The organism is Delftia acidovorans NBRC 14950, assembly GCF_001598795.1.
Classification (GTDB): domain Bacteria; phylum Pseudomonadota; class Gammaproteobacteria; order Burkholderiales; family Burkholderiaceae_C; genus Comamonas; species Comamonas acidovorans.
In genome coordinates this window covers 1-57,671 of record NZ_BCZP01000018.1, presented here as the reverse complement: position 1 = coordinate 57,671, position 57,671 = coordinate 1, and the positions used below count along the sequence as shown (strand labels likewise).

46 protein-coding genes are annotated in these 57,671 nt (G+C 68.9%); 27 read left to right on the top strand and 19 right to left on the bottom strand.

Annotation, left to right across the window (positions count from 1 at the left end; genetic code table 11):
• The first annotated feature begins 129 nt into the window (after positions 1 to 129).
• Positions 130 to 2,136, top strand: a complete 2,007-nt coding sequence (locus DA1_RS21010; protein WP_034395939.1) for a peptidase U32 family protein — start codon at positions 130 to 132, stop codon at positions 2,134 to 2,136.
• Here the strand turns inward: DA1_RS21010 and DA1_RS21005 are convergent.
• Positions 2,100 to 2,381 (bottom strand): hypothetical protein, encoded by a 282-nt coding sequence (locus DA1_RS21005; protein WP_012206611.1) that lies wholly within the window; start codon positions 2,379 to 2,381, stop codon positions 2,100 to 2,102. The genes DA1_RS21010 and DA1_RS21005 overlap by 37 nt on opposite strands.
• Positions 2,382 to 2,391: 10 nt before the next feature.
• Positions 2,392 to 4,734: an FdhF/YdeP family oxidoreductase gene (locus DA1_RS21000; RefSeq protein ID WP_034395942.1), complete on the bottom strand. Its 2,343-nt coding sequence runs from the start codon at positions 4,732 to 4,734 to the stop codon at positions 2,392 to 2,394.
• A gap of 128 nt (positions 4,735 to 4,862) precedes the next feature.
• Here DA1_RS21000 and DA1_RS20995 point away from each other — a divergent pair, with 128 nt between their 5' ends.
• Positions 4,863 to 5,321, top strand: a complete 459-nt coding sequence (locus DA1_RS20995; protein WP_034395945.1) for a GNAT family N-acetyltransferase — start codon at positions 4,863 to 4,865, stop codon at positions 5,319 to 5,321.
• A 12-nt stretch (positions 5,322 to 5,333) separates the two neighbouring features.
• Here DA1_RS20995 and DA1_RS20990 read toward each other — a convergent pair whose 3' ends face one another.
• Positions 5,334 to 8,108, bottom strand: coding sequence for a winged helix-turn-helix domain-containing protein (locus DA1_RS20990; RefSeq protein WP_034395948.1), 2,775 nt, complete (start codon positions 8,106 to 8,108; stop codon positions 5,334 to 5,336).
• Positions 8,109 to 8,289: 181 nt separating this feature from the next.
• Here DA1_RS20990 and DA1_RS20985 point away from each other — a divergent pair, with 181 nt between their 5' ends.
• From DA1_RS20985 to DA1_RS20915, 15 genes are all read left to right on the top strand, one after another.
• Positions 8,290 to 9,072 (top strand): SDR family NAD(P)-dependent oxidoreductase, encoded by a 783-nt coding sequence (locus tag DA1_RS20985; RefSeq protein WP_034395951.1) that lies wholly within the window; start codon positions 8,290 to 8,292, stop codon positions 9,070 to 9,072.
• A 133-nt stretch (positions 9,073 to 9,205) separates the two neighbouring features.
• Positions 9,206 to 10,378 carry an acetyl-CoA C-acetyltransferase gene (locus DA1_RS20980; protein WP_034395954.1) on the top strand — a complete coding sequence of 391 codons (1,173 nt, stop codon included), beginning with the start codon at positions 9,206 to 9,208 and terminating at the stop codon, positions 10,376 to 10,378.
• A 69-nt stretch (positions 10,379 to 10,447) separates the two neighbouring features.
• Entirely contained in the window at positions 10,448 to 11,272 is an 825-nt protein-coding gene (locus DA1_RS20975) for an ABC transporter ATP-binding protein (protein WP_034395956.1), read from the top strand.
• Positions 11,256 to 11,981 (top strand): ABC transporter ATP-binding protein, encoded by a 726-nt coding sequence (locus DA1_RS20970; RefSeq protein WP_034395959.1) that lies wholly within the window; start codon positions 11,256 to 11,258, stop codon positions 11,979 to 11,981. The genes DA1_RS20975 and DA1_RS20970 overlap by 17 nt, the downstream gene beginning before the upstream one ends.
• Positions 11,982 to 11,986: 5 nt before the next feature.
• The gene (locus DA1_RS20965) at positions 11,987 to 12,859 is read left to right on the top strand and encodes a branched-chain amino acid ABC transporter permease (protein ID WP_012206619.1); all 873 of its coding nucleotides are present in this window, start codon (positions 11,987 to 11,989) and stop codon (positions 12,857 to 12,859) included.
• A 177-nt stretch (positions 12,860 to 13,036) separates the two neighbouring features.
• The gene (locus tag DA1_RS20960; RefSeq protein ID WP_034398831.1) at positions 13,037 to 14,074 is read left to right on the top strand and encodes a branched-chain amino acid ABC transporter permease; all 1,038 of its coding nucleotides are present in this window, start codon (positions 13,037 to 13,039) and stop codon (positions 14,072 to 14,074) included.
• Positions 14,075 to 14,103: 29 nt separating this feature from the next.
• Complete coding sequence (locus DA1_RS20955; RefSeq protein ID WP_034395962.1) at positions 14,104 to 14,961, top strand: enoyl-CoA hydratase-related protein; 858 nt, start codon at positions 14,104 to 14,106, stop codon at positions 14,959 to 14,961.
• Between the two features lie 130 nt (positions 14,962 to 15,091).
• Positions 15,092 to 16,300, top strand: coding sequence for an ABC transporter substrate-binding protein (locus DA1_RS20950; RefSeq protein ID WP_034395965.1), 1,209 nt, complete (start codon positions 15,092 to 15,094; stop codon positions 16,298 to 16,300).
• 35 nt (positions 16,301 to 16,335) lie between these two features.
• On the top strand, positions 16,336 to 17,991 hold the full coding sequence (locus DA1_RS20945; protein WP_012206623.1) for a long-chain-fatty-acid--CoA ligase: 1,656 nt from the start codon (positions 16,336 to 16,338) through the stop codon (positions 17,989 to 17,991).
• A 12-nt stretch (positions 17,992 to 18,003) separates the two neighbouring features.
• Positions 18,004 to 19,086 (top strand): CaiB/BaiF CoA transferase family protein, encoded by a 1,083-nt coding sequence (locus DA1_RS20940; RefSeq protein ID WP_012206624.1) that lies wholly within the window; start codon positions 18,004 to 18,006, stop codon positions 19,084 to 19,086.
• A gap of 9 nt (positions 19,087 to 19,095) precedes the next feature.
• Positions 19,096 to 20,658 (top strand): long-chain-fatty-acid--CoA ligase, encoded by a 1,563-nt coding sequence (locus DA1_RS20935; RefSeq protein ID WP_034395967.1) that lies wholly within the window; start codon positions 19,096 to 19,098, stop codon positions 20,656 to 20,658.
• 25 nt (positions 20,659 to 20,683) lie between these two features.
• Entirely contained in the window at positions 20,684 to 21,832 is a 1,149-nt protein-coding gene (locus tag DA1_RS20930) for an acyl-CoA dehydrogenase family protein (RefSeq protein ID WP_034395970.1), read from the top strand.
• 77 nt (positions 21,833 to 21,909) lie between these two features.
• On the top strand, positions 21,910 to 22,800 hold the full coding sequence (locus DA1_RS20925; RefSeq protein WP_034395972.1) for an SDR family oxidoreductase: 891 nt from the start codon (positions 21,910 to 21,912) through the stop codon (positions 22,798 to 22,800).
• 17 nt (positions 22,801 to 22,817) lie between these two features.
• The gene (locus tag DA1_RS20920; protein WP_034395976.1) at positions 22,818 to 23,630 is read left to right on the top strand and encodes a crotonase/enoyl-CoA hydratase family protein; all 813 of its coding nucleotides are present in this window, start codon (positions 22,818 to 22,820) and stop codon (positions 23,628 to 23,630) included.
• Positions 23,631 to 23,890: 260 nt separating this feature from the next.
• Complete coding sequence (locus DA1_RS20915; RefSeq protein WP_034395978.1) at positions 23,891 to 24,784, top strand: 3'-5' exonuclease; 894 nt, start codon at positions 23,891 to 23,893, stop codon at positions 24,782 to 24,784.
• Here DA1_RS20915 and DA1_RS20910 read toward each other — a convergent pair.
• Positions 24,781 to 25,959 carry a GGDEF domain-containing protein gene (locus DA1_RS20910; RefSeq protein WP_013801535.1) on the bottom strand — a complete coding sequence of 393 codons (1,179 nt, stop codon included), beginning with the start codon at positions 25,957 to 25,959 and terminating at the stop codon, positions 24,781 to 24,783. The two genes, DA1_RS20915 and DA1_RS20910, sit on opposite strands and share 4 nt — an antisense overlap.
• Before the next feature lie 315 nt (positions 25,960 to 26,274).
• On the opposite strand from DA1_RS20910, the gene DA1_RS20905 reads away from it, so the two are divergent.
• The gene (locus DA1_RS20905; protein WP_034395982.1) at positions 26,275 to 27,564 is read left to right on the top strand and encodes an O-acetylhomoserine aminocarboxypropyltransferase/cysteine synthase family protein; all 1,290 of its coding nucleotides are present in this window, start codon (positions 26,275 to 26,277) and stop codon (positions 27,562 to 27,564) included.
• A gap of 64 nt (positions 27,565 to 27,628) precedes the next feature.
• On the opposite strand, the gene DA1_RS20900 is transcribed toward DA1_RS20905, so the two are convergent.
• The 4 genes from DA1_RS20900 to DA1_RS20885 all read right to left on the bottom strand — a co-directional run bounded on the left by DA1_RS20900 (position 27,629) and on the right by DA1_RS20885 (position 32,114).
• Positions 27,629 to 28,681, bottom strand: coding sequence for a hypothetical protein (locus DA1_RS20900; protein ID WP_034395985.1), 1,053 nt, complete (start codon positions 28,679 to 28,681; stop codon positions 27,629 to 27,631).
• An 86-nt stretch (positions 28,682 to 28,767) separates the two neighbouring features.
• Positions 28,768 to 30,066: an ergothioneine biosynthesis protein EgtB gene (gene egtB, locus DA1_RS20895; protein WP_034395988.1), complete on the bottom strand. Its 1,299-nt coding sequence runs from the start codon at positions 30,064 to 30,066 to the stop codon at positions 28,768 to 28,770.
• Positions 30,053 to 31,111, bottom strand: coding sequence for an L-histidine N(alpha)-methyltransferase (gene egtD / locus DA1_RS20890; protein WP_034395990.1), 1,059 nt, complete (start codon positions 31,109 to 31,111; stop codon positions 30,053 to 30,055). Before egtD ends, egtB begins: the two co-directional genes overlap by 14 nt.
• Before the next feature lie 388 nt (positions 31,112 to 31,499).
• Positions 31,500 to 32,114 carry an OmpW/AlkL family protein gene (locus DA1_RS20885; RefSeq protein ID WP_013801530.1) on the bottom strand — a complete coding sequence of 205 codons (615 nt, stop codon included), beginning with the start codon at positions 32,112 to 32,114 and terminating at the stop codon, positions 31,500 to 31,502.
• A 230-nt stretch (positions 32,115 to 32,344) separates the two neighbouring features.
• Between DA1_RS20885 and DA1_RS20880 the strand changes: the two genes are divergently transcribed.
• The 3 genes from DA1_RS20880 to DA1_RS20870 all read left to right on the top strand — a co-directional run bounded on the left by DA1_RS20880 (position 32,345) and on the right by DA1_RS20870 (position 36,468).
• Entirely contained in the window at positions 32,345 to 32,860 is a 516-nt protein-coding gene (locus DA1_RS20880) for a sigma-70 family RNA polymerase sigma factor (RefSeq protein WP_034395993.1), read from the top strand.
• Positions 32,857 to 33,894 (top strand): FecR family protein, encoded by a 1,038-nt coding sequence (locus DA1_RS20875; protein ID WP_034395995.1) that lies wholly within the window; start codon positions 32,857 to 32,859, stop codon positions 33,892 to 33,894. The genes DA1_RS20880 and DA1_RS20875 overlap by 4 nt, the downstream gene beginning before the upstream one ends.
• A gap of 102 nt (positions 33,895 to 33,996) precedes the next feature.
• Entirely contained in the window at positions 33,997 to 36,468 is a 2,472-nt protein-coding gene (locus DA1_RS20870) for a TonB-dependent siderophore receptor (RefSeq protein ID WP_034395998.1), read from the top strand.
• Between the two features lie 253 nt (positions 36,469 to 36,721).
• Here DA1_RS20870 and DA1_RS20865 read toward each other — a convergent pair whose 3' ends face one another.
• Complete coding sequence (locus DA1_RS20865; protein ID WP_051940936.1) at positions 36,722 to 37,132, bottom strand: hypothetical protein; 411 nt, start codon at positions 37,130 to 37,132, stop codon at positions 36,722 to 36,724.
• 163 nt (positions 37,133 to 37,295) lie between these two features.
• Here DA1_RS20865 and DA1_RS20860 point away from each other — a divergent pair, with 163 nt between their 5' ends.
• Together DA1_RS20860 and DA1_RS20855 are read left to right on the top strand one after the other, a co-directional pair.
• Positions 37,296 to 37,553: a helix-turn-helix domain-containing protein gene (locus DA1_RS20860; RefSeq protein WP_034396000.1), complete on the top strand. Its 258-nt coding sequence runs from the start codon at positions 37,296 to 37,298 to the stop codon at positions 37,551 to 37,553.
• A 173-nt stretch (positions 37,554 to 37,726) separates the two neighbouring features.
• Complete coding sequence (locus DA1_RS20855) at positions 37,727 to 38,347, top strand: glutathione S-transferase family protein (RefSeq protein WP_034396003.1); 621 nt, start codon at positions 37,727 to 37,729, stop codon at positions 38,345 to 38,347.
• Here the strand turns inward: DA1_RS20855 and DA1_RS31565 are convergent.
• Positions 38,298 to 38,672 (bottom strand): hypothetical protein, encoded by a 375-nt coding sequence (locus tag DA1_RS31565; protein WP_373861121.1) that lies wholly within the window; start codon positions 38,670 to 38,672, stop codon positions 38,298 to 38,300. The genes DA1_RS20855 and DA1_RS31565 overlap by 50 nt on opposite strands.
• A gap of 292 nt (positions 38,673 to 38,964) precedes the next feature.
• On the opposite strand from DA1_RS31565, the gene DA1_RS20845 reads away from it, so the two are divergent.
• Positions 38,965 to 39,219: a hypothetical protein gene (locus tag DA1_RS20845; protein WP_034396005.1), complete on the top strand. Its 255-nt coding sequence runs from the start codon at positions 38,965 to 38,967 to the stop codon at positions 39,217 to 39,219.
• A gap of 37 nt (positions 39,220 to 39,256) precedes the next feature.
• On the opposite strand, the gene DA1_RS20840 is transcribed toward DA1_RS20845, so the two are convergent.
• From DA1_RS20840 to DA1_RS20805, 8 genes are all read right to left on the bottom strand, one after another.
• The gene (locus DA1_RS20840) at positions 39,257 to 40,063 is read right to left on the bottom strand and encodes a tetratricopeptide repeat protein (protein ID WP_034396007.1); all 807 of its coding nucleotides are present in this window, start codon (positions 40,061 to 40,063) and stop codon (positions 39,257 to 39,259) included.
• A 32-nt stretch (positions 40,064 to 40,095) separates the two neighbouring features.
• Positions 40,096 to 40,704: a hypothetical protein gene (locus DA1_RS20835; RefSeq protein WP_034396009.1), complete on the bottom strand. Its 609-nt coding sequence runs from the start codon at positions 40,702 to 40,704 to the stop codon at positions 40,096 to 40,098.
• Between the two features lie 307 nt (positions 40,705 to 41,011).
• Entirely contained in the window at positions 41,012 to 41,989 is a 978-nt protein-coding gene (locus DA1_RS20830) for a DUF808 domain-containing protein (RefSeq protein ID WP_012206642.1), read from the bottom strand.
• Positions 41,990 to 42,117: 128 nt separating this feature from the next.
• The gene (locus DA1_RS20825; protein ID WP_034396011.1) at positions 42,118 to 43,350 is read right to left on the bottom strand and encodes a VWA domain-containing protein; all 1,233 of its coding nucleotides are present in this window, start codon (positions 43,348 to 43,350) and stop codon (positions 42,118 to 42,120) included.
• Entirely contained in the window at positions 43,347 to 46,004 is a 2,658-nt protein-coding gene (locus tag DA1_RS31150) for a DUF5682 family protein (RefSeq protein ID WP_034396013.1), read from the bottom strand. The genes DA1_RS20825 and DA1_RS31150 overlap by 4 nt, the downstream gene beginning before the upstream one ends.
• 51 nt (positions 46,005 to 46,055) lie before the next feature.
• Positions 46,056 to 47,138 (bottom strand): AAA family ATPase, encoded by a 1,083-nt coding sequence (locus DA1_RS20815; protein ID WP_012206645.1) that lies wholly within the window; start codon positions 47,136 to 47,138, stop codon positions 46,056 to 46,058.
• Between the two features lie 70 nt (positions 47,139 to 47,208).
• A complete protein-coding gene (locus DA1_RS20810; protein ID WP_034396015.1) occupies positions 47,209 to 49,023 on the bottom strand; it encodes a DUF5691 domain-containing protein in 1,815 nt (604 codons plus the stop codon).
• The gene (locus DA1_RS20805; protein ID WP_034396017.1) at positions 49,020 to 50,465 is read right to left on the bottom strand and encodes an SWIM zinc finger family protein; all 1,446 of its coding nucleotides are present in this window, start codon (positions 50,463 to 50,465) and stop codon (positions 49,020 to 49,022) included. Before DA1_RS20805 ends, DA1_RS20810 begins: the two co-directional genes overlap by 4 nt.
• A 477-nt stretch (positions 50,466 to 50,942) precedes the next feature.
• Between DA1_RS20805 and DA1_RS20800 the strand changes: the two genes are divergently transcribed.
• Complete coding sequence (locus tag DA1_RS20800) at positions 50,943 to 52,262, top strand: putative DNA modification/repair radical SAM protein (protein ID WP_034396020.1); 1,320 nt, start codon at positions 50,943 to 50,945, stop codon at positions 52,260 to 52,262.
• Positions 52,263 to 52,277: 15 nt separating this feature from the next.
• Positions 52,278 to 53,117: a TIGR03915 family putative DNA repair protein gene (locus tag DA1_RS20795; RefSeq protein WP_034396023.1), complete on the top strand. Its 840-nt coding sequence runs from the start codon at positions 52,278 to 52,280 to the stop codon at positions 53,115 to 53,117.
• Positions 53,118 to 53,195: 78 nt separating this feature from the next.
• Here the strand turns inward: DA1_RS20795 and purL are convergent, their stop codons facing one another.
• Positions 53,196 to 57,230 (bottom strand): phosphoribosylformylglycinamidine synthase, encoded by a 4,035-nt coding sequence (purL, locus tag DA1_RS20790; protein WP_034396027.1) that lies wholly within the window; start codon positions 57,228 to 57,230, stop codon positions 53,196 to 53,198.
• Positions 57,231 to 57,407: 177 nt separating this feature from the next.
• Between purL and DA1_RS20785 the strand changes: the two genes are divergently transcribed.
• A partial coding sequence (locus DA1_RS20785) for a M24 family metallopeptidase (protein WP_155737661.1) occupies positions 57,408 to 57,671 on the top strand: 264 nt, incomplete at its 3' end.

Genomic DNA, 57,671 nt, shown 5'->3' with positions numbered 1-57,671 from the left:
AGCGGCCCCCTTGGGGGGCAGCGGACCTTGCGCAGCAAGGGTAGCGTGGGGGCCAGTTTCCCCCGCATTGCGCCCGACGCCCGGCCCCCATGCCGGTGCGGGTACGAACACAGAACACCACAAAGCCCCATGTCCCTCCTGCCCCACCAGCTCGAACTCCTGTCACCCGCGCGCGATGCCGACATCGGCATCGAGGCCGTGAACCATGGCGCCGACGCCGTCTACATCGGCGGCCCGGCCTTCGGCGCACGCGCCACGGCAGGCAACGACATCCGCGACCTGCAGCGGCTGATCAACCACGCGCACCGCTTCGGCAGCCGCATCTTCATCACGCTCAACACCATCCTGCGCGACGATGAACTGGAGGCCGCCCGCAAGATGGCCTGGCAGATCTACGAGGCCGGTGCCGACGCGCTGATCATCCAGGACATGGGCCTGCTGGAGCTGGACCTGCCGCCCATCCAGCTGCACGCCAGCACCCAGACCGACATCCGCACGCCCGAGAAGGCGCGCTTCCTGCAGGACGCCGGCCTGTCGCAGATCGTCGTTGCGCGCGAGCTGGACCTGCAGCAGATCGCCGCCGTGCGCGCGGCCACCGACCCGGCGCGCACCACCATCGAATTCTTCGTGCACGGCGCGCTGTGCGTGGCCTACTCGGGCCAGTGCTACATCACCCACGCCCACACGGGCCGCAGCGCCAACCGCGGCGACTGCAACCAGGCCTGCCGCCTGCCCTACGAGGTGCTGGACGCGAGCGGCCGCATCATCGCCCACGAAAAGCACGTGCTGTCCATGAAGGACAACAACCAGAGCGACAACCTGCGCGCCCTGATCGACGCCGGCGTGCGCAGCTTCAAGATCGAGGGCCGCTACAAGGACATGGGCTACGTGAAGAACATCACGGCCCACTACCGCAAGCTGCTGGACGAAATCATCGAGGAGCGCGAGTTCTCCGACACGCCCCTGGCGCGCTCGTCCTCGGGCAGCACCACGTTCAGCTTCACGCCCGACCCCGACCAGAACTTCAACCGCGAGTTCACCGACTACTTCGTCAACGGCCGCAAGGACGACATCGGCGCCTTCGACACGCCCAAGACGCCGGGCCGCGCCATCGGCTGGGTCACCAAGGTGGGCGAGAACTTCGTGGAGATCGAGACATCGAGCCGCGACACCGAACTGCACAACGGCGACGGCCTGTGCTACTACGACCTGCAAAAGGAACTGGTGGGCCTGCAGATCAACCGCGCCGAGTCGGTGGATGCGAAGAAGTCGCTGTGGCGCCTGTTCCCCAAGGACCCCATCGCCGGCTTCAAGGACCTGCGCAAGGGCCTGGAGGTCAACCGCAACCGCGACATGGCCTGGGTGCGCACGCTGGACAAGAAGTCCAGCGACCGCCGCATCGGCCTGTGGGCCGAACTCAAGGAAACGCCCGACGGCTTTGCGCTCACGCTGACCGACGAGGACGGCTTCACCGCCACCGCCGCCATCGTGCAGGAACACCAGGCCGCCACCGACGCAGCCCGTGCCGAGGCCACGCTGCGCGAGCAGCTGGGCCGCTTCGGCGCCACCATCTTCTCCGTGCATGACATCGGCCTGCAGCTGAGCCAGCCCTGGTTCGTGCCGGCCTCGGCCCTGAACCAGCTGCGCCGCGACGCCGTCGCCGCGCTGGAGGCCGCGCGCCAGGCCGGCTTCGTGCGCCTGCCGCGCGCCATGCCCGTGGAGCCGCCCGTGCCCTTCCCCGAGGACACGCTGACCTATCTGGCCAACGTCTACAACCAGAAGGCGCACGACTTCTACATCAAGCACGGCGTCAAGGTCATGGACGCGGCCTACGAGAGCAAGGAAGAAGAAGGCGAAGTCAGCCTGATGATCACCAAGCATTGCGTGCGCTTTTCCATGAGCCTGTGCCCCAAGCAGGCCAAGGGCGTCATCGGCGTCAAGGGCACGATCAAGGCCGAGCCGCTGCAGCTGATCAACGGCAAGGAAAAACTCACGCTGCGCTTCGACTGCAAGCCCTGCGAAATGCACGTGGTCGGCAAGATGAAGCGCGCGGTGATCAACCAGCACGCCAAGGAAATGCAGGAGTTTCCGATGCAGTTCTACCGCACGCGTCCCGTGCCTTCGGCCAGCGCCTGACAGGCCTCGGCCTCCACCCACAAGCGCCCGCGCTCCGTCAGGGCCGCCAGCCACCGCCCCTCTTCCTGCTCCAGCCTGACCCAGCCCGGCCCCGGTGTGCCGGCAATGGGCGCATCGCCCATCAGCGCCAGGCAGCGCATGAGCACGCTGGCGCCCTGCCCCAGTCGCTTGCCCAGCCTGGGCAGGGACATGGGTGCGGGCTCGGTGGCCAATTCGCGCAGGATGGCGGCGGCCAGTTCTTCCATGCCTTGCACTTCAGGCCGCCATTTCTTCCTGCGCGGGAGACGGCACGGCAGGCAGCCTGTGCGCCACCAGCTGCACGGGAATGGACTTGGAGCTGGGCGTGCCCGCCACGATGGCCGTGGCCGACAGCGGCACCAGCGGATTGGTCTCTGGATAGTAGGCAGCGATGCAGCCGCGCGGAATGTCGTAGGCCACGAGCTTGAAGCGCTCGGCGCTGCGCTGCTGGCCGTCATCCCACACCGTCTGCAGGTCCACCCAGTCGCCATCCTTCATACCCAGGGCGCGGATGTCCTCGGCATGGATGAAGACCACGCGGCGCTGTCCGAAGACGCCGCGGTAGCGGTCGTCCATGCCGTAGATGGTGGTGTTGTACTGGTCGTGCGAGCGCGTGGTGAACAGCGTGAACACCGGCGATGCGCCGGGGCTGCGCGCGGCGCGTGCGCGGTGCACGGGCGTGTCGCGCGGCACGGCGTGCACGAAGAAGCCGGCCTTGCCCCGGGGCGTCTCCCAGATGCGCTCGCTCGCCGCATTGCGCAGCTTGAAGCCGCCCGGCACGGCCACGCGCGCGTTGAAGTCGTGGAAGTCGTCGAAGACCTGTTCGATCAGCTCGCGTATGCGCGCATAGTCGCCAGCCAGCTCCAGCCAGGGCACGGGCCGCTGCGCGCCCAGCGTGGCGGCGGCCAGGCGCGCAACGATGGCGATCTCGCTGAGCAGGTGCTCCGACGCAGGCGGGTTGATGCCGCTGGAGATATGGACCATGCCCATGGAGTCCTCCACCGTCACGCCCTGCGGGCCGCCGGCCTGCATGTCGATCTCGGTGCGGCCCAGGCAGGGCAGGATCAGCGCCTCGCGGCCGTGCACCAGGTGGCTGCGGTTGAGCTTGGTGGTCACATGCACGGTCAGGTCGCAGCGGCGCAGCGCCTGCCAGGTGGCATGCGTGTCGGGCGTGGCCGCCGCGAAGTTGCCGCCCAGCGCGAAGAAGACCTTGCCCCGGCCCTCGAGCATGAGGCGGATGGACTCGACCACGTCCACGCCGTTGGCACGCGGCGGCTCGAAGCCGAAGACCTGCTGCAGCCGGTCCAGCAGCGCGGCCGGCGGCTTCTCCCAGATGCCCATGCTGCGGTCGCCCTGCACATTGCTGTGGCCGCGCACCGGGCAGGCGCCCGCACCCGGGCGGCCGATGTTGCCGCGCAGCAGCAGCAGGTTGACCAGCATCTGCACGGCGGCCACCGAATGCATGTGCTGCGTGATGCCCATGCCCCAGCAGACGATGGTGCTGCGGGCGGCAATGTAGACCTCGGCCGCCGTCTGCATCTGCGCGCGGCTCAGGCCGGACTCGGCCTCGAGCAGGCCCCAGTCCTCGGCACGCAGGTCCTCGGCCAGGGCCTCGAAGCCGGTCGTGTGTTCGGCGATGAAGGCATGGTCCAGCACGCCGCCGCACCCGTGCCCCAGTGCATCGTCCTGCGCGATCACATGCTTCATGATGCCCTTGACGGCCGCGATGTCGCCGCCCACGCGCAGCTGGAAGTAGTGCGTGCTGATGGGCGTGGCGCCCAGGGTGGCCATCTCCAGCTTGCTTTGCGGATCCTGGAAGCGCTCCAGCCCGCGCTCGCGCAGCGGGTTGAAGCTCAGGATGCGCGCGCCGCGCTTGTGGGCTGCGCGCAGCTCGCCCAGCATGCGCGGGTGGTTGGTGCCGGGGTTCTGGCCGAAGATGAAGATGGCATCGGCCTGCTCGAAATCGGCCAGCTGCACCGTGCCCTTGCCCACGCCGATCTGCGGCTTCATGCCGCTGCCGCTGGGCTCGTGGCACATGTTGGAGCAGTCGGGAAAATTGTTCGTGCCGTAGGTGCGCACGAACAGCTGGTACAGGAAGGCCGCTTCGTTGCTGGCGCGGCCCGAGGTGTAGAAGATGGCCTGGTTCGGGTCGGGCAGCGCGTTCAGGTGGCGGGCGATCAGTGCAAAGGCGTCGTCCCAGGCGATGGGCCGGTAGCGGTCGCTGGCCGCGTCATACACCATGGGCTCGGTGAGCCGGCCCTGGTCCTCCAGCCAGAAATCGCTTTGCGCCATGAGCTCGGCCACCGTGTGCCGGGCAAAGAACTCGGGGGTCACGCGGCGCGCCGTGGCCTCGGCCGCCACGGCCTTGGCGCCGTTCTCGCAGAACTCGAAGGTGGAATGGTGGTTGCGGTCGGGCCAGGCGCAGCCCGGGCAGTCGAAGCCGTCGGGCTGGTTGGCCGACAGCAGCGTCTTGGCGCCCTTGACGGCGATATCCTGGCGCATCAGGGCCTGGCTCACGCTGCGCAATGCACCCCAGCCGCCAGCGGCCCCCTTGTAAAACTCGATCTTTTGTTCGGACATGGGCCGGAAGTGTTCCGCCTGTCCATGATCCAGGTCAAATCACATCTCCAAATGGAGAGATTCAGCAAAGATATGAGCACGGCATCCTTGCCCTGCGCCATGCTGGCAACCTCAGCCCCGGACCACCGATGAACTCAACAGCCATACACACCGCCATCCCCGAAGACGCCGCGCTGATCGCGCCGCTGTTCGATGCCTACCGCCAGTTCTACGAGCAACCTGCGGATGCCGACGCGGCGCTGGCCTTCATCACGGCGCGGCTGGAGCGCGGCGAATCCGTGATCCTGCTGGCCCGCCGACCGGACGGCAGCGCCCTGGGCTTTTGCCAGCTCTATCCCTCGTTCTGCTCCGTGCTGGCCGCGCCCATCTACGTGCTCTACGACCTCTTCGTGTTGCCCGATGCGCGCCGCCTGGGCGTGGGCCGCGCCCTGCTGCAGGCGGCCGAAGCCCATGCCCGCGCCACGGGCCATGCACGCATGGACCTGACCACGGCCCGCAACAACCTGCGCGCCCAGGCGCTGTACGAGTCGCTGGGCTGGGTGCGTGACGAAGTGTTCCTGACCTATGCGCGCCATCTGCAGGCTTGAGCCGCCAGCGGCCTAGCGCAAAACCCGCAGCTCCCGCGCCAGCGCCACGGCCTGGGTGCGGCTGCGCGCGCCCAGCTTGAGGTTGATGCTGCGCAGGTGGGTGCGCACCGTGCTGTCGGAGACGAAGAGCTTCTCGGCCATGGCCGCATTGGAGTAGCCCGAGGCCAGCAGCTCCAGCACGCGCAGCTCCTTGCGGGTCAGGGGCTCGGCAAGCACGGTGGCGGGCGCCGGGCCCTGGGGCGCATCCGCTGCCTGCAGCTCGGGGGGATCGGCGGACTCGGCAGGCTCGCCCAGGGCAGACAGCAGCCGCTGTGCATGGGCGGCAGCCTCCGGCTCCGCCGGTTCCGTGCGGCGCGATAGTGAAAGCGGCAGTGAAGGCGACAGTGAGGGCGACAGCACGCGCTGCAGCACGGGCGCGAGCAGCGGCCCCTCATCGAGCATCAGGCGCACAAAGCCTTCGCTGGCACCGTGGCGCAGCGGCTGGGCCAGCATGGCGGCTGCGGCGTCCAAGTCGCCGCAGCCCGCCTCGGCCAGCGCGCACAGCACCTGCAGCTTGAGGCTGCGGTGGCGGCGCCCGCGCAGTTGCGCATCGGCCAGCAAGGGGGCGATGGCATCGCGCACGGCACGGCAGTCGCCAAAGTGCAGACCCCAGCGCAGCCGGGCGATGGCGATGTCCTCCACCTCGTGCGGCGGCAGGCGCAGGCGTTCCACGCGCGGCCATACGCCGGGATCGTCAGCACGCTCCAGCGCCTCGGACGCGGCGGCCCGGTTGCCCTGCAGCACGAAGATGCGCGCATGCTCCAGCCGCGCGCTGGCCGTCACGCGGGGCAGCTGGCGTTCATGCCCCAGGTACTCCAGTTCGGTCAGCAGGCCGAAGGCCGCATCCACATCGCCACGCACGAAGGCAATGCGCGCACGCATGCGGTAGCTGGAGATCACATGGTCGGGCAGGCCCACGTCGCGGGCCAGCGGCAGGTAGACGTTGAGCAGGTGGTCGGCGCCATCGAGGTCGTTGGTCTCGTAGAGCACGCCGGCATGCAGCACGCCGGCCCAGGCATTGCCGTTGGTGGGGTTGTAGGAGGCGCTGCGCGGCGTGGCGGCCAGCGCCACGCGAAAGCGCGATGCCGCCTGCCGCAGCCGCCCGCCCGACAGGTCCAGCACGCCCTCCATGGCCTCGGTGTACATGCGGCTGAACAGGCTGCCGGCCTGGGTGCTGCGCGCCGCGTCCAGCAGGCGGTGGGCCTCCTCGGCATCGCCCAGCACCGACACCACGTAGGCCATGGCATTGGTCAGCGAGCTGTCCGCAAACGGCCGGCAGCTGGGCAGGCAGGCCAGCGCCTGGCGGCCCAGGGGCGCCGCCTCTTCCACGCGGTCCATCATGGCCAGCAGCAGCGGCTGCAGGGCCATGACCAGCGCCTGCGCGGCGGGGTCTGCGGCCATGCGGGGCCGCAAGGCGTCCAGCCGCTGCTGCGCCTGCCAGGGGCCGCGCGTGAAGCAGTCGGCATAGGCGGCCACGGCCTGCAGCAGCGGCTCGCGCGCCATCAGCGGCGCCGGCATGGCCGAGAACCAGCGCGACAGCAGGCGCATGCGGCCCTGCTCCATCAGCGCCTCGGCATGGCGCGCCAGCAGGGACAGGGCATGCGGCAGGTCGCCGCCTTCCAGCGCATGCTCGATGGCGGGCACGGGCCGGCCGCAGGATTCGTACCAGCCGCTGGCCGCCAGGTGAAGGCGCGTCAATTCACCGGGCTGCTCGCGCAGCAGCTGCGCGCGCAGGAAGTCGGCAAACATGCTGTGGTAGCGCCAGCTGTGCCCGCCCTGGCCACCCTGCGCCTCGTCGGCCAGCGGCACCAGGAACAGGTGGGCCTGCTCCAGCGCCTGCAGCATGGCGGCGCCGTCGGCGCGCGGCACCAGGGCCTGGCAAACCTGGGCGTCCAGCGTGCGCAGGATGCTGGTGCGCAGCAGGAAGTCGCGCACGGACGCGGGCTGCTGGGCCAGCACATCCTCGGCCAGGTAGTCGGCCACGGCGCGCTCCGAGCCCGAGAAGCGCTCGATGAAATCGCTGTGCGGACCATGGCGCTCCAGCGCCAGCGAGGCCAGCCACAGCGCGCCTATCCAGCCTTCGGTCTTGTCCAGCAGCCGCGCCAGGGCCTCGCGCGGCAGCGGGCAGCCGCGCAGGCGAAAGAACTCCTCGGCCTCGCCCACGGAAAAGCGCAGCAGCGCCGCATCGATCTCCAGCAACTGGCCGCTGGTGCGCAGCCGCCCCAGTCCCAGGGCCGGCAGCGCGCGCGAGCCTATGACCAGGCGCCCGCGCTCGGGCAGCTGCTCCATGAGCTGGCGCACCAGGCCGAGCACGGCATCGTTGTGCAGCACCTCGAAATCATCGATGAACAGCGCAAAGGAGCGGCCCTCGCCGGCCAGCGCATGCAGGGCCTGGGACAACTCGCCGGCGCCTTGCGACGGCCCCACCCCCAGGGTGCGCACGGCCGCGCCCAGGCACTGCAGAAAGCGCGAGACATCGTTGTCGGCGGCATCCAGCGTCAGCCAGGCCGTGGCCTGGCCCTCGGCCTGCAGGCGCTCGCGCATCTGGCGCATGGCCGTGGTCTTGCCGAAGCCGGCCGGCGCGCGCACCAGCACCACGCGGGCGCGCAAGGCCTCCGGCCAGCGCGCGGCAACGGCCAGCCGGGCCACCTGGGCGGCAGCGGCGCGCGGCGGGCTCAGCTTGGCCTGCGGCACGTAGCCGGAACCCGGACCGGGGCCGGAGGAAGGGGTGGGCGCTGGGGGCTGCATGCAGGCAGGGGCACTGTGAAGGGGTGAGGCACCGGGCACTTTCGTCGGTTTCGACGATGGCGGCAAGACGGGGCGATTCCTAGACTTGAAGGCAGATCATAGGTGGCGAACCGCCCCCTGTCCCGATCCAAGGCGACAGGCAACGGCGTGCCGCCAACGCACCAACCAAGGAGACCTTCACATGCAGCTTGACGCAAGCATCAGCGCCGTCGTCACGGGCGGGGCATCGGGCCTGGGCGCGGCCACCGCGCGCCGCCTGGCCGCAAAAGGCGTGCGCGTCGCCCTGTTCGACCTCAACGAGACGGCCGGGCAGGCGCTGGCGCGCGAGACAGGCGGCCTGTTCTGCCGCGTGGACGTGACCGACGAGGCCAGCGTGGACGCGGGCTTTGCCCAGGCGCGCGCGGCCCACGGGCAGGAGCGCATCCTGGTCAACTGCGCGGGCACGGGCAATGCCGTCAAGACGGCCAGCCGCGACAAGGCCACGGGCGAGATCCGGCACCTGCCCGTGGCCAATTTCGACCGCATCATCCAGATCAACCTGGTGGGCACCTTCCGCTGCATCGCCAAGTCGGCCGCGGGCATGCTCACGCTGGAGCCGCTGGCCGACGGCGAGCGCGGCGCCATCGTCAACACCGCCTCGGTGGCGGCGCAGGACGGGCAGATGGGCCAGGCCAGCTACTCGGCCAGCAAGGCCGGCATCACGGGCATGACCCTGCCCATCGCGCGCGACCTCATGGGCGAGGGCATCCGCGTGAACACCATCCTGCCCGGCATCTTCGACACGCCGCTGCTGCAGGGTGCGCCCGACAACGTGAAGGCGGCACTGGCCGCCTCCGTGCCCTTCCCCAAGCGGCTGGGCCAGCCCGACGAATACGCCCACCTGGCCGAGACCATGATCACCAACGGCTACTTCAACGGCGAATGCGTGCGCCTGGACGGCGCCATCCGCATGGCGCCGCGTTAGGCGTACAGCCCAGGCCTCACGGCAGGCACCGTCCCCGCGTTTTCCCTGGCCGGAATCGTCGCTTGCGACGATGCCCGGCCCGCGCCGGCCGGGCCACCATCCCCCCAGGAATACAGGAACAGGAGACATATCCATGGCACAGGCATACATCGTCGCCGCCACGCGCACGGCGGGCGGCAAGCGCGGCGGAAAGCTCTCGGGCTGGCATCCGGCCGATCTCGCGGCCCAGGTGCTGGACGAGCTGGTGCGCCGCAGCCAGGCCGACCCGGCCCAGGTCGAGGACGTGATCATGGGCTGCGTCAGCCAGGTCGGCCAGCAGGCGACGAACGTGGCGCGCAACGCGGTGCTGGCCTCGTCCCTGCCCGAGTCCGTGCCGGGCACCACGGTGGACCGGCAGTGCGGCTCTTCCCAGCAGGCCCTGCATTTCGCGGCCCAGGCCGTGATGTCGGGCAGCATGGACATGGTGATCGCCGCTGGCGTGGAGAGCATGTCGCGCGTGCCCATGGGCACGCCCAACGCCCTGCCCGCCAAGGCCGGCCTGGGCGTGTACATGAGCCCAGCCATGCAGCAGCGCTACCCGGGCGTGGAGTTCAGCCAATTCATGGGCGCCGAGATGATGGCCGGCAAGTACGGCCTGACCAAGGACCAGCTGGACGCCTATGCGCTGCAAAGCCATGAGCGCGCCGTGCAGGCCGCGCGCGAGGGCCGCTTCGACCGCGAGATCCTGGCCGTGCAGGCGCGCAGCGCCGAAGGCGAAGGCCAGCCGCACACGGTGGATGAAGGCATACGCTTCAACGCCACGCTGGAAGGCATTGCCGGCGTCAAGACCATCCGCGAAGGCGGCTGCGTGACGGCGGCCACGGCCAGCCAGATCTGCGATGGCGCCAGCGGCGTCATGGTGGTCAGCGAGCGCGGCCTCAAGGCCCTGGGCGTGCAGCCGCTGGCGCGCATCCACCACATGAGCCTGCTGGGGCATGACCCCGTGATCATGCTGGAGGCCCCCATCCCAGCCACCCAGGCCGCGCTGAAGAAGGCCGGCATGCGCATCTCCGACATCGACCTGTACGAAGTCAACGAGGCCTTTGCCCCCGTGCCGCTGGCCTGGCTGCAGGCCACGGGCGCCGATCCGGCGCGGCTCAACGTCAACGGCGGCGCCATTGCGCTGGGCCATCCGCTGGGCGCCTCGGGCACCAAGCTCATGGCCACGCTGGTCCACGCCCTGCATGCGCGCGGCGGGCGCTACGGCCTGCAGACCATGTGCGAGGGCGGCGGCATGGCCAACGTCACCATCATCGAGCGCCTGTAGGCGCCGCCATGCCACGGTGCGACCGGCGCGGGCCGCGCCGGTCGCCCACCATCGGGGGGAGGGAAAGCCATGAGCCAGGACTCGCAGCCCCTGCTGCGCATCGAAGGCGTTTCGCTGCGCTTTGGCGGCATCGTCGCGCTGGACGGCGTGAGTTTCGATGTTGCGGCAGGCCAGATCTGCGGCCTCATCGGCCCCAACGGCGCAGGCAAGAGCAGCCTGTTCAACTGCCTGTCTCGGCTGTATGCCTGGCAGGCCGGCCACATCCGCTTTCGCGGCCAGCCGCTGGACACGCTGGCGCGCCACCGCATGGCCGCGCTGGGCATGGGCCGCACCTTCCAGAACCTGGCCCTGTTTTCCAGCATGACGGTGGCCGACAACGTGCGCCTGGGCACGCACAGCCACCAGCACGCCGGCTTTGTGCGCGACGCCCTGCGCCTGCCCGGCGTGCGCCGGCGCGAGGAAGAAGCCCGCGCCCAGGCGCAATCGCTGATGGCCCTGCTGGAGCTGACGGGCGTGGCAGAGCGCCGCGTGGCCGACCTGCCCTTCGGCACGCAAAAGCGCGTGGAGCTGGCGCGCGCCCTGGCCTGCCGCCCGCAGTTGCTGCTGCTGGACGAGCCGGCCTGCGGCCTCAACCATGAGGAGCTGGCCGGCCTGGGCGACCTGATCCTGTCGCTGCGCGACCGGCTGGGGCTGACCGTGCTGCTGGTGGAGCACCACATGGGCCTGGTCATGCGCGTGAGCGACAAGGTCGTGGCGCTGAACTTCGGCCGCAAGATCGCCGAGGGCACGCCGGGCGAGGTTCGCGCCCATGCCGAAGTCATCCGCGCCTACCTGGGTTCGGACATGCAGCCGCAGGACCAGGACAGGGAGGTGGCGCATGCCGGCACTGCTTGAAATCCGCGGACTGCATGCGGCCTACGGGTCGGTGCGCGTGCTGGACGGCATCGACATGGACCTGGCCGAAGGCCGCGTCACGGCCCTGCTGGGCGCCAATGGCGCGGGCAAGACCACCACGCTGCGCGCCATCTGCCGCCACCTGGTGGACACACGCGGTGAGGTGCGCCTGGCCGGCGAACGCATAGACCGGCACAGCACCGAGCGCATCGCGCGCCAGGGCGTGGGCCATGTGCCCGACGGGCGCGGCACCTTCGCCCAGCTCAGCGCCGAGGACAACCTGCGCCTGGGGGCGCAGGCCCGGCCCACGCGTGCGGCCCGTGCCGACGTGGGCAGCGATATGGAGCGCATGTTCGGCTACTTCCCCCGCCTGCGCGAGCGCCGCACCCAGCAGGCCGGCACGCTGTCGGGCGGCGAGCAGCAGATGCTGGCCATTGCCCGTGCCCTCATGGGCCGCCCGCGCCTGCTGCTACTTGACGAGCCCTCCTTCGGGCTGGCGCCGCTGGTGGTGCGCGACATCTTCGGCATCCTGCGGCGCATCAACGCCGAGCAGGGCACGACCATCCTGCTGGTGGAGCAGAACGCGCGCCTGGCGCTGGAGCTGGCGCACAGCGCCTACCTGCTGGAGACCGGCCGCATCGTGCTGCACGGTCCCAGCGAAGCCATGCGCCGCAACGACGCGGTGCGCCAGGCCTATCTCGGGGAGTAGCGGCCATGGACGCCTTCATCCACCAATTGCTGGCCGGCCTGGCCACGGGCGGCATCTACGCCACCGTGGCGCTGGCCCTGGTCATGATCTACCAGGCCACGCACCACATCAATTTCGCGCAGGGCGAGATGGCCATGTTCTCCACCTTCATCGCCTGGGCGCTGCTGCAGGCGGGGCTGCCGTACTGGTGGGCCTTCCTGGCCACGGTGGCGCTGTCCTTCGTGCTGGGCGCGGCCGTGGAGTTCGCCATCATCCGCCCCATGCACAAGGCGGCGGACCTGGCCCAGGTGGTGGTCTTCATCGGCCTGCTGATCGTCTTCCACAGCCTGGCCGGCTGGATCTTCGGCTACACCATCAAGGAGTTCCCCAGCCCGTTCCCGGCCGACGCCTGGTATGGCAGCGCCCTGATGTCGGCCCATGAGGTGGGCACCATCTTCGTGGCGCTGGCCATCGTGGCCCTGCTGTTTGCCTTCTTCCGGCTCACGCCGCTGGGGCTGGCCATGCGCGCGGCCGCTCAGAACCCGGCCTCCTCGCGCCTGGTGGGCATCTCCGTGGGGCGCATGCTGATGCTGGGCTGGGGCCTGGCCGGCGCCATCGGCGCGGTGGCCGGGATGATGGTGGCGCCCGTGGTCTTCCTCGATCCGCACATGATGAGCGGCGTGCTGCTGTATGCCTTTGCGGGCGCGCTGCTGGGCGGCATCGACAGCCCCGCGGGCGCCGTGCTGGGCGGCTTCATCGTGGGCGTGCTTGAAAACCTCGTGGGCAGCTACGTGGTCGGCACCGAACTCAAGCTTTCTGTGGCCCTGGTGCTGATCGTGGGCGTGCTCATCGTGCGGCCGGCCGGGCTGATGGGCCGCAAAGTCGTCAGGAGGGTTTGAACAATGCCCCCCCTGAGCGGCGGACGCCGCTTCCCGTTGCACGGCGCCCCCTCTCTCGCTACGCAGGAGGGGGACGACACCCTCGCGGCGGGGCGGCGCGGCCGGCGTAGGCCCTTGCTCGGTTTCCCTCGCTTTTGGGCCACGCCAGTTTTGTGCCAAACGCCCTGGAGAACAATGATGTCCACACGATCCGCCTCCTCGTCTGACGCACTGGTCGCCGCCACCAGCGCGCGCCGCCCCCTGCCCCTGGGCACGGTACTGATCGCGACGCTGGCGCTGGCGGCCTGCTCGCTGGTCTTCGTGGCCAAGGGCTACCAGCTGTTCCAGGCCACCATGGTGCTGGCCTATGCCGTGGCCCTGGTGGGGCTGAACATCCTCACGGGCTACAGCGGCCAGATCTCGCTGGGCCATGGCGCCTTCTTCGCCATAGGCGCCTATGCGGCCGGCATCCTGATGGACCGCGCGGGCCTGGCCTACTGGCTGGCCGTGCCTGCAGCGGGCCTGGTGAGCCTGGCGGCGGGCTACCTGTTCGGGCGGCCCGCGCTCAGGTTGGAAGGGCTGTACCTGGCGCTGGCCACCTTTGCGCTGGGCGTGGCCATGCCCCAGCTGCTCAAGTACCGCCACCTGGAGGCCTGGACCGGCGGCGTGGGCGGCATCGTGCTGACCAAGCCCGAGGCGCCCTGGGGCCTGCCGCTGGATGCCGACCAGTGGTTCTACCTCTATGCATTGGCCGTGGCGGCGCTGCTGTTCTGGATGGCGCGCAACCTCATAGACAGCGGCAGCGGCCTGGCGCTGCGCGCCATCCGCGACCACGCCATGGCGGCCGAGGCCATGGGTGTGGACAACGCGCACTGCAAGTCCATGGCCTTTGCGATTTCGGCCGGCTACACGGGCGTGGGCGGCGCGCTGTCGGCCATTGCCGTGCAGTTCGTGGCGCCCGACTCCTTCACCATGTTCCTGTCCATTTCGCTGCTGGTGGGCGTGGTGGTGGGCGGCGTGGGAACGCTGTGGGGCGCGCTGTTCGGCGCCCTGTTCATCATGTTCATCCCGGGGCTGGCCGAGCAGGTCTCCAAGGCCGCGCCCTGGGCCGTCTACGGCACCGTGCTCATCGTCTTCATGTTTGCCATGCCCGGCGGCGTGATGGGCCTGCTGCACCGACTGGGCCGGCCGGGCCGGCCGGGCCGTCGCCTGCCCCGGCAGCGGCCGCGCACCTGACTTTCCATCCCCACCCACAGGAGTCCCCCATGAATTCCAGTCCGGCCGTCCGCATGGAACGCCACGGCAACAACGGCGACAGCGGCGAGATCGCCCTCATCGTCCTCCAGGACAGCGCCCGCATGAATCCGCTGGGCAGGCCCTTGCAGCTGCGGCTGCGCGAACTGCTAGCCGAGGTGCGCGAGGACACCACCCTACGCGCCCTGGTGCTCACCGCCGAGGGCCGGGGTTTTTGCGTGGGCGCGGACCTGTCGTCCATGGGCGGCGCACAAGGCGGGGCACAAGGCGGGGCCCAGGCCGATGGCCGCACGCTGGGCGCGCAGACGGCCGACAACATGCAGCAGCTGTCCAACCGCCTCATCCTGGACCTGCAGCAGTTGCCCGTGCCCGTGGTCTGCGCCATCAACGGCGCGGCAGCCGGGGCCGGCGTGGGCCTGGCCCTGGCCGGCGACGTGGCGCTGGCGGCGCGCTCGGCCTACTTCTACCTGCCTTTCCTGCCGCGCCTGGGCATCGTGCCGGACCTGGGCACCACCTGGTTCATCGAGCGCCGGCTGGGCCGTGCGCGCGCCCTGGGCCTGTCCCTGCTGGGCGACAGGCTTGGCGCGCAGCAGGCCGCCGACTGGGGCCTGGTCTGGGCCTGCGTGGACGACGAGGCCCTGCGCGAGCAGGCCCTGGCCACGGCCGCACGCCTGGCGCGGCTGCCGGCCGGTGCCGTGCTGGAAGCCCGCCGCGCGCTGGACCACGCAGCCGCTTCCACGCTGGAGCAGCAGCTTCACTACGAGGCTGAACGCCAGCGCGAGCTGGTGGGCGCGCCGGCCTTCATGGAGGGCGTGCAGGCCTTCATGCAAAAGCGCGAACCCGTCTTCGCGCCACGCCAGCCGGGCTGACCGCCGCACCTTGCTGCGCCCGCACATGCATTCGTCGGAATCGACGATGGGCGCGCGCCGGGCCGGTTCCTACCATGGACCGGCCACCACAAGAAAAGCGGGCACGGCGCCCGCAAGCCAGGAGACAACCATGCGCAACACCATCGCCCGGGGCCCCTGGGCCCTGATCGCCTGCCTGGCGCTGGCCCTGCCGGCCATCACCCAGGCGCCAGCCCAGGCCCAGAAGAAGTACGACACCGGCGCCAGCGACACCGAGATCCGCATCGGCAACTTCGTGCCCTACTCGGGCCCGGTGTCGGCCTACGGCACCATCGGCAAGGCCCATGCGGCCTACTTCGCCAAGATCAATGCCGAAGGCGGCATCAACGGCCGCAAGATCACCTACCTCTCCGCCGACGACGCCTACAACCCCGCCCAGAGCGTGGAGCAGACGCGCAAGCTGGTCGAGCGCGACGGCGTGCTGCTGATGTTCGGCGCGCTGGGCACCTCGCACAACCAGGCCGTGCATCGCTACATGAACCAGCGCAAGGTGCCCCAGCTGTTCGTCTCCACGGGCGCCACGCGCTGGGGCGATCCGAAGAACTTCCCCTGGACCATGGGCTGGCAGCCCACCTACCAGCTCGAAGGCCGCACCTTCGCCCAGCACATCCTGGCCACGCGGCCCCAGGCCAAGGTGGCCGTCCTGATGCAGAACGACGACTTCGGCAAGGACTACCTCAAGGGCGTGCTCGACGGCTTTGGCGAGCAGGCCAAGCAGCGCATCGTCGTGCAGCAGACCTACGAGGTCGGCGACCCCACGGTGGACAGCCAGATGGTGGCGCTCAAGGGCTCGGGGGCGGACACCTTCATCAACATCAGCACGCCCAAGTTCGCGGCCCAGTCCATACGCAAGGCCGCCGACATCGGCTGGAAGCCTGCGCACTACCTGGTCAGCGTCTCGCTGTCCATCAGCTCGGTGCTCAAGCCCGCGGGCCTGGACAACGCACGCGGCGTGATGACGGCCAGCTACCTGCGCGAGCCCTCGGACCCCACCAACCAGGGCACGCCCGAGCTGGCGGGCTACCTGGCCTTCATGAAGCAGTTCTACCCGGCCGGCGACCCCAACGATTCGCTCAACGTCATCGGCTACTCACAGGCCCAGACCCTGGTACAGGTGCTCAGGCAGGCCGGCGACGAGCTCACGCGCGCCAACATCATGAAGCAGGCCGCCAGCCTGAAGATGGACCTGCCCATGCTCTACCCGGGCATCAGCCTGCAGACCGGTGCGGACGATTTCTTCCCCATCAAGAAGATGCAGCTCGTGCGCTTCGACGGCAGCCGCTACGCGCCCGTGCAATGACCCCGGCCTTCAGGACAACGACAGGAGACACCCCCATGCCCGCCTTGCAAGGACTGATGCAGGACCGCCCGCTCATGATCTCGTCGCTGATCGAGCATGCGGCGCGCTTTCACCCGCACACCGAGATCGTCTCGCGCCTGCCGGAAACACGGGACGGTGGCCTGCACCGCACCGACTGGGCCGGCATGCGCCGCGCCTCCTGCCAGGTGGCCAACGCCCTGCAGTCGCTGGGCGTGCAGCCCGGCGAACGCGTGGGCACGCTGGCCTGGAACAGCTGGCGCCACCTGGCGCTGTACTTCGGCGTCTCGGGCAGCGGCGCGGTGCTGCACACCATCAACCCGCGCCTGTTTCCCGAGCAGATCGAATACATCGCCAACCATGCCGAGGACCGGGTGCTGTTCTTCGACGTGACCTTCGCGCCGCTGGTGGAAAAGCTCGCACCGCATCTGAAGACCGTCACCACCTATGTCTGCATGAGTTCGCGCGAGCACATGCCCGCGCTGGACCTGCCCGACCTGCACTGCTGGGACGAACTGGTGGGCAACCAGAGCGAGGACTTCGACTGGCCCGAGTTCGACGAGCGCACGGCCTCGTCGCTGTGCTACACCTCGGGCACCACGGGCCACCCCAAGGGCGTGCTGTACTCGCACCGCTCCACCGTGCTGCACACGCTGATGGAGCTGGCGCCCGACACCTTCGGCCTGAACGCGAGCGAGACCGTGATGCTCATCGTGCCCATGTTCCATGCCAACGCCTGGGGCACGCCCTATGCGGCGGCCATGGCCGGTGCCCGGCTGGTGCTGCCCGGCCCCCACCTGGACGGCCAGAGCGTCTACGAGCTCATGCGCGACGAGAAGGTCACCTTCTCGCAGGGCGTGCCCACCGTGTGGCTGATGCTGTTCCAGTACCTGGATGCGCATCCCGACATCGACCCGCGCGCGCTGGGCGTCAAGAGCATAGGCATCGGCGGCGCGGCCGTGCCGCGCGCCATGCTGGAGCGCTTCGAGAACCAGTTCGGCGCCCAGGTCGTGCAGGGCTGGGGCATGACCGAGACCAGCCCCATCGGCGTGGTCAGCAAGCTGCTGCCCCGGCACGACGCGCTGTCGGGCGAGGAGCTGGTCAAGGTCAAGCTCAAGCAGGGACGCGGCGTCTGGGGCGTGGACCTCAAGATCGTGGACGACGACGGCCGGCCCCAGCCCTGGGACGGCCAGGCCCGGGGACACCTGCGCGTGCGCGGCCCCTGGATCGCCAGCGGCTACTTCAAGGGCGAAGGCGGCTCGCCCGTCGATGAGGAAGGCTTCTTCACCACGGGCGACGTGGCCACCATCGATGCCGACGGCTTCCTGCAGCTGGTGGACCGCGCCAAGGACGTGATCAAGTCGGGCGGCGAGTGGATTTCCTCCATCGACGTGGAGAACGCCGCCATGGGCCATCCCGGCGTGGCCGAGGCCGCCATCATCGGCGTGGCCCATCCCAAGTGGCAGGAGCGGCCGCTGCTGCTGGTGGTGCCGCGCGCAGGCCACAGCGTCAGCCGCGAGTCCATGCTCGACTTCCTGTCCACGCGCATCGCCAAATGGTGGCTGCCCGACGATGTGCTGCAGGTAGCCGAGCTGCCGCACACAGCCACCGGCAAGCTGCTGAAAACGAAGTTGCGCGAGCAGTACAAGAACCATCCACTGCCCACAGCCTGAAAGGAGACCTCCATGCCAGGACCGCTTGAAGGCGTGCGCGTTGTCGAGTTCGCGGGCCTGGGCCCGGGGCCGTTCTGCGCCATGCTGCTGGCCGACATGGGTGCCGAGGTGCTGCGCATCGCGCGGCCCGGCACGCCGGTCGATGCACAGGACATCACCACGCGCAGCCGCAGCCAGGTCGAGATCGACCTGCGCGGCGAGGAAGGCCAGGCCTCGGCCCTGGCGCTGATCGCACGCGCCGATCTGCTGATCGAGGGCTTTCGGCCCGGCGTGATGGAGCGCCTGGGCCTGGGGCCCGAGCCCTGCCTGGCGCGCAACCCGCGCCTGGTCTACGGCCGCATGACGGGCTGGGGCCAGCACGGTCCGCTGGCGCATGCGGCGGGGCACGACATCAACTACATCGCCATCTCCGGCGCGCTGCACGCCATCGGCCGCGCGGGCGAGGCGCCCGTGCCGCCGCTCAACTACGTGGGCGACTTCGGCGGCGGCGGCATGCTGCTGGCCGTGGGCCTGCTGGCCGCCCTGCACGAGGCCGGGCGCAGCGGCCGGGGCCAGGTCATCGATGCGGCCATGACCGATGGCACGGCCCTGCTGTCGGCCTTCATGTACGGCTTCAAGGCCAAGGGCCAGTGGAGCAACCAGCGCGGCGAGAACCTGCTGGACGGCGGCGCGCACTTCTATGACACCTATGCCTGCGCCGACGGCAAATACATCGCCATAGGCGCCATCGAGCCGCAGTTCTACGCCGAGCTGCGCCAGCGCTGCGGCATACAGGACCCGCTGTTCGACGCGCAACTGGACGCCGCACGCTGGCCCCTGCTCAAGCTGCGCCTGGCCGATGTGTTCCGCACGCGCACGCGCCAGCAGTGGTGCGAGCTGCTGGAAGGCAGCGATGCCTGCTTCGCCCCCGTGCTCGACTGGGACGAGGCGCCCCAGCACGCCCACAACCGCGCGCGCGCCACGTTCACCGAGGCCGGTGGCGTGCTCCAGCCCGCGCCGGCGCCGCGCTTTTCGCGCAGCGTGCCCGAGCAGCCCCGCCCCCCGCGCGCCGCCAGCCTGCAAGACACGCTGGCCGCGTGGAACGCCCGCTCCTGAGGAAACCCCATGCCCATGTATCTCACCCAGGCCATCCGCAAGGGCCGCCGCGAAAGGGCCGGCGCCACGGCGGCCATCTGCGGCGCAGAGCAGGCCAGCTGGTCGCAGCTTGCGCAGCGCATCGAACGCTGTGCCGGCCTGCTGCGGGCGCTGGACGTGGCGCCCGGCGACCGCGTCGGCATGATGGGCCTGAACTCCATCCGCTACCTTGAATACTTCTATGGCTGCTGGTGGGCAGGCGCCGCGGTCAACCCCGTCAACATCCGCTGGAGCGCGCACGAGGTGGCCTACTCGCTGGACGACTGCGACACGCGCGTGCTCTTCGTGGACGATGCCTTCGCGCCCCTGGTGCCCCGGCTGCGCGAGCTGTCCTCCAGCCTGCGCACCGTGGTGTTCTGCGGCACGGGCGCCGCGCCCGAAGGCGCGCTGCACTACGAGCAATTGCTGGCCGCCGCCACGCCCTGCGCCGACGCGCTGCGCAGCGGCAACGACCTGGCTGCCGTCATGTACACAGGCGGCACCACGGGCCGGCCCAAGGGGGTGATGCTCAGCCACGACAACCTGTTCATCAACGCCCTGTCCAATGCCAGCAACGTGCCGCGCCAGCATGTGAAGGTGGGCATGGTGGTCACGCCCATGTTCCATGTGGCCGGCTGCGGCCTGGCCCTGCTCATGGCCCAGCGCCTGGTGCCCCAGGTCATCGTGCCGGCCTTCGACGAGCTGGCCATCCTGGACGGCATCCAGCAGCACGGCGTGAACGAGCTGTTCCTGGTGCCCACCATGATCCGCCGGCTGATCGAGCATCCGCGCCTGGCGGAGTTCGACCTGTCCAGCCTGCGCCTCATGCTCTATGGCGCGGCGCCCATAGACGCCAGCCTGCTGGAGCGCGCCATGCAGGCGCTGCCCGGCGCCGACTTCGCCCAGGCCTACGGCATGACCGAGCTGTCGCCCACCATCGTGTCCATGGGCCCGGCCGAGCACCGTCCCGGCCCGCAGCGCGAGCGCCTGCTGCGCGCGGCCGGCCGGCCCGTGACCATTGCCGAGGTGCGCATCGTCGATGGCGAGGGCCGCGAGCTGCCTGCCGGCGAGGTGGGCGAGATCACGGCACGCGGCCCCATGGTCATGCAGGGCTACTGGAACAGGCCCGCCGAGACGGCCGCCGCGCTCAAGGACGGCTGGATGCACACGGGCGACATGGGCCGGCTGGATGCCGACGGCTACCTCTTCGTCGTGGACCGGCTCAAGGACATGATCGTCAGCGGCGGCGAGAACGTGTACTCGGCCGAGGTCGAGAACGCCATCGCCCAGCTGCCCCAGGTCGCCATGTGCGCCGTCATCGGCGTGCCTGACGAACGCTGGGGCGAGCGCGTGCACGCCGTGATCGTCGCGCGCGAGGGCCAGCCGCTGACCGAGGCCGAGGTCATCGCCCACTGCCGCGAACGCATCGCGGGCTACAAGTGCCCGCGCTCGGTGGAGTTCCGCGCCGAGCTGCCGCTGTCGGCCGCCGGCAAGCTGCAGAAATTCCAACTGCGCGAACCCTATTGGCAGGGCCGCGAACGGCGCATCAACTGAACCCCTCAATCCACCGGTCCAAGCCATGCCACTGCAACTGACACGCTCCTGGAGCACCCCCGAGCTGGAAAGCCTGCGCGCCACCGCCGTGCGCTTTCTGGAAACCGAAATGCAGCCGCAGGACGAGGCCGCACGCCAGCGCGGCAACGTGGGCCATGCCATCTGGCGCCGCGCCGGCGAGCTGGGCCTGCTGTGCACCGACATCCCCGAGGACTACGGCGGCGGCGGCGGCGACTTCCGCCACGAGGCCGTGATCCACGAGGAGATGGCGCGCCGTGCCCTCTCGGGCATGAGCAACTCCGTGCATTCCATCGTGGCCCACTACCTGCTCAACCACGGCACCGAGGCGCAAAAGCGCAAGTACCTGCCCGCCATGGCGCGCGGCGAGCTGGTGGGCGCCATCGCCATGACCGAGCCCGGCGCGGGCTCGGACCTGCAGGGCGTGCGCACGCGCGCAGAACTCAGGGACGGCCGCTACCGCATCAACGGCAGCAAGACCTTCATCACCAACGGCCTGCTGGCCGGCCTGATCCTCGTGGTCTGCAAGACCGACCCGGCCCAGGGCGCGCGCGGCACCTCCATCCTCATCGTGGAGACGAAGGACTGCGCGGGCTTTCGCGTGGGCCGCGTGCTCGACAAGATGGGCATGAAGGCCCAGGACACCTCGGAGCTTTTCTTTGATGACGTGACCGTGCCGCAGGACGCGCTGCTGGGCGGGCGCGAAGGCCAGGGCTTCTACCAGCTCATGGGCGACCTGCCCTACGAGCGGCTGATCATCGGCCTGGCCGCCCTGGCCTGCATGGAAGGCGCCTACGAGGCCACGCTGGCCTATGTGCGCGAGCGCCGCGCCTTCGGCCAGGCCATTGCCGACATGCAGAACACCCGGTTCAAGCTCGCCGAGGTGGCAACCACCCTCACCGTGGGCCGCGCCTTCATCGACCGCTGCGTGGAGCAACTGGTGGCCGGCACGCTGGACACGGCCACGGCCTCCATGGCCAAGCTGTGGGGCTCGGAAGCGCAGGGCCGGGTGCTCGACGAACTCGTGCAACTGCATGGCGGCTATGGCTACATGAACGAATACATGGTCACCCGCATGTACGCCGATGCGCGCGTGCAGCGCATCTACGGCGGCACCAGCGAAATCATGAAGGAAGTGATCGCTCGCGCGCTCTGACGCTCTGATCCCCTGGCGGCGCCAAGCGCTGCCGCAGTTCCCCTATCCCTTCCCCGGCAGCACAGGAGACAGCAGCCATGACCCTCGACGACCTCATCTACAAGCCCGGCCTGCTCAAGGGCGAACGCATCCTCGTCACTGGCGGCGGCACCGGCCTGGGCCGTGTCATGGCCGAGGCCTTTCTCATGATGGGCGCCGACATCCACCTGTGCGGCCGGCGCGGCGCCGTGGTCGAGCAGACAGCGCAGGAGCTGATGCAGCAGCACGGCGGCCGGGCCGTAGGCCATGCCTGCGACGTGCGCCAGCCCGAGGCCGTGGAGCAGATGATCGAGGCCATCTGGGCCGATGGCGGCGCGCTCACGGGCCTGGTCAACAACGCGGCCGGCAACTTCGTCAGCCGCACCGAGGACCTGTCCATGCGCGCCTTCGACGCCGTGGCCAACATCGTCATGCGCGGCAGCTTCAACCTCACGCTGGAGTGCGGCCGCCGCTGGCTGGCCGAGGGCCGCAAGGCCAGCGTGCTGTCCATCCTCACCACCTGGGTCTGGAACGGCTCGGCCTTCACCGTGCCCTCGGCCATGGCCAAGTCGGGCGTGCATGCCATGACGCAATCGCTGGCCGTGGAATGGGGCAACCGGGGCATACGCTTCAACGCCATCGCGCCGGGCCTGTTCCCCACCGAAGGCATGAGCGCGCGGCTGAACCCGCAGGGCGGCGAGCATGTGCGCGCCGACAACCCCATGGGCCGCAACGGCCGCATGCCCGAACTGGCCAACCTGGCCGTCTTCCTCATGAGCCGCCAGGCCGAGTACCTGACGGGACAGACCATTGCCATAGACGGCGGACAATACCAGGCGACGGGCGGCAACTTCGCCGGGCTGGCCAGCTGGAGCGATCAGGACTGGGCGAATGCGCGCAGCGCCATCGAATCGCGCAACGCGGCCGACCGCCAGCAAAGAACCGCATAGACACAAGGAGACAAGCCATGAGCCAAGAACGCGTGCGCATATCGGTGGACCACGGCGTGGCCGAGGTGACCCTGGCCCGGCCCGACAAGATGAATGCGCTGGACCCCGCCATGTTCGACGCACTGATCGACGCATTGGCGCGGCTGCGGGACACGCCCGGGTTGCGCGCCGTGGTGCTGCATGGCGAAGGGCGCGCCTTCTGCGCGGGCCTGGACATGGGCAGCATGGCCGGCATTGCCGACGGCCAGCAGACGGCGGACATGACGGACCTGGCCGCGCGCACGCACGGCATGGCCAACCGCTTCCAGCAGATCTGCTGGGGCTGGCGCGAACTGCCCGTGCCCGTGATCGCCGCCGTGCACGGCGTGGCCTACGGCGGCGGCCTGCAGCTGGCCCTTGGCGCGGACATCCGCCTGGTGGCCGATGATGCGCGGCTGTCCATCATGGAAATCAAGTGGGGACTGGTGCCCGACATGGCCGGCTGCGCGCTGGCCGCGCCGCTGGTGCGCGGCGATGTGCTGCGCGAACTGGTCTACACCGGCCGCGTCGTGCCCGGCCCCGAGGCCGTGGCCCTGGGCCTGGCCACGCGCGTGAGCGCTGCGCCGCTGGAGGAAGCGCGCCATCTGGCCCGCCAGATCGCGGCCAGCAGCCCGCACGCCATACGCGCTTCCAAGCGCCTGATGCAGCTCAGCGAAACCGCTTCTCCCGCAGACATCCTGCTGGCCGAGGCGCAGGAGCAGCAGGCCCTGCTGGGCAGCCCCAACCAGGCCGAGGCCGTGCGCGCCGGCCTGGAAAAGCGGGTGCCGGTATTCAACGATCAAGGCCTTTAGACACCTTTTGAAACAGCCGCCGGACCCTGCATCGGGGTCCGGCGCAGCCATCCGCAAATACCCTTATTCGACGCCCTTTCGCCACTGCGCTGATTTTTTAGGCATTCCGTGGAAAGCCTTGCAGGGCGCGGATTCGGCAAGTTACACCCGGAGTTTTCCACAACTCCGTCCACACGCACCGGGGATAAAAACCCGGTGCCTGAGGGGCATGCAAGTGCAGGCATACTTGACGGCTTGCCTCGGCTTCCCCCTCTTTTCCCATGCCCCGCCTGCACGCTCCCAGCAAGGATGACAGCCGCCTGCTGCCGCCTTTTGCCGCCCTGCCCGAGCGCTGCATCCACGTGCCCGCCACCGACGCCGAATTCGCGGCCGCACGCGCTGCGCTGATGGCGGCTCCCGTGCTCGGTTTCGATACCGAGAGCAAGCCGCTGTTCCACGCCCACCAGACCGACACCGGCCCCCATGTGGTGCAGTTGGCCACCTGCGACCAGGCCTGGCTGCTGCAGCTGCACCATGCGCAGGCACGCGCGCTTGCGGCCGACGTACTGGCCAGCGAGTCCATCTGCAAGGCCGGTTTCGGCCTGGACCATGACCGCAGCGCGCTGCCCGCGCGCCTGGGCGTTGCGCTGCACAACGTGATCGACCTGGACCGCGTGTTCAAGCGCCACGGCTATGCCAGCTCGGTGGGCGTGCGCGCGGCCGTGGCCCTGGTGCTGGGGCAGAACTTCCACAAGTCCAAGAAGATCTCCACCTCCAACTGGGCTGCACCGCAGCTGAGCCTGGCCCAGCGCCACTACGCGGCCAACGACGCCCACGGCGCCGCCATGGTGCATGCCGCCCTGCCCGCCTGGGAACAGCGCCAGCCGGCCGTGGCCGAACGCCCGGCCAGGCCCGCCAGGCCTGCGCCTGAACCCCGCGGCCCCGGCAGCTCCAGCGGCCCGCGGGGACCACGCAGGGCCCACGCGCCACGCGAGCAGGACGCACCGCGCGAGCCGCATGTGTCGCACGAGCAGCATGTGTCGCACAAGCCGCACGAGCCGCATGAGCCACATGCACCGCGCGAGTCCAGCGCCCCACGCTCATCGCCACGCCCTTCCCGCACCCCACGCCTGCTGCAGGCGCCGGTCACACCGGGCAAGCCAAGCCCTGGCTAGGCCTCTTCCTCTTGCGGCACCAGCCGCACCCGGTCGCGGCCTGCGCGCTTGGCCTCGTAGAGCATGGCGTCAGCACGCGCCAGCGCCTGCTCCAGCGTCTGGCCCTGGGCCATCCAGGCCACGCCAAAGCTGGCCGTGATGCGTATGTCGTCGGGCAGCGCGCTGAAGCCCATCAGGCGCAGCTGGGTCTGGATGCGCCGGGTTATCCATTGCGCGGCCAGCGGGTCGGCGTGCGGCAGCAGGGCCACGAACTCCTCCCCGCCAAAGCGTGCAACCAGGTCCTGCTGGCGTGTGCTGCGCAGCAGCAGGCGCGCAAAGCGCTGCAGCACCTCGTCGCCCGCCGCATGGCCCCAGCCGTCGTTGACCCGCTTGAAATGGTCCAGGTCGCACACCAGTACGGCGGCCGACAGCTGCGGCTGCTCGGCCAGCCGGCGCTGCACGGCCTCCTTGAAGGCGCGCCGGTTCAGCAGCCCGGTCAGCGGATCGCGGTCGCGCTCCTCGTGCAGCTCCTGCACGGTGTCGCGCACCGCCGCGGCCAGGAATAGCATGGCAAACAGCAGGCCGAACACCAGCAGGCTCAACTGCAGCGCCATCCACGAGGAAGAAATGCCCAGCCATTCCCCGGCTGCGCTGGCCGATACCGAAGCAGCACGCGGCGTCACCCACAGCGTGCGGACGAAAAAGCTCAGCGCAAAGACCACGAACACCCACAGCAGCAGCCGGTCCCAGCCTGTGCAGGGATGCCTGCGTGGCAGCCGCCACAGCGGCAGGGCCAGCTGCAGGCCCAGGCCGAAATTGAGCACATGCTGGCGCGCCTGGGCATCGGGCACGGCCCAGGCGTAGTAGCCCAGCACCACCAGCACCGCGCCGCCAAAGCCGGCCGCCAGCGGTGCATCGGGGCGCACGCCCTGGCGTATGGCCATGGCCTCGGTGATGAACCAGGCCGCGCACAGTTGCAGCGCGGCCGTCGTCAATGCATTGACGGGAACGGCCGCAGGCCGCTCCAGGATCTGCAGCAGCAGCGCCAGGCTGAAGCCGGTGAAGGCGAAGGACATGCTGCGCAACTCGCGCCGGGCACGCAGATGCCGCCAGCAGACATAGAAACAGCCGGCCAGCAGCAAGGTGCACAGGGGCACCGCCAGCGCCAGAAGATGTCTTGCTGTCAACGTCACCATCAACTCCCTGATGGAGTCTAGCGATCAGGTCACGTTACAACACATCGTTAACAAAAATACACATTCACTCACGGTCCTGGGAATGTCAGGCTGGGCATATCTGCCCGTGGCAGAGGAGCAACCGGGCTGCGGCGTATATGTTCGTAACCAACGCATCGTTGGGCACCGGAGGCCGGCACGCCACAATGCCAACCGTCCTCCGCTAGTAAAACCTCAGGACTTACGCAAACAGGATGCGGGAACGCGCCGCTCCCCATGGCAAATGGCCCGCCCGTACCCTTCTTGCGTAAGCCGTCACCAGAAAGGCAATCTTCCATGCGCATCGAAACCCTGGCCGTCCACGCCGGCTACTCGCCCGACCCCACCACCAAGTCGGCCGCCGTGCCCATCTACCAGACCGTGGCCTACGCCTTCGACAGTGCCCAGCATGGCGCCGACCTGTTCGACCTCAAGGTGGCCGGCAACATCTACACGCGCATCATGAACCCCACCACCGACGTGCTCGAAAAGCGCGTCGCGGCGCTGGAAGGCGGCATTGCCGCCGTGGCCGTGGCCTCGGGCATGGCCGCCATCACCTATGCCATCCAGGCGATTGCCGAGGCCGGCGACAACATCGTCTCGGCCAGCACGCTCTACGGCGGCACCTACAACCTGTTCGCCCACACCTTTCCGCAGCAGGGCATCACGGTGCGCTTTGCCGATCCGCGCGACCCGGCCAGCTTTGCCCAGCACATCGATGAAAAGACCAAGGCCATCTTCATCGAGTCCATCGGCAACCCGCTGGGCAATGTCACCGACATCCGCGCGCTGGCCGACGTGGCCCACGCCCATGGCGTGCCGCTGATCGTGGACAACACGGTGCCCAGCCCCTATCTGCTGCGCCCCATCGAGCACGGCGCCGACATCGTCGTGCACTCGCTGACCAAGTACCTCGGCGGCCACGGCAACAGCGTGGGCGGCGCCGTCGTGGACAGCGGCAAGTTCCCCTGGGCCGAGCACAAGACACGCTTCAAGCGCCTGAACGAGCCCGATGTCAGCTACCACGGCGTGGTCTACACCGAGGCCCTGGGCGAGGCCGCCTACATCGGCCGCGTGCGCGTGGTGCCGCTGCGCAATACCGGCGCCGCGCTGTCGCCGCACAACGCCTTCCTCATCCTGCAGGGCATAGAGACGCTGGCCCTGCGCATGGACCGCATCTGCGAGAACACCCAGAAGATCGCCGAGACGCTGCAAAAGCATCCCAAGATCGAATGGGTGCGCTACGCTGGCCTGCAGGACCATCCCGACCACGCCCTGGTGAAGAAGCAGCTGGGCGGCCGCGCCTCGGGCATCCTCTCCTTCAGCCTCAAGAACGGCAGCGGCGACAGCGACACGCGCGCCGCCGGTGCGCGCTTCCTGGATGCGCTGCAGCTGTTCACGCGCCTGGTCAACATCGGCGACGCCAAGTCCCTGGCCACGCACCCGGCATCGACCACGCACCGCCAACTGGACGCGGAGGAGCTTGCCAAGGCCGGCGTGACCGAAGGCATGGTGCGCCTGTCCGTGGGCATCGAGCACATCAGCGACCTGCTGGCCGACCTGGAGCAGGCGCTGGCCAAGGTCTGATTCCCGCGCAAGGGCTGGCCGGACTGCGCGGCGGCCCGGCCCTTGCAGGCAGGCCCCTGGCCTGTCAGCGCCGCTTGGCGCGCTCCCGCACTTGCTGCGAGGAGTAGAAGATCAGCGGATCGGGCGTGCGTTGCGGGTTGGCGCAGGGCTCGATGGCATGGCCCTTGGGCGGGGCGCAGCGGGCCAGGTCGCGCAACTGGGCCTGGGTGCGTTCGGCGTGGCGCGCGGCGGTCTCGCCTTCGGACGGGCGGCTGCCGGGCACGATGAGGCGCAGCTCCATCTTGCGGATGGCAGGCTCCACGGCATAGGTGCCCTGGTACTGCATCACCACGCGGCGCTCGGCCAGGTCTACCGTGGCCAGCACGGCGCGCATGGGCACGGGAATCATGGCGCCCGACTGGTAGCGCACCAGCACGAAGGGCGCAAAGGGCTTGGGAATCTTCAGCTCCAGTGTCTGGCCCTTGCCGCCGCGCGCATCGGCGCGCACGCGCAGCTGCCCGCCGTCGGGCAGGTAGCGGTCCAGCCGCCAGCCCGTGGATACACGCTGCGCACCCACGCAGGGCGCGTAGTAGTACTCGGTGGCATCAGCATCCTTGCCGGTGTAGAGCATCTGGGCACCTTCATGCTCGGTGAGCGCCTTGGCGGCCACGTCCGCACCGTCGGCCCTGGCGCCAACCAGCGTGCCGCCCCGCACGAACACGCCCGTGTACGGGAACCAGGTGGTGCGCTGGTTGGCGACGGCGCCATAGGGCTTGCATTCGGTGGACATGCTCTGGTCCTGCATGTCGGCCTGGGGTGCCATGGGCTCGCCGCCGTGGCCGCCTCCCTGGTCGGCCAGGCTCAGGCGGCCATCGGCCTCGATGGTGAACGTGGCCTTGGCCACCATGGAGTAGTAGCGGCCGGCAGCGTCTTCGCCGATCAGCAGCAGGCTGGGCAGGGGCGTGAGGTTGGCCACCTCGGGTTCGGCGTGCGGCGCATCGGCCGGGGCCTTGGCGGGCACCTCGGGCCGGGGCTGGTCCTGTGGCTGGCTGGGCGCCGGTGCCTGGGGCGGCGCAGTGGCGCAGCCGGCAAGGACCAGGGACAGCGGCATGGCAAGAACAAGCGAACGCAACAACATGGAACTCCCTCGGATCATTGAGGCCGACGATGCTACTGCATGCGCCGACGCGCGATGCAATGCCAGGCAACGCGGCACGGGCAGGCTCAGGCCAGATCCCTTGCCAGCCGAAGGCCGGTCATCTGCCAGCGCGCCTGGGTGGGGAAGAAATTGCGGTAGCTGGCGCGCGCATGGCCGGGCGGCGTGAGGCAGGAGCCGCCACGCAGCACGTACTGGTTGACCATGAACTTGCCGTTGTATTCGCCCACCGCGCCCTCGGCCACCACAAAGCCCGGGTAGGCGGTGTAGGCCGACTGGGTCCACTCCCAGACCTCGCCCAGCGCATGGCTGCCGGGCTGCATGGCGCACGGGTGCACGGGGCCGGGCGGCTCGCCGTGCTGCGGGCGCTGCGCCATCTGCGCGGCAAGGGCCGCCTCCCATTCCGCCTCGGTGGGCAGGCGCGCGCCGGCCCAGCGCGCATAGGCATCGGCCTCGAAGTAAGAGAGGTGGCAGACGGGCCTGCGCCCGTCCAGCGCCAGCGCGCCATGCAGGCTGAATTCCTGCCACATGCCGTCCATCACGCCACCGGCCTGGCGCCGCCAGTACCACGGGTGCTCCAGCTGCTGCGCGCAGCGCCAGTCCCAGCCTTCGGCCAGCCACCACTGCGGCTGGGCATAGCCGCCATCCTTGACGAAGCGCAGGAACTCGGCATTGCTCACGGGCCGCTGCGCCATCTCGCAGCCCTGCAGGAACACCTCGTGGCGCGGGCGCTCGTTGTCGAAGGCAAAGCCCTCGCCCGCATGGCCCACGGCATGCATGCCGCGCGGCACGGTCAGCCACTGCAGCGGCGGGGGCAATCCATCGGGCTCTTGCGGCGCAGGCACGCCCTCTTCCTGCGCCCGGTACGCAGGCCACAGCGGGTGGCAGGACAGCAGGTGCTTGATGTCGGTCAGCAGCAGTTCCTGGTGCTGCTGCTCATGCTGCAGGCCCAGCTCCAGCAGCGCGGCCAGCCGTGCAGGCGGCTGCGTGCCCCAGTCCTCGAACATCTGCAGCATGCGCTGGTCCACGGCTTCGCGGTAGGCCAGCACCCGCGCCAGCGAGGGGCGCGTCAGCAGCCCGCGCTGCGCACGCGGATGCCGTTCGCCCACCTGCTGGTAGTAGGAGTTGAACAGCACGCGGAAGTCGGCATCGAAGGGCGGCACGCCGGGCGCGTGCTCGGCCAGCACGAAGGTCTCGAAGAACCAGGTGGTATGCGCCAGATGCCATTTGGCCGGGCTGGCGTCTGGCATGGACTGCACGCAGGCATCCTCGGCCGACAGGGGCGCGGCCAGCAGCACGGTGCTCTGGCGCACGGCCTCGTAGCGCTGCACCCAGCGGAAGACGGCGGGCATTTCACGCATGGGCATGGATCACGGCAAACCACTGGCGCTCATCCGTCCAGACCTGGCAGGACCCGAAGCCCGCGCAGGCCAGCATGCCCAGGAATTCGGGCAGCGGGTACTTGTAGCTGTTTTCGGTGTGGATGGTCTCGCCGGCCGAGAAATGCCGCAGCCCCTGCGGCCAGCCCACGATCAGCGGGCGGCGCGCGCGCAGGTGCATCTCGATGCGCGAATGCTCGGCGTTGAAGAAGGCCACATGCTCCCAGTCGTCCGGGTTGAAGTCGCTGCCCAGCAGGCTGTTGACGTGGCTGAGCAGGTTCAGGTTGAAGCGCGCCGTCACGCCCTGTGCATCGTCATAGGCGGGCTCCAGCCATTGCGTGGACTTGGGCAGGTCTATGCCGATCAGCAGGCCGCCGTCGTCGTTGACCATGGCACGCATCTGGCCCAGCATGCGCTGGGCCTGTACCGGGTCGAAATTGCCGATGGACGAGCCCGGATAGAACAGCAGCCGCCCGGCCTGCGGGATATGGGGCGGCAGGGTCAGCGGCTCGGTGATGTCGGCCGTGACGGCATGGGTCTGCAGTTGCGGAAATTCCTCGGCCAGCCGCCGCACGGACTGGCGCAGGAATGCGCCCGCAATGTCCACGCCCACGAAATGCCGTGGCCGCAGGCTGCGGCACAGGCCGCGCACCTTCTCGCAATTGCCGGCGCCCAGCTCGATCAGCACCTCGCTGCCGCGCAGGGCCTCGGCCATGGCGGCGCCAGAGTCGGCCAGGATGGCGGCCTCGGTGCGCGTGGGGTAGTACTCGGGCAGCCGCGTGATCTGCTCGAACAGGTCGCAGCCGCGCGCGTCGTAGAGGTATTTGGGAGAGACCTGGGCCTGGGGCTGCATCAGCCCGTGCTGCAGTTCGGCGCGGGTCGCGCGCAGTGCGTGGTCCGCCCATTCCAGGGCCGCCTCGCGCCTGCCGCCCTGGGCGGGCGCACGCGGCGCCGAAGGCAAAGGCAGCGGCACGCGCTGGGCGCGCGATGCCAGGGCAGAGGAAGACACGGTCGAGTCGTGGGCAGACAGCATGGTGGGGGCCTCGCGTTGTGCGCCGCCCGCCGCAGCATGGTGAATGCCGCATCCCGGCTTGCAGCAGGGCGCGGTCGCCAAGGGGCGGACAGCCAATGGTGACTGACGCCTGCAAACGGCAAGCGAGCCTCGCAAGACTCGCACCGGCAGGCCGAGGCACCAGCCTAGGCGCCTGCCCATGGCATGCGGGTAGGACAGTTTCCACCGCGCGTGATTTTTTCGTGACCTGTCCGGTGGTGCGCCGCAGCATGTCCGCAGCAGGCGAAAGCGCCGGTTCGGACGAAAAAAATCCGGTATGCCGCGAACGGCATACCGGACCAAGTACCCATCCTTGCCTCACTACGCGCTGCCGGATGAAGCAGCGCGTGCCTCACTCATGATCCGGAGATCAGAAGCGATAGCCCAGTCCCACACCGACCAGCACCGGGTTCACCTTGAAGGTGCCCACCTTGGTGCCGGCGGAGCTCACGTCCGTTTCAATGAAGACCTTCTTCACGTCGAAATTCAGCGACCAGTTCTTGTCCAGCGCGTAGTCGAAACCGATCTGCAGCGCGCCGCCGAAACTGTTCTTCTTGATCGAGGGGTTCAGCGCGGCCTGCACGGCAGGGTTGAAGCTCACGCTCGAAAAGCGGGTGTAGTTCACACCGGCGCCGACGTAGGGCTTGAAGGCGCCGAAATTGGTGAAGTGGTATTGCGCCAGCAGCGTGGGCGGCAGGTGCTTGAGGCTGCCGATCTGGCCCAGGCCGTTGGCACGCAGGTCGTGCTTTTGCGGGTAGGTCAGCACCAGCTCGGCAGCGATGTTGGGCGTGAAGAAGTAGGACACGTCCAGTTCGGGCATCCACTTGTTGTTGATCGACAGACCCAGACCCGTGCTGTCCTTGTTGGCGCTGTCCAGATTCACGGCGCGCACGCGCACCATCCAGGGGCCTTCGGCCTGCTGCGCAAACGCGGCACCCGACGACAGGGCGCAAACGGCAGCAACGGCGAGCAGAGTTCTTTTCATGATGGAGAGTCTTGGAGTAGCCCGGGGCAAATCCCGTAGCTGTATTGCATCAGGGGCGGACGTGGCCGATCTTGTCCTAGCTCAAACCCGAAGGTGCGCAGCCCCGCATGGCCGGATCGCGTTGGATGCATGCAACGCATTGCGCGGCGGGCCAGTTGCGGGCAGGCTGCAGCCATTGCTCAAATAGAATGCGAATCATTATCAAATCCGCATTCCCAGGAACCCGCCCCATGGCCGCCGCGCCTTCGCACCCCGACATCGCCCTGCTCTACAGCGACCACCACGGCTGGCTGGTGGGCTGGCTCAGGCGCAGGCTGGGCAATCCCTGCGATGCGACCGACCTGGCCCAGGACACCTTCGTTCGCGTGCTGGGCAAGCCCCAGTCCCTGCATGGCGTGCGCGAGCCGCGCGCCTGGCTCACCACCATCGCCCACGGCCTGGTCGTGGACCACACCCGCCGCGCCGCGCTGGAGCGCGCCTGCCTGGACGCCATCGCCAGCCTGCCCGAGCCGCTGGCGCCCTCGGCCGAGGAGCGCCATCTGCTGATCGAATCCCTGGTGCGCATGGACAACCTGCTGGCCGGCCTGCCGCCCAAGGCCCGCAGCGCCTTTCTGCTCTCTCGCCTGGAAGGCCTGAGCTACCCGGAAATCGCCCTGCAGCTGGGCGTGTGCCTGAGCTCCGTCGAGAAATACATGGCCACCGCCATACGCCACTGCCTTGCCCTGCGCAAGGAACTGACGGCGTGAGCACGGACCAGGCCCCCCAGGCGCTGGAACAGGCCATTGCCTGGGCCGTGCGGCTGGCCTCCGGCACGGCCACCGATGCCGACCGCGCCGCCTGCCAGGCATGGCGCAGCAGCCACGCCGCGCACGAACAGGCCTGGCAACAGGTCCAGGCGGTGGAGGCCCAGTTCGCCCTGCCCGCCGGCCAGGCGGGACTGGCCCACGGCGTCCTGCGGTCCGCTGGTCCAGGTCCGGCGCGAGGCCGGCGCGCAAGCCTGCAGCGGCTGCTGTTCCTGGGCCCCGCGGCCCTGCTGCTGGGATCCATGGCATGGCGTTGGGCTGCACCGCGCGAGCAGATCGCGCTGGACACGGCCATCGGTGAGCGCCGCAGCACCCTGCTGGCCGACGGCAGCCGCCTGCACCTGGCACCGGACACGCTGGTGCAGGTGGATTTCACCTTGCTGCGCCGCGTGGTCCGCCTGGCACGCGGCGAGATCTTCATCGACACCGGCAGCGACCCGCGCTCCCTCGCGGGCCGACGCTCCTTCTGGGTGGAAACGCCGCTGGCCCGCTTCGAGGCCCTGGGCACCAGCTTCGGCGTGCGCCACGAAAAACACCCGGACACGGCCACGCGCCTGTACGTCACCGAGGGCCGCGTGGCCATCCATGTCAGGGCGCTGGACGGCACTGCGCCAGGCCCCCTGGACGCCATCGTCGCCACCTCCGGCGAAACCCATGTGCTGCACGCCGGCCAGCACCGCCCTGTGCGCCTGCCCGACGAAGGCCTGGTGCCCGACGCATGGACCGACGGCGTACTGGTCGCCCGCCGCATGCGCCTGGACGCCTTCGTGACCGAGCTGTCACGCCAGACCGGCATTCCCATGGAATGCGCCGACGACGTGGCTGCCCTGCATGTTTCAGGCGTATTCCAGCTGGACGGGCCGGATCCGGCGGGTCGTGCGCTGGCCGCCATTGCCCGCACGCTGCCTGTGCGTGTGGAGCGCGGACAAGGAGCAGCCAGCGGTGCCCACAGCGCCATGCGCCTGGTCAAAGCCTGATCCGGAATTTTTTCAGGCAGTCATTACGGGTTTCACACCGCCCGTTCGGCATAGGAGCAAAGACATCGCTTTTTCCTTTGCCGTTTCTCAAGGACTGCCTCCATGCCCAGCCTGCCCAGTACCCGCCACGCTGCCCATCCGCCCTCCTGCACACGCCCCACGGCCCTGGCCACGCAGGCCTTGGCGCTGGGCCTGTTGATCACGCTGGGCCTGCCAGCGACCGCTCTGGCCCAGAGCCCGAGCTCCGCCCCGGATGCCAGGTCCATCCGGTTCGACCTGCCGGCCGGTGATCTGGAGACCAGCCTGCACAGCCTTGCGCGCCAGGCAGGCATCACCCTCTCGTTCGATCCAGCCCTGGTCCAGGGCCGACAGTCGGCGGCGCTGAGCGGTACGCGCGGCTTGCAAGAAGGGCTTGCCGCCCTGCTCGCCCCGCACCAGCTGCAGGCCACGCGCACGGCCGAAGGCGGCTGGGCCGTGCACCGTGCGCGGCCCGGGGCCGCGGCCGAGCATGCACTGCCTACCGTGAACGTGCTGGCCGATGCCGAGCATGAAAGCGCCTGGGGCGCCGTGCCCGGCTACGCGCCGCGCCGCAGCGCCTCGGCCATGAAGATGGATGTGCCGCTGCTGGAGACGCCGCAGCAGGTCAGCATCATCGGCGAGGCCCAGATCCGCGACCAGGCCATCTCCAGCGTGGCCGAGGCCGTGCGCTACAGCGCGGGCGTGCGTCCCATGGACTACGGCGTCACCGATGACGACGTGGCCGTGCGCGGTTTCTATCTGACCGGCACGGGCCTGTACCGCGACGGCATGCGCATGGTCCACAACGGCTTCATGACCAACCTGGAGCCATATGGGCTGGAGCGGCTGGAAGTCGTGCACGGCCCGGCCTCGGTGCTGTACGGCCAGTCCGCGCCCGGTGGCCTGATCAATGCCGTCACCAAGCGCCCGCGCGCCGGCATGCAGCGCGAAGTGGGCGTGGAATTCGGCAGCCACGACCGGCGCCAGCTCACGGCCGACATCGGTGGCGCCATCAATGAACAGGGCACGGCACTGGCCCGGCTGACCGTGCTCAAGCGCGAATCGGGCACGCAGTGGAATGGCCTGCGCGCCGATCGCAGCTACATCGCCCCCTCCTTCACACTGTTGGGCGAGCGCACCAGCCTCACCCTGCTGGCGCAGTATCAGGAGGACGAAACCGGCTTCGTCATCCCCTACTACCGCCAGACGCCTGCGGGCTGGTCGGCCACGGACATCAACGTCAGCGGACCGGGATCTGGCCACCACAAGCGCAATGCCAGCGTGGGCTGGCTGCTGGAGCACCGCCTGAACGACCAGCTCACGCTGCGCAACAACCTGCGCTACCTGGACGGCCGCAACGACCGGCGCGAGATGCGCAACCGGGGCCTGACGGCCGACCAGCGCGGCATGGCACGCCTGGCCATGGTGCGGCCCGACGCCGAACAGACCTGGGTCATGGACACGCAGATCGAAGGCCGCCACCGGACGGGTGCCGTCTCGCACCAGTGGGCCGTGGGCTTCGACTACTACCGCTCCAGGCTCGACTGGCGCATCTACTCGCTCAACGGCGCCGTGGCGCCGCTGGACCTGGTCAACCCCATCCACATCGCGCCGAACTGGAATGACAACTACCTCAGCGACCGCGCGCTGGCCCGCACGCACCAGGCGGGTCTGTACGTGCAGGACCAGATCAAGTTCGGCGAGCGCTGGGTGCTCAGCGCCGGCCTGCGCCGCGACAGCGCACGCATAGACACCGACTACGACGCGCGCGCCGCAGCCAACGCGCCCTTCGCCATCACCACCGTGCGCCGCACCGACAGCGCCGTCACCGGGCGGCTGGGCCTGATCTACCTGGCGCCCAGCGGCCTGGCTCCCTATGTGTCCTTCAACAACTCCTTCCAGCCGCCGCTGACCACGGTCACGGCCACCGACGCCAACGGCAGGCCCTACGAGCCCGAGACCGCGCGCCAGTTCGAGGCCGGCCTGCGCTACGCGCCTCCATCGGCCGGCTACACGCTCAGCGCCGCCGTGTTCGACCTGCGCAAGCGCAATGTGCGCACGCCATCCACACTCAACCCTCGCTTCGACGTGCAGACCGGCGAAGTGCGCAACCGGGGGCTGGAGCTGCAGGCCCAGGGCGAGATCGGCGGCGGCTTCTCGGCCATTGCGGCCTATACCTACCTCGACTCCAGGGTCACGCGCAGCAACAACGCCATCGAGATCGGCGCGCGCCCCGGCGCCACGCCGCGCCATGCCGCATCGCTGTGGGGCAAGTACCAGCGCGGCGCCCTGGAGCTGGGCCTGGGCCTGCGCCACATCAGCGCCACGCCTGGCGAGCTGCCCATGGACGGCGTGAAGACCCCCATGAACGACGCCTACACGCTGTGGGACGCCATGGCCGCCTACACCACCGGCCCGTGGCGCTTCTCGGTCAACCTCAGCAACCTCACCGACAGCCAGTACCGCACGCAATGCAACACCTTCCGTGGCGGCGCGCAATTTTGCGCGCTGGGCTTCGGGCGTGAGGTGCGTGTGGCTGCGGCCTATCGGTTCTGAGTGCCTCCATTGCTGCCCGCCAGAGCGGGAGCAATGCAGGCCCCGCTCTTGGAACAACGCCTGGCGGACAGCAACAGACAGCCCACTCGGCATGCATCTGCAGCACGCTCGGTGCGGCTTCCATCCGGCACAGCGCATCGCGGACCTGCTCGTCTGGATCGGATGGCGTTGGATGCATGCAACGCATTGCGCGGCAGGCCAGCGGCCACCGATGTGTGATGCCGGGTTCTAGGTGCGAGGCCGTGGCTGCGGCTTACTGGTTCTCGGCGCGGCCATTGCTGCCGGCCAGGAGGGCCTCCGTGCAGGCCCCGCCCTCGGCAAAACGCCTGGCGGACAGCAACAGATAGCTCACCGCGTAGAGGATGGGATCGTCGTTGTCGTCGCCATGGAGCCGCCCGACCAGGGCGATGATCCGCCGCAGGTTCAGAGACAGATCGTTCAGCAGGCAGACCACCGGCGCGGCCATGTGCACCAGGCCCGCCGCATGGTGGGCCTCTTCGTGGTAGCGGTGCAGCAGATCACGGATAGCAGAGATTTCCGGGCTTTGCACGCGCTCGGCATGCATCTCCAGCACGCTCAGTGCAGCGCCCATCTGGCACAGCGCATCGTTGACCTGCTCTTCGCAATCGCATGGCATTGCGCCGTCGCAGTTGCATTGGTGCATTGACTACGTCCTCCCCCTGATTTGCGTGAACTCTTGCCAAGGCTTTTTTGGCGCGCGCCAACATATTTGGCTCAATCTATCGAAGCCAATGATTTTGCTGAATATATTCAACAAATCACCAATTGCCTAGAGCGAACCTTGCTGAATATTTTGAGCAAGCAACGTGGAACCAGATCAGGCATTCGGACAGGCGCTGCGCAGCCTGAGAACAAAGCGCAATTGGTCGCAGACAGACTTGGCTCTGCGCGCAGACATGGACCGTTCCTATGTGTCGTTGATAGAGTTGGGCCGCAACAGCCCAAGCATCCGCATGCTGTTTCAGCTTTGCGATGCCCTGGACATCACGCCGTCTGCATTGATCAAGGATGTGGAGAAGCGCATGAAGGTGATCGGTCAGGGCAGTGACCCGGCCGGCGATTGACGGCTCCTTTCGACAGGACAGGAAGCCGGGCGCTGTAACACCCCGGACCGGCATAAGCAAAGACGCAGATGCCGCTTGCACGCCCCTGCAATACGCACTAAGTTGGAGGGCCGGTCCGGCCATCGGCGCCGACGGCAGAATCTGCCCGTATCCCACCCCTACCCGTCTCTTTCATGACCACCCTCAAGCTCTACTACGCGCCCGGCACCTGCGCCCTGGCCACCCGCATCGCCCTGATCGAAGCCAATGCGCCGCACGAAGTCATCAAGCTCGACTTCCCCAAGGGCGAGCAGCGCAGCCCCGAATACCTGGCCATCAATCCCAAGGGCCGCGTGCCCGCCCTGGTGACCGAGCGCGGCGTGCTCACCGAAACGCCGGCCCTGCTGGCCTACGTTGCGCGCCGCTTCCCCGAGGCCCGGCTCGCCCCGCTCGACGATGCGTATGCCTTTGCCCACATGCAGGATTTCCACAGCTACCTGTCCTCCACCGTGCACGTGGCCCACGCCCACGGGCGCCGCGCAGGCCGCTGGGCCGATGACGAAGCGGCCATTGCCTCCATGCAGCGCAAGGTGGCAGCCAACATGGCCGAATGCTTTGGCGTGATCGAGCGCCATTACCTGGGCGATGCCCCCTGGGTGCTGGGCTCGGACTATTCCGTGGCCGACGCCTATCTGTTCACCATTGCCGGCTGGCTGGAAGGCGACGGCGTGGACATCGCCGGTTTCCCCAAGGTGCAGGCGCATTTCAAGCGCATGGGAGAGCGCGCTGCCGTGCGCGGGGCGCTGGGGAGCTGAGAGAGGAAGGCTGCCCGCGATACCCGCAATGAAGGTGCTTGGTCAGGTATCTATCGCAGGTTTGCGGCAGATGCCGTCCACTTGCCGATTCATCAGGAAGGAACGTTGGCGCGCAATGCCTTGCCCACATCGGCAGCGCCTCGGCCAGCACCTGGCTGCGGAAGGCCTCCGGCAAGGCACTGGGCGTCAGCCCATTGACCGACACGCCCAGCAGGCGCTGCAGTTCCTCCTGGATGGCGGCCTCATCCATCAGGGTCGCACGGTGGGACTCGACCACATGGCCAATCCCGGTACGGTTCAAAGCCAGCGCTTCGGAAGGTTTCATGCATTCCTCGCCATGCATGGCCATCGCACAGCAGATGCCGCGTCGAGTGCATCCACTCCAGGTCGCCGGGTCAAAGCGCCTTGCAACCGCCTCGGCACATCCGCCACATTCAACAGAAAATCCAGCATCTCCGAAAGCCATTCGTAAATTTCCCTTGGCAGTCCACCAAGCCCCGGGCCTCTACCGCCGTCCCCAAGCCTTGCCTACAGTCGCCAGGACAGGCAAGGGCGTTGCACAAGGCGGCGCCTTTTCGCCATTCCAGAAACGACGGATTCAGACGACAGGGTGGAGCATGCAAAGACAAGCCAGGGTGATTGCCATCAACAACCAGACGGGGCTCATCGGCCTGCAGCCGGAGGGAGAGGACTGCTGCGTGCTGGCGCAGCAGCTCGATACCCGCCCCGTGAATACGGGCCAGATGCTGTCAGGGGAGATGGACAGCGTGGGCATGGAGACGTTTGTGAACGCGCAGACGCAGGACCGCATCGAGGTCTTCGTGGAGGCCTACGGGCTGTCTGCGGAAGCCGTGGAGCTCGCCCTGCGCTGAGCGGGCTGCAGGGCGGGTGAAGGTGCAGGTGCCAGCCTCAGGGCCGCGCCCACTGCGCCAGCGTGTGCCGCGCCAGGGCCTCGACATCCAGCGGAGACTGCGGGTCTACCGCAAGCTCTCCCAGCATCACCATGGCCTCTGGGATCTGGTTGCGTTCGCGCAGCACCATGGCCTTGTTCAGGAGCAGAAAGCCGCGGGTCTCGGCATCGGGGTCGGCCTTCAGGCCGCTGTCCAGCAGGGCCAGGCGCTTGTCCGGGTCGTCCTCCAGGTGGGCGGCCGTCTTCCAGGCGGGAGCGAAGCCGGGCGTCTCGCGGGTCATGGCCAAGGCCGCCTGGCGCGTCTTGTCGCGGTCGGTTTCCCACTCCAGGGCAAGGTAGCGCAGGTAGGTGCCTTGGGGAAGCTTGCCATCACGCTCCATGCGCAGGCTGTGCAAGGCCGTCTTGGCGGTGAAGAAGCCCCTGGGCCCCAGTGCATCCACGCGCCGGTAATGCCGATAGGCCGCGTCAAAGTCCTTTTGCAGCAGGTAGGTGAATGCAGCGTCGTAGACGGGATAGGGCCAGCGGGGCGCCAGCTTCGAGGCAGTCTCGAAATGTGCCAGGGCGGCGCGGTAATCGCCGTTCTGCCCTGCAACGCGGCCCAAGGCATGGGCATCGCGCGCGGCCTGGCTGACGGGTGTGGCGGAGGGCAGCTCCCAGCTGAAGCGGCCATCGGCCTTGTCCAGGTCGCTGCGCCTGAGCACGCGGCCGGCGCTGTCCTTGAACACGATGTCGTCGGCCGCCAGGGCAGCCGCCGGCGCCAGCAGTTGCAATGCCACAGCCGCGGCAGCGAGCAAGGAGAACTTCATGGTGTATCGGGCCTTGTTGGGAAGCCCCGATATTAGGGCGCAGCCCCTGTGGTGCTGACGGCAGGCAGGGATTCCACTGCGCAGGCAGCCGGGGCAGGCCGGCTCCTGGCCCGGCCGCGCTTGCGGGCCAGGTGATTCATTTGCCATTCCAGCGATTCGGTGTCGAAGTCGAAGGCGTCGAGCAAGGCAATGGCTTTTCGGGCCTCCCTGAAGTCGATATCCGTGATGGGCGGGCTATGCCTCAGCGACAGGTCATGCTTGAGCAGCCACTCCTGCAGATCGGCCAGGGCGATGATGGAGAGGCCCTGGTTGATGAGCTGTGACGCGCTGACCTGCGCGAGCACGGCCGGCGTCAGTTGCCTGGATGAGCGCAGGCCCAGCACCTGCTTGAGCTTGGCCACCAGCGGCGTGCGCAGCTCGAACTGGGGCAGGCTCTCGAAGTGGGCCAGGGATTCGAGGTACAGCTGCGGCTCCGCTTGGATGGCGGCCAGGTCGTTGGGCAGATGCAGCAGCTCGCAGATGCGGTTGAGCGCCGTGCGCGCGCGCTCGGTGCTGAGTTTCTCGGCCCTGCCCGCTTGCGCGAGCGTGCAGCCGGCGATGACGGACCGCAGCACGCTGGCCTTGGTGAGGTTGGAAATCATGGAGTCCCCCTGATGAACACCCAGGGACCGGTGCGGGTGCGAATTCAGCCGCCCGGTCCCGACAACGGCTCCGCTGCGGCAATGGGCCGCTCCCGGAGCCTCGGCGGCCGGCAGGCGCAAACGCATTGCGCCGCCGCCAAGGGACAGGAGGACGCCTGGCCTTGCGGAGTTCCAGGGGAAATGCATGTGCTTGCGCCCACAGTCAAATGCGATGCGCCGAAGCGAAAATTCCATGCAAACGGGGGCCGTACGGCCCCCGTGGCGTGCCTTGCCGGCTCCAGGGCCGGCGGGCGATGTTTGCCGCGACTCAGCGGCGGCGCAGGCGCTTGATGCCTTCGACAGCCGCCAGCACGATGGCACCGGCCACGATGCCTGCCACCGCGTTGAGCACATTCACCGCCAGCACGCGCCACAGGCCGCCCAGCGCGCCCTGGGCCACGGCCTCGCCCAGGCCCTCCACGGCGTGGTGCAGCGCAGGCACGCCGTGCACGAGGATGCCGCCACCCACCAGGAACATGGCGGCCGTGCCCGCAACGGACAGCCCCTTCATCAGCCAGGGCGCGGCGGCGACGATGCCCCGGCCCAGCGCGCGGGCCGCAGCGCTGGCACGCTGGCCCAGCCACAGTCCCAGGTCATCGAGCTTGACGATGCCGGCCACCAGGCCATAGACGCCCACGGTCATGATGAGGGCAATGCCCGCCAGCACGGCGACCTGCTGCCCGAACGGCGCCGAGGCCACGGTGCCCAGGGTAATGGCGATGATTTCGGCCGAGAGGATGAAGTCGGTGCGCACGGCGCCCTTGATCTTGTCCTTTTCCATGGCGACGAGATCGACGCCCGCATCGGCATTGGCCTGGGTCAGGCGCTCGCGCTCCACGGCATCTTCCTCGGGCGAATGCAGGAATTTGTGGGCCAGCTTCTCGCAACCCTCAAAGCACAGAAAGGCGCCGCCGACCATGAGCAGCGGCGTGACAGCCCAGGGAATGAAGGCGCTGATGAGCAGCGCCGCCGGCACCAGGATGGCCTTGTTGATCAGCGAGCCCTTGGCCACGGCCCAGACCACGGGAATCTCGCGCTCGGCCCGCACGCCCGTGACCTGCTGGGCGTTCAGGGCCAGGTCATCGCCCAGCACGCCAGCCGTCTTCTGTGCAGCCACCTTGGTCATGACGGACACATCGTCGGCCATGGCCACGCTCTTGCGGGCCGCGACCTTGGTCATGAGGGCCACGTCGTCCAGGATCGCTGCAATATCGTCCAGCAGCATCAGCAAACCAGCACCAGCCATCGCATTACTCCAGTGAATTGTTCGGGGAACTTCTTTTTGCCTGGGCGCCATCATGGGGCCTGGGCATGTCCTGCCCATGTAGGAGATGCCCGGCGGCCAGCCCGGTCACGGGGCCGACCGGCCGTCCGTCACTTGCTGGTCTTGAAGCCCTGCCCTGCCGCCCAGGCAGCCACGTCGTCGCGGCGGATGGCGGCGGCCATGAGCTGCGGAAAGGCGTCCGGCGTGCAGGCAAACGACGGCACGCCCAGCGCGGCCAGCTTGGCGGCCAATTGTGCATCGTAGGCAGGCGCGCCTTCGTCGCTGAGCGCCAGCAGCGTGATGAACTGCACGCCCGACTCCACCAGTTCGGAGGCGCGGCGCAGCAGGCCGCTTTCCACGCCGCCTTCATAGAGGTCGGAGATGAGCACGACGATGGCGTTGCGCGGCTCGCTGATCAGGCCCTGGCAGTAGCCCACGGCACGGTTGATGTCGGTGCCGCCGCCCAACTGCACGCCGAACAGCACATCCACCGGGTCGGAGAGCTTGTCGGTCAGGTCCACCACCGCCGTGTCGAAGACCACCAGACGGGTAGCGACGGCCGGCAGGCTGGCCATGACGGCACCGAAGATGCTGGAGTAGACGACGGAGTTGGCCATGGAGCCGCTCTGGTCTATGCACAGGATGACTTCGCGCTGCGGGCGGCGGACCTTGCGGCCGTAGCCGACCAGGGTCTCGGGCACGATGGTGCGGTAGTCGGGCTGCCAGTGGCGCAGGTTGGCGCGGATGGTGCGGTTCCAGTCGATCTCGGAGTGGCGCGGACGGCGGTTGCGCTGGCTGCGGTCCAGCGCGCCCGAGACGGCGCTGCGCATGGGCTCTTCCAGGCGGCGCATGAGGTCGTCCACCACCTTGCGCACGACGATGCGCGCGGTCTCCTTGGTGTTCTGCGGGATGACGGAGCCCAGGGAGATGAGGTCGGCCACCATGTGCACGTCGGGCTGCACATGCTCCAGCATTTCGGGCTGGAGCATGAGTTCGCGCAGGTTCAGGCGCTCCATGGCGTCGCGCTGCATGACCTGCACGACCTGGCTGGGAAAGTACTTGCGGATGTCGCCCAGCCAGCGCGCCACGCTGGGCGAGGAGTTGCCCCGCCCGCCGCGGCGCGAGAGGCCGCCGTCCTTGTTGTCCTCTTCGTAGAGCGCGGCCAGGGCCTTGTCCATCTCGTCGATGGAGCTGCCCTTTGGGCCCAGCCCGCCGCAGCTGGCCTCGGACGGCTGGCCCAGCACCAGGCGCCAGCGTTGCAGGCGGGTGGTGGGCTGGGGGGCGGTCTCCTGCGGGTCGGCGCCGGCAAGGGGTGCATCGTTCACGGTGGCAGCGGTGTTCATGGCTGGGCCTCCTGCAGGCGGGTCAGCGGTTGCGCGGGCATGTTCAGGCCCAGCAGTTGATCGAGTACGGGAATGGCGAGAATGGCACGCGCCTCGTTCCAGGCGCCGTCGTTCCCATCGCCTGCCGCACCTGCGGCACCCGCGGCACCTGCGGATGCAGCCGCCACGGCCGCACTGCCCTGGCCGCGCCGGGCCTTTTCGCCCAGGCTCTGGCGGTCATGGTTGGAGAAGGCCGAGAAGCTGCGGCGCACCAGGGGCAGGATCTGGGTGAACTGGGTCTCGCCCAGCTGCGCCAGCCAGGCATCGACGGCGCCCCAGATGGCGTCGTCGTGCAGCAGCACCAGGGCCTGGCGGTTGAGAAAACCGTTCAGCCAGGCGGCAGCGTCCAGCGGCGGCACGCCCAGCGAGAGATTGCGGCCCAGTTGCGTGGCCACGGCCTCGCTGTCCAGGCGGTGGGCATCGAGCAGCAGGCGGCAGGCCGCGCCGCGCAGCAAGGCGGCGCCCGCGTCGCCCATGGCAATGCTGCGCAGGGCGCCGAACCAGGCTTCGCGCGGCTCCTCGGCATCGCGCAGGCGCAGGGCCTCGTGGGCCTGCAGCACCGTGGCCTGCATGTGTCTTGCAGCGTCTTCATCCAGCGCCATGCAGGCCAGGGGCAGGCCGATGGCGGCGCGCAGCGCCATGCTGTCGATCACCGTGGCCAGGGCCTGGGTGTCGGTCTGGCGCACGCTGCCGTAGCGCAGCACATTGGCCAGCGGCGGCAGCGCCTGCATGAGCTGGGAAACATCGCCGGTGCTGGCCGAGCGGTCAGCCAGGTCGTGCATGAGGGCATCGACCAGGTGCGGCAGGTCGGCCAGCAGGGCGTCGTCGATGGTCTTGGCCAGCTCGGGCAGCGGGGTCTCGGGCGTCAGCGCCTGGCGCACCTTGGCGGCGGCGGCCTGCACCAGGGTGCCGCCGTAGCGGCTGGCCTCGATGATGCGCACGGCCAGCTCGGGCTCCCACTGCAGCTGCCAGCTTTCGCGGAAGGTGCCGCGGTTGCGCTGCTGGTCGGTGGTGACGCTGCCCCACTCTATGCCCAGCAGGCGCAGGCGGTGCAGGAAGTGGCTGCGTTCGCGGTCCGTGTCCTTGCGCAGGTCCAGGGCCAGGACCTTGGCGGCCGCCTCTGGCTTGAGGCGCAGGCTTTTTTGCTGCTGCTCGATGTCGCGCTGCAGCGGCACCTGGGGCACGTCGGCGGGCACGCCGCCGATGCGGTCGCCCACGCTGAGTTCGCGCTCGATCAGGCGCAGCGGCGTGCGCTCGCCCATGCTGATGACGGTGACGATGGCCTCGTCCAGCTCGGGCAGGCCGGGGCTGGCGTGGCCGCGCAGGGCCGCCAGGCTTTCGGCCAGGCGCGTGGCCTCGATGATGTGGGCGCTGGAGCAGTCCAGGTCCTTGGAGCGCAGCAGATGGGCCACGCGCGCCAGCCAGCCGACGGTGCGCTGGGTGCTGGCGCGTGCCGGGTCGGCAGCAGGTGCGGACTGAGACATGGACTCGGGCACAGGCTCGGAGCAGCGCCACAGATGTTCATACCAGCCCGGCGAATCCACGCCCGCGCCATAGCCGCTGGACGAGCACAGGTTGCGGTAGGTCCAGGGTGCCCAGGTGGCCTGGACCTTGGCCTTGGGCAGGCCCTTGAGCGTGGCGGCATCGGCCTTGGCGGTGACCTGGGCCTGCAGGGCCGGCACATGCCATGCGCCGCAGACCACGGCAATGCGCTGGTGGCCGGCCTTGACGGCCTCGCGCATGCACTGGCGCATCCAGGCTTCGCGCAATGCCTCGCGCTGGGCGTGGCGTTCTCCGCGCACTTCGTTGGGCAGCTCGGCGCGCACCACGGTCATGGCTTCGGCAATGCCCTCGAACAGGGTGGCGCCGTCGCCGCGTTCCTCGACCATGCGGTTCCACCAGCTTTCGCCGTCGGGGTAGCCAGCGGCCTCGGCCAGCAGGTCCAGCGGATCGTGCCAGTCCTGCGGGGACGGTGCCGAGGGATCGACGGCCAGGTCGGCAGCCGGCACGGACTGCGTGGTGTCGTCGCGGTCCAGGGCCTCGGCGGCATTGCTCTGGAGCTGGCTGCCGTCTGCCGCAGCGGCGACCGAGTCGGAGTCGGAGTCGGAGTCGAAGTCGGAGTCGAAGTCGGAGTCGGAGTCGGAGTCGGAGTCGGAGTCGGAGTCGGAATCGGAGCCGGTGTCGGCATCTGCATCCTGGCCTCCATCGGCCGCATCCGCGCCTGCATCAGCTGCATCTGCTGCCGCCGCCTCGGCCCGGCGCCGCTCCTGCTCGGCCATGTCCAGCGCCATGCGGTGGGTCTGGGGCAGGTCGATGAAACGCGTGGCCACGCCCTGGCGCGCCGCCCATTGCAGGGCCTGCCATTCGGGCGAGAACTCGGCATAGGGATAGAAGGCGGCATGGGCCGGGCTGTCCTGCACATAGACCAGCATGGCCACGGGCGGCTGCAGGTCGGCATGCTGCAGCATGGGCAGCAGGGACTCGCCCTCGGGCGGGCCCTCCACCAGCAGGCAGTCGGGCTGCAGCTGCTCCAGGGCCTGCAGCAGGCTGCGCGCGCAGCCCGGGCCATGGTGGCGGATGCCGAAGAAATGAAGCGGATTGGCAGAGGTGGCCATACAGGGGATGCGCAGAGGGTGCGGTCGGTCAGCGGTGCGGGACTGGGGGCTTCAGAGCTGCTCGCGGCAGGCGCGGTACAGATCCTTCCAGTCGCTGCGCTCCTTGACCACGGTCTCCAGGTATTCCTTCCAGACCACGCTGTCCTGCACCGGGTCCTTGATCACGGCGCCCAGCAGGCCCGAGGCCACATCGCCCGCGCGCAGCACGCCGTCGCCGAAATGCCCGGCCAGCGCCATGCCGCTGTTGATGACCGAGATGGCCTCGGCCGTGGACAGCGTGCTGCTGGGCGACTTGACGCGCACGGTCTTGCCGTCTTCGGTCTGGCCGTTGCGCAGCTCGCGGAAGATCTGCACCACGCGGCGCACTTCCTGCAGGGCCGGCGGCTCGGCGGGCAGGGCCAGGGCGCGGCCCTGCTCGGCCACGCGCTTGGTGACGATCTGCACCTCTTCGTCCTGCGATGCCGGCACGGGCAGGATGACGGTGTTGAAGCGGCGCTTGAGCGCGCTGGACAACTCGTTCACGCCCTTGTCGCGGTTGTTGGCCGTGGCGATGACCGAGAAGCCCTGCACGGCCTGCACTTCGCTGCCCAGCTCGGGCACGGGCAGGGTCTTTTCGGACAGCACGGTGATCAGCGTGTCCTGCACGTCGGCCGGGATGCGGGTCAGCTCTTCGATGCGGGCGATCTTGCCCAGCTTCATGGCATTGACCAGGGGGCTGGGGATCAGCGCCTTCTCGGACGGGCCGTGGGCCAGCAGCTGGGCATAGTTCCAGCCGTAGCGCAGTTGCTCCTCGCTGGTGCCGGCCGTGCCCTGCACCAGCATGGTGGAGTCGCCGCTGACGGCGGCCGACAGGTGCTCGGACACCCAGGACTTGGCCGTGCCCGGCACGCCGTATAGCAGCAGGGCGCGGTCTGTGGCCAGGGTGGAGACGGCGATTTCCATCAGGCGCGGATTGCCGATGTACTTGGGGCTGACTTCAAAGCCGTTGCCGAGCTTGCCGCCCATCAGGTACTGGAGCACGGCCCAGGGCGAGAGCTTCCAGTTGGGCGGACGCGGACGGTCGTCCACCTTGCGCAGGGCTTCGAGTTCTTCGGCGAATTGCTGTTCGGCATGCTGGCGCAGGACTTGGCTCATGGTGTGCTTCCGGGAAGGGGTAAGGGTTGGATTCGGTTCGGTTCGGGGTATGCGGCAGGACGGGCGCGGCTCAGGCCGGGCCGCGCAGGGCAACAAAGGCCTGGTGCAGGCCCAGGCGCAGATCGACGATGCGCTCCAGATGGCCGCGCATGCGCTCTTCATCCCAGGGCCGCACGCGGCTGCGTTCGAGGCGCGCCTGCTGCTGGGGCGTGAGGGGAATGCTTGCAGGTGCGGCAACTGCAGCGGCTGTGGCGGCAGCGGTGGCCGTGACTGCTGCTGCAGCTGCTACGGATACCGATGCCGATGCAGATGCCGCGCCGGCATCTGCCGCAGGTTCGGTCTGCGGCTCGGGCTCAGGCTCGGGTTGCGCATCCAACACCGAGGGCTTGCGCCAAAGGTCGGCAAAGCGCTCCAGCGCGGTCACGTCCAGCATGCGCGCACAGGACAGCAGGGCCTGGTCGGCGCGGTAGCTGTGCCAGTTGCCCGTGATCTGCTTGCCGCCCACGGCCACGTGCAGTGCCTCGGTCAGCCGCGCCGACAGCGCGGGCGAGAGCAGTTCGGCGCCGCCCAGCGACTGGGACATGCCTTCGATGGCATCGATGAGCTTGTGCCTGTCGCGCTCGAACTGGGCAATCCAGCGGGACTCGCGTTCCTCGCGGGACAACCGGGCCATGAGGGCGGGCAGGAGCGCGTCGTGGCGCATGTCGCGGCCCATGGTCTGGGCGGCATCGATCCATTCCACGTCCAACTGGTACTGCAGGGCCCGCACCCAGCCCTGGCGCAGCGAGGACTTCCAGTCGCTGCGCCGGCTCCACTCCATCACTTCCAAGGGCGTCAGGCCCAGGGCGCGGGTCCAGAAGGACACAGGCGTGAGCTGCACCATCTGCTCGAGCAGCCAGGCCTTCTTGCCGCCACGGTGGTAGGCGTCGGGCTTGAGCGTGATGCCGTCGCGCTCCCATTCCTTGAGGCCTTCTTCGGGAGGCTCCACGATCCACTGGCCCTTGTCGTCCTGCTGCAGCATGGACTGCATCCAGCCCATGACGCGCTGGCTGTGCGCGCTGTCCGGCAGGCACGAGAGCATTTGCGCGGCGTTCTCGCGGATCTCCTTGCTGCGGTCGGACAGCAGTTTTTCGAGCAGCGGCTCATCGTCCATGCCCAGCCCGACGGCCAGGGCCTGGACCAGGGGCAGGCGCTCCTTGGCGCCCAGCTCCTTCAGGCTGCCTTCCAGCCGCGTGCGGGCCTTGGCGGCATCGGTTGCGCGCTCGCTGCGCAGCAGGGCCACGCGCTGCTCCACCGAGCCCTCCTGCCAGACCAGTTCGGGGTCGGCGGTTTCCTCCACGCCGCTGGCATAGCCCCATTGCGGGTTGAGCGTGCCCAGCCAGCGTCCGCGCTCGCCCAGCACGGGGGCCAGCCACTGGCGCAGTTCCACGGACTGGCGGCCCTGCTCCAGCGCAGGCACCAGCAGATCGTGGGGCAGGCGCTGGCCGGCCTGGTCCAGGGTGCGCAGCATGGAGGCCTGCAGCTCGAACGGGCCGTCCTTGAGCACGTCGCCCATCAGGGTGTGCAGGCGCGCATCGGCAGGCGCGGTGCGCGACTCCGCAGGCGCGGCGGCCGGCACGGCCAGCGGTGCCGTCAGGCGCACCTGCGCGCCAGGCTGCCAGCCGGCCCGCTCGAACACGGCCGCCACGGCGCTGGCGCGCAGCAGTTGCTGGGCGGGCGAGTCACCGGCCACATCAGCGCGGGGCAGCAGCGCGGCCTGCACGGCCTGCTGCGACCCGCTTGCGGACGGGTCCACGCCCGAAGCCAGCGCAGGCGGCACGGCCAGCCGGTCCGAGCCGACCATGGCCGATTGCTGCAGCGCAGCCCAAAGTTGTGCGTTGCTCATACCGGATCACCCTGGTTCTGCCAGATACATTGCTGGGCGGTTTCACCCTCGCGGGCCTGCCAGGCGCTCAGCAGCCGCCAGCGGCCCACGGCCGGGCCGGGCTCCCATTCGCCAAACAGCTGCATGGGCGCACCGCCGCTGAGCGCCAGCAGGCGCCAGGCCTCGGCATCGTCAATCGCCACGGGAACGGGCTGCACTGGCGCCGCCGTGCCAGGGGTGACCGGCGATGCATCCAGCGCTTGGGGCCAGGCCGCGAACCACTGGCCCTGGGCGGGCACCAGCCGCAGCCGGTCCTGGCACAGCGGCTGCGTGGCCTGCAGCGGGTTGGCGGCAATGCGCTGGCCCAGCCGTTGCAGGACGTCGCCCACGGCCGAGGTGGCCAGCGGGCTGGCGCCATCGGCAGGCAGCGCAGGCCCGTTGCCATTGGCCGCAATGGCGCGCAGCGGCGCATGGCCCGGATAGAAATTCAGCGCGCAGCCGTAGCGATGGCCCGGCACCCAGGCCGATTCAAAGCCGCGGCCGCCCTGCGCATAGTCCAGCACCAGGGCCATGCGCCCCGTGCGCTGGCCCTGCAGCCAGACGCGCCGCTCCATGAGCCGGCCTTCGCGCTCGATCATGCGCAGGCCGGCCACCAGCCATTCGTCCTCGACCAGTTGGCCCCTGGCCTGCACCTCGGCCTTGTCCATGGGCCAGCCCAGCGCGGCCATCACGTCGGCCTTGACCTCGGGGCTGAGCGATTCGCGGCGGCGCACGGCGTCGATGATCAACTGCCAGTGGCCCAGCTGCACCAGCATGTCGCGCGGCCAGTCTCGGTGGCTGTCCACCAGATCCCGGCAATCCTTGATGCGCGCCGCCATGCCCGTGGCCTGCGCATCGACCATGCGCGCGGCCATGTTGTTCCAGCGCTGGCGCATCTGCGTGTCGCTGGCCTGGTTGGCCAGGCCCGCACGCACCATGTCCTGCATCCACAGCGACAGTTCCTGCAGGCCGGCTTCGACCTTGTCCCAGCGCTTGTCTTCGCGCCTGGCCTGCTGTTTGGCCGCGACCTCGGGATCGGGTGGCGGCTCGGCCGCTGCGGCGGCAGCCTTGGCCTCTTTCTTCTCGGCCTTTTCCTGGCGGCTGTCCAGCCAGGTCTGCACCCAGGCGGGCGGATCAACGCCTTCGGGGACTTGCCCGCCGGCACGCATCAGCATCAGCGCCAGCCCGTGCTTGCAGGGGAATTTGCGGCTGGGGCAAGAGCATTTGAAGGAAGGCCCCGACAGGTCCACCTGGGTCTGGTAGGGCTTGCTGCCGCTGCCCTGGCATTCACCCCAGACCGCCACATCATTGGCGCCCATGGCGGGCCATTTGGCGGGCGATTGCAGGCCCTTGGCGGCCTTGCTGGATGAGGCGTCCGGCGACAGCGCCAGCACTTCGCTCTCTGTTCCTAATACACGCGACACCGAAGCTCCCTCTCCAAGTGTTTGTCATCGCCGGGCGCATTGAATGAAACGGCACTGCCCGGCAAACCTGAAAGCCTATCAGCAATAGTTATCGGCAATTTGAAACAATTCACAACAACACCCAGCCTCTCTCCCATGAATGGGGAACCCCATGGCGCGCAGCCAGCTGCGCTATATCAGCGCATGCATTGATGGCACCAAGCCATGCCAGCCTTCTGGCATTGTGAAAGACGCAGGAGACACGCATTCACCATTTCCTGCGATGCACATCGCCACCGATTGAAAGCAAGCACTCATTCCGCACTGAAAACGGTTTCATTCCATTGCACTGGCAACCATTGCAATCCGCTGGCCATTGCGATAGCCCGACAGTGCGCTCGACCCGCAGCCAGGCAAGGCCGGACCAGACCCTGGCTGGGGGATGGGCTCTCAGAAAACCGGACGTGCCATGCAAATATACTGTATATTTATACAGCAATGGAGCTGCAACGCAAACTTTTCATCCTCGCCGACGCCGCCAAGTACGACGCCAGCTGCGCCTCCAGCGGATCGCAGGGGCGCGACTCGCTGGACGGCAAGGGCATGGGCTCGGTCACCGGCATGGGCATCTGCCACAGCTATGCGCCCGACGGGCGCTGCATCTCGCTGCTCAAGATCCTGCTGACCAATGTCTGCATCTTCGACTGCCGCTACTGCATCAACCGCAAGAGCTCCAACGTGCAGCGCGCCCGCTTCACGGTGACCGAGGTGGTGCAGCTGACGCTGGACTTCTACCGGCGCAACTGCATCGAGGGATTGTTCCTGTCCAGCGGCATCATCCGCTCCAGCGACTACACCATGGAGCAACTGGTGGAAGTGGCGCGCCGCCTGCGCGAGGAGCATGACTTTCGCGGCTACATCCATCTGAAGACCATCCCGGATGCCGCCCCCGAATTGCTGGCCCAGGCAGGCCGCCATGCCGACCGCCTGAGCATCAATGTGGAACTGCCCACGGCCAGCGGCCTGGCGCAGTTCGCGCCTGAAAAGGATGGACAGCGCATACGCCAGGCCATGCAGGGCGTGGACCGGCATGTGCAGGCTTGGCGCGCGGCCACGCGCGAGCAGCGCCAGGCGCAGTCCCTGCCCGGCGCGCCCGCGCAGCGCGCCGCCGTGCCGCGCTTTGCGCCGGGCGGGCAGAGCACGCAGATGATCGTGGGCGCCGACCGCGCAACCGATGCCGACATCCTCGAATCCAGCCACACGCTGTATGCGGGCTACGGCCTGCGCCGCGTGTACTACTCGGCCTTCAGCCCCATTCCCGATGCCTCGCGCGATCTGCCGCCGCAGGCGCCGCCCCTCATGCGCGAGCACCGGCTCTACCAGGCCGACTGGCTGATGCGCTTTTACGACTACGGGGCGGGCGAGATCGCGGCGGCCAGCCGCCACGGCATGCTGGACCTGGAGATCGACCCCAAGCTGGCCTGGGCACTGGCCAACCGACAGCAGTTCCCCGTGGACCTCAACCGTGCGCCGCGCAGCCTGCTGCTGCGCGTGCCGGGCCTGGGCACGCAGACGGTGGACCGCCTGCTGGCGGCGCGCCGCGTGCGCAGGCTGCGGCTGGACGATCTGCTGCGGCTGCGCGCCCCCGTGCAAAAGGCCCTGCCCTTCGTGCTGATCGACGGCCACCGGCCCCTGCTGGGCGAGACCGACTCGGCCGCGCTGCGCACCCGGCTGATCGCGCAGTCGCAGGCCAGCCAGGCCCAGGCACGGCACAGCGGCATGCGCGTGCAAAGCGCGCTGCAGGCCAGCCTGTTCTAAAGCCTGGAGCACGCCATGCAAGCACAGGCTCTCACCATCGAACTCGACAGCCCCGACGACTGGCCCGGCTTTCGCGCAGCCTGCCGGGCGCTGCTGGCCCATGGCGCCGACCCCGCTGTGGTGCGCTGGCGGTGGCCCGACACGCGGGGTGCGCAGCAACTCGGCGCGGGCGTGGACCTGTTTTCCAGCGCGCCGGAACAGGCCATGCCCGCCTCGGCACTCGCCGGGCTGGCCGGCCCCGGCGAGGCAGGGCTGTCCCTGTCTGACACCCAGATGTCCGCGCTGCGCCATGCCTGCATGCACCACGCGGCGGGCCGCTTCGAGCTATGCCACCGCTGGCTGGCGCGCATGCAGGCCCGGCCCGAACTGCGGCTGGATGCGCTGGATGCGGACTGGCGCGCCATCGAGGCCCTGGCCCGCCCCGTCTCGCGCGAGATCCACAAGATGCACGCCTTCGTGCGCTTTCGGACGACACAGCGGCAGAACCTGCCCGAGCTGCACATCGCCTGGTTCGAGCCCGAGCACCACATCGTGCGCGCGGCAGCGCCCTTCTTCTGCAAGCGCTTTGCCAACATGCACTGGGCCATCCTCACGCCGCAGTGCAGCGCGCACTGGGACGGCCATGCGCTGCGCCTGGCGCCCGGCGCGCGCCGCAGCGATGCCCCGCCAGCCGACGCGGGCGAGGCCCTGTGGCTGACCTACTACGCCAGCACCTTCAACCCGGCGCGCCTGAAGGAGCAGGCCATGCTGCGCGAGATGCCGCGCCGCTACTGGCACAACCTGCCCGAGACGGTGCTGATCTCCACCCTGGTCCAGCAGGCCCGCGCGCGCACGGCGCAGATGCTGGCGCCGTAACGGCAGCCGCCAAAAAGAAACAGAAAAAAGAAAAGGCCCCGAAGGGCCTTTGTCTGCTTTGCAGCGTCGCTCAGTGCATCAACCCAGCCACTTGCGGGCGTTGCGCCACACGCGCATCCAGGGGCTGAATTCCGACTTGTCGCCGTTGGTCCAGCTCATCTGCACGTTGCGGAACACGCGCTCGGGGTGGGGCATCATGGCCGTGAAGCGGCCATCGGCCGTGGTCACTGCCGTCAGGCCGCCGGCCGATCCGTTGGGGTTGAACGGGTACTGCTCGGTGGCCTTGCCGTGGTTGTCCACATAGCGCATGGAGGCGATGGCCTTGTCCGCATTGCCGCGGAAGCGGAAGTTGGCAAAGCCTTCGCCGTGGGCCACGGCGATGGGCAGGCGGCTGCCGGCCATGCCCTGCAGGAACAGGCTGGGCGACTCCAGCACTTCCACCATGGACAGGCGCGCCTCGAAGCGGTTGCTCTGGTTCTGCGTGAAACGCGGCCAGTCCTGGGCACCGGGAATGATGTCGGCCAGCTCGGCAAACATCTGGCAGCCGTTGCACACGCCCAGGCCGAAGGTGTCGCTGCGGCCGAAGAACTGCTGGAACTGCGCGGACAGGCTGTCGTTGAAGGTGATGGAGCGCGCCCAGCCGATGCCGGCGCCCAGCGTGTCGCCGTAGCTGAAGCCGCCGCAGGCCACCACGCCGGCGAAGTCCTGCAGCTGCGCACGGCCGCTTTGCAGGTCGGTCATGTGCACGTCCACCGCGTCGAAGCCGGCTTCGGTGAAGGCGTAGGCCATTTCCACATGGGAGTTCACGCCCTGCTCGCGCAGCACGGCCACGCGGGGGCGCGCGCCCAGGTTCAGGAAGGGTGCGGCGGGGTTCTCGGCCGGGTCGAACGTCAGGTGCAGGTGCATGCCGGGGTCGGCAGGCTCGCCGGCTGCGGCGTGCTCGCTGTCGGCGCAGGCCGGGTTGTCGCGCTGCTGGGCAATCTTCCAGCTGACGGCATCCCAGACCTGGTGCAGGTCGCTGAGCGAGGCGCCGAAGACGGACTTGGCATCGCGCCAGACCTGCAGTTCGCCCTTGCCCGCATCGACCTTGGACGAGACGGGGCGCGTCTTGCCGATGATGTGGCTGCAGGTGGACAGGCCATGCTCGCGCAGGGTCTGCAGCACGGCGGCGCGGTCTGCCGTGCGGATCTGCAGCACGGCGCCCAGCTCTTCGTTGAACAGTGCGCGCAGCGTCATGTCGTCGCGGCGGCCGCTGATCTGGGAGGCCCAGTTCTTGCCTTCGCCCGAGTCCATGCGGCTGTCGCTGATGCCGTCACCTTCGGTGACCAGCATGTCCACGTTGATGGCCACGCCCACATGGCCGGCAAAGGCCATCTCGGCCACGGTGGCCAGCAGGCCGCCGTCGCCCTTGTCGTGGTAGGCCAGGATCTGGCCCTTGGCGCGCAGGTCGTTGACGGCATCGACCAGGGCGATCAGGTCCTTGGCGTCATCGAGGTCAGGCGTTTCATTGCCGGACTGGCCCAGCACCTGGCCCAGGATGGAGCCGCCCATGCGCATCTTGCCGTGGCCCAGGTCCACCAGGACCAGGGTGCTGTCGTCTTCCGTGGCGTCCAGCTGGGGCGTGAGCGTGCCGCGCACATCGTCGATGGAGGCGAAGCCCGTGATGATCAGGCTGACGGGCGAGGTCACCTTCTTGACCTGGCCGCCCTCGTTCCACTGGGTGCGCATGGACAGGCTGTCCTTGCCCACGGGGATAGAGATGTCCAGCTGCGGGCACAGCTCCATGCCCACGGCCTTGACGGTGGCGTAGAGCGCCGCGTCTTCGCCGGGCTCGCCGCAAGCCGCCATCCAGTTGGCCGACATCTTGACCTTGGACAGCTCGATGGGCGCGGCCAGCATGTTGGTGATGGCCTCGGCCACGGCCATGCGTCCCGACGCCGGGGCGTTGATGGAGGCCAGCGGCGTGCGCTCGCCCATGGCCATGGCCTCGCCCTTGAAGCCACGGTAGTCGGCCAGGGTCACGGCCACGTCGGCCACGGGCACCTGCCAGGGGCCGACCATCTGGTCGCGGTGCGTGAGACCGCCCACGGCGCGGTCGCCAATGGTGATCAGGAAACGCTTGGAGGCCACGGTGGGGTGGGCCAGCACGTCGATCACGGCCTTTTCCAGAGGCACGCCGGTCAGGTCCATGGGCGGCAACTCGCGCTGCACGGTGGCCACGTCGCGGTGCATCTTGGGCGGCTTGCCCAGCAGCACGTTCATGGGCATGTCCACGGGGAACTTCTGGTCGCCCGAGGCCACCGCCGTGTCCTCCAGCACCAGCTGGCGTTCTTCCGTGGCCGTGCCGATCACGGCAAACGGGCAGCGCTCACGCTCGCAAAAGGCCTTGAACTCGGCCAGCGATTCGGGAGCGATGGCCATCACATAGCGTTCCTGGCTTTCGTTGGACCAGATTTCCTTGGGCGCCAGGCCGGATTCCTCCAGGTTGACGGCGCGCAGGTCAAAGCGCGCGCCACGGCCCGCATCGTTGGTCAGCTCAGGGAAGGCATTGGACAGGCCGCCGGCACCCACGTCGTGGATGGCCAGGATGGGGTTCTTGTCGCCCTGGGCCCAGCAGTGGTTGATGACTTCCTGGGCGCGGCGCTCGATCTCGGGATTGCCGCGCTGCACGGAGTCGAAGTCCAGCTCGGCCGCGTTCGTGCCGCTGGCCATGGAGCTGGCAGCGCCGCCGCCCATGCCGATGCGCATGCCGGGGCCACCCAGCTGGATCAGCAGGGTGCCGGCGGGGAATTCGATCTTCTGAGTCAGCTCGGAGTCGATCACGCCCAGGCCGCCCGCGATCATGATGGGCTTGTGGTAGCCGCGCATCACGGCATCGGCACCCACGCCGACCTGCTGCTCGTACTCGCGGAAATAGCCGGTCAGGTTGGGACGGCCGAATTCGTTGTTGAAGGCCGCGCCACCGAGCGGGCCCTCGATCATGATCTGCAGCGGGCTGGCGATGTGCTCGGGCTTGCCCACTTCGCTGCCCCACAGCTTGGAGACCGTGAAGCCCGACAGGCCGGCCTTGGGCTTGGAGCCGCGGCCCGTGGCGCCTTCGTCGCGGATCTCGCCGCCCGCGCCGGTCGATGCGCCGGGGAAAGGGGAGATGGCCGTGGGGTGGTTGTGCGTCTCCACCTTCATCAGCACGTGGTTGACGGCCTGCTTCTTCTGGTAGCTGGGCGCCTTGATCTTGTCCAGGGCCGCCTCGAAGGTGGCGACGAAGCGCTCGACCTCATGGCCTTCCATGATGGAGGCGTTGTCCGAATAAGCCACCACCGTGTGCTGGGGCGAGACCTGGTGCGTGTTGCGGATCATGCCGAACAGGCTCTTGTCCTGGGCCACGCCGTCGATGGTGAACTGGGCGTTGAAGATCTTGTGGCGGCAGTGCTCGCTGTTGGCCTGCGCGAACATCATCAGCTCCACGTCCGTGGGATTGCGCTTGAGGCCCTTGAAGGCATCGACCAGGTAGTCGATCTCGTCGTCGGCCAGGGCCAGGCCCCATTGGCGGTTGGCAGTCTCCAGCGCGGCGCGGCCGCCGCCCAGCACATCGACGAACTCCATGGGAGCGGCGTCCAGGGCGGAGAACAGTTGCTCGGCCTCGGCGCGCGTGGCGAAGACCGACTCGGTCATGCGGTCGTGCAGCAAGGCGGCGATCCGTGCAGTCTGCTCGGCCGAAAGCTCAGGCGCGCTGCCCAGCACATTGCTCAGCAGCCCGGTCTTGAAGGCGATGCGGTATTCGGTGATGCGCTCCACGCGGAACACGCCCAGGCCGCAGTTGCGGGCAATGTCCGTGGCCTTGGAGGCCCAGGGGGAGATCGTTCCCAGGCGCGGCGTGACCACCAGGGCGGCACCGTCGGCCGGGCCTTCATAGGGGTCTCCATAGGTCAAGAGCGCCTGGAGGCGCTCTTGCAATGCGGGCGTGGGTGCGGCGTCCGTGGCCACCAGGTGCACGAAGCGCGCGGCAATGCCGGTGATTTTGGGATGGATGGAGACCAGTTCGGTCAGGAGCTGCTGGGCGCGGAACGAGCTGAGAGCGTTTCCACCCTCCAACTGTGTCAGATGCAAGGTCACGTGGCGGCCTGTTGGGTGAGGAGGCTTGTGAAAAGCGCCCTGCGGCCCCGCCCTCCGGGGGCTGGCTGCAAGGCGCTGAATCGGTGAGGCCGCTATTTTACCGGGCTGAGCCGTCCCGATGGCGACAGCCGCCCCTTACCCCTGCACGCCCGAAGGCGCAATGGGATAATTGCGGGCATGAGCATCACCATTAAGAGCGCTGAAGACATCGCAGCCATGCGCGTGGCCTGCCGCCTGGCTTCGGAAGTGCTGGACTACATCACCCCCCACATCAAGCCCGGCATCACCACGGCCGAGATCGACCGCCTGGGCGCCGAATGCATGGCGCAGCAGGGCACGGTCTCCGCCACCATCGGCTACCAGCCGCCCGGCTACCCTCCCTACCCCGGACACCTGTGCACCTCGGTCAACCATGTGGTCTGCCACGGCATTCCCAATGAC

Coding starts and splice junctions, on each gene's coding strand:
- DA1_RS21010 (WP_034395939.1), top strand. CDS start 130: ATGTCCCTCCTGCCCCACCAGCTCGAACTCCTGTCACCCGCGCGCGAT.
- DA1_RS21005 (WP_012206611.1), bottom strand. CDS start 2,381: ATGGAAGAACTGGCCGCCGCCATCCTGCGCGAATTGGCCACCGAGCCC.
- DA1_RS21000 (WP_034395942.1), bottom strand. CDS start 4,734: ATGTCCGAACAAAAGATCGAGTTTTACAAGGGGGCCGCTGGCGGCTGG.
- DA1_RS20995 (WP_034395945.1), top strand. CDS start 4,863: ATGAACTCAACAGCCATACACACCGCCATCCCCGAAGACGCCGCGCTG.
- DA1_RS20990 (WP_034395948.1), bottom strand. CDS start 8,108: ATGCAGCCCCCAGCGCCCACCCCTTCCTCCGGCCCCGGTCCGGGTTCC.
- DA1_RS20985 (WP_034395951.1), top strand. CDS start 8,290: ATGCAGCTTGACGCAAGCATCAGCGCCGTCGTCACGGGCGGGGCATCG.
- DA1_RS20980 (WP_034395954.1), top strand. CDS start 9,206: ATGGCACAGGCATACATCGTCGCCGCCACGCGCACGGCGGGCGGCAAG.
- DA1_RS20975 (WP_034395956.1), top strand. CDS start 10,448: ATGAGCCAGGACTCGCAGCCCCTGCTGCGCATCGAAGGCGTTTCGCTG.
- DA1_RS20970 (WP_034395959.1), top strand. CDS start 11,256: ATGCCGGCACTGCTTGAAATCCGCGGACTGCATGCGGCCTACGGGTCG.
- DA1_RS20965 (WP_012206619.1), top strand. CDS start 11,987: ATGGACGCCTTCATCCACCAATTGCTGGCCGGCCTGGCCACGGGCGGC.
- DA1_RS20960 (WP_034398831.1), top strand. CDS start 13,037: ATGTCCACACGATCCGCCTCCTCGTCTGACGCACTGGTCGCCGCCACC.
- DA1_RS20955 (WP_034395962.1), top strand. CDS start 14,104: ATGAATTCCAGTCCGGCCGTCCGCATGGAACGCCACGGCAACAACGGC.
- DA1_RS20950 (WP_034395965.1), top strand. CDS start 15,092: ATGCGCAACACCATCGCCCGGGGCCCCTGGGCCCTGATCGCCTGCCTG.
- DA1_RS20945 (WP_012206623.1), top strand. CDS start 16,336: ATGCCCGCCTTGCAAGGACTGATGCAGGACCGCCCGCTCATGATCTCG.
- DA1_RS20940 (WP_012206624.1), top strand. CDS start 18,004: ATGCCAGGACCGCTTGAAGGCGTGCGCGTTGTCGAGTTCGCGGGCCTG.
- DA1_RS20935 (WP_034395967.1), top strand. CDS start 19,096: ATGCCCATGTATCTCACCCAGGCCATCCGCAAGGGCCGCCGCGAAAGG.
- DA1_RS20930 (WP_034395970.1), top strand. CDS start 20,684: ATGCCACTGCAACTGACACGCTCCTGGAGCACCCCCGAGCTGGAAAGC.
- DA1_RS20925 (WP_034395972.1), top strand. CDS start 21,910: ATGACCCTCGACGACCTCATCTACAAGCCCGGCCTGCTCAAGGGCGAA.
- DA1_RS20920 (WP_034395976.1), top strand. CDS start 22,818: ATGAGCCAAGAACGCGTGCGCATATCGGTGGACCACGGCGTGGCCGAG.
- DA1_RS20915 (WP_034395978.1), top strand. CDS start 23,891: ATGCCCCGCCTGCACGCTCCCAGCAAGGATGACAGCCGCCTGCTGCCG.
- DA1_RS20910 (WP_013801535.1), bottom strand. CDS start 25,959: ATGGTGACGTTGACAGCAAGACATCTTCTGGCGCTGGCGGTGCCCCTG.
- DA1_RS20905 (WP_034395982.1), top strand. CDS start 26,275: ATGCGCATCGAAACCCTGGCCGTCCACGCCGGCTACTCGCCCGACCCC.
- DA1_RS20900 (WP_034395985.1), bottom strand. CDS start 28,681: ATGTTGTTGCGTTCGCTTGTTCTTGCCATGCCGCTGTCCCTGGTCCTT.
- egtB (WP_034395988.1), bottom strand. CDS start 30,066: ATGCCCATGCGTGAAATGCCCGCCGTCTTCCGCTGGGTGCAGCGCTAC.
- egtD (WP_034395990.1), bottom strand. CDS start 31,111: ATGCTGTCTGCCCACGACTCGACCGTGTCTTCCTCTGCCCTGGCATCG.
- DA1_RS20885 (WP_013801530.1), bottom strand. CDS start 32,114: ATGAAAAGAACTCTGCTCGCCGTTGCTGCCGTTTGCGCCCTGTCGTCG.
- DA1_RS20880 (WP_034395993.1), top strand. CDS start 32,345: ATGGCCGCCGCGCCTTCGCACCCCGACATCGCCCTGCTCTACAGCGAC.
- DA1_RS20870 (WP_034395998.1), top strand. CDS start 33,997: ATGCCCAGCCTGCCCAGTACCCGCCACGCTGCCCATCCGCCCTCCTGC.
- DA1_RS20865 (WP_051940936.1), bottom strand. CDS start 37,132: ATGCACCAATGCAACTGCGACGGCGCAATGCCATGCGATTGCGAAGAG.
- DA1_RS20855 (WP_034396003.1), top strand. CDS start 37,727: ATGACCACCCTCAAGCTCTACTACGCGCCCGGCACCTGCGCCCTGGCC.
- DA1_RS31565 (WP_373861121.1), bottom strand. CDS start 38,672: ATGAAACCTTCCGAAGCGCTGGCTTTGAACCGTACCGGGATTGGCCAT.
- DA1_RS20845 (WP_034396005.1), top strand. CDS start 38,965: ATGCAAAGACAAGCCAGGGTGATTGCCATCAACAACCAGACGGGGCTC.
- DA1_RS20840 (WP_034396007.1), bottom strand. CDS start 40,063: ATGAAGTTCTCCTTGCTCGCTGCCGCGGCTGTGGCATTGCAACTGCTG.
- DA1_RS20835 (WP_034396009.1), bottom strand. CDS start 40,704: ATGATTTCCAACCTCACCAAGGCCAGCGTGCTGCGGTCCGTCATCGCC.
- DA1_RS20830 (WP_012206642.1), bottom strand. CDS start 41,989: ATGGCTGGTGCTGGTTTGCTGATGCTGCTGGACGATATTGCAGCGATC.
- DA1_RS20825 (WP_034396011.1), bottom strand. CDS start 43,350: ATGAACACCGCTGCCACCGTGAACGATGCACCCCTTGCCGGCGCCGAC.
- DA1_RS31150 (WP_034396013.1), bottom strand. CDS start 46,004: ATGGCCACCTCTGCCAATCCGCTTCATTTCTTCGGCATCCGCCACCAT.
- DA1_RS20815 (WP_012206645.1), bottom strand. CDS start 47,138: ATGAGCCAAGTCCTGCGCCAGCATGCCGAACAGCAATTCGCCGAAGAA.
- DA1_RS20810 (WP_034396015.1), bottom strand. CDS start 49,023: ATGAGCAACGCACAACTTTGGGCTGCGCTGCAGCAATCGGCCATGGTC.
- DA1_RS20800 (WP_034396020.1), top strand. CDS start 50,943: ATGGAGCTGCAACGCAAACTTTTCATCCTCGCCGACGCCGCCAAGTAC.
- DA1_RS20795 (WP_034396023.1), top strand. CDS start 52,278: ATGCAAGCACAGGCTCTCACCATCGAACTCGACAGCCCCGACGACTGG.